General features: G+C 48.2%; 54 protein-coding genes (1 of these 54 running past the window's edge). 34 read left to right on the forward strand and 20 right to left on the reverse strand.

Features of this window, described 5'->3' with window-relative positions:
• Positions 1–8 precede the first annotated feature (8 nt).
• Positions 9–866 (reverse strand): 4-(cytidine 5'-diphospho)-2-C-methyl-D-erythritol kinase, encoded by an 858-nt coding sequence (gene ispE / locus EZV61_RS11890; RefSeq protein ID WP_131415817.1) that lies wholly within the window; start codon positions 864–866, stop codon positions 9–11.
• A complete protein-coding gene (gene lolB, locus EZV61_RS11895; RefSeq protein WP_131415819.1) occupies positions 863–1,510 on the reverse strand; it encodes a lipoprotein insertase outer membrane protein LolB in 648 nt (215 codons plus the stop codon). Before lolB ends, ispE begins: the two co-directional genes overlap by 4 nt.
• Before the next feature lie 185 nt (positions 1,511–1,695).
• Between lolB and hemA the strand changes: the two genes are divergently transcribed.
• The 10 genes from hemA (at position 1,696) to rlmM (ending at position 10,214) form a co-directional block, all read left to right on the forward strand.
• The gene (hemA, locus tag EZV61_RS11900; RefSeq protein WP_131415821.1) at positions 1,696–2,961 is read left to right on the forward strand and encodes a glutamyl-tRNA reductase; all 1,266 of its coding nucleotides are present in this window, start codon (positions 1,696–1,698) and stop codon (positions 2,959–2,961) included.
• 19 nt (positions 2,962–2,980) lie between these two features.
• Positions 2,981–4,069 (forward strand): peptide chain release factor 1, encoded by a 1,089-nt coding sequence (gene prfA, locus EZV61_RS11905; RefSeq protein WP_114338962.1) that lies wholly within the window; start codon positions 2,981–2,983, stop codon positions 4,067–4,069.
• Positions 4,070–4,095: 26 nt separating this feature from the next.
• Positions 4,096–4,965, forward strand: coding sequence for a peptide chain release factor N(5)-glutamine methyltransferase (gene prmC / locus EZV61_RS11910; protein ID WP_131415823.1), 870 nt, complete (start codon positions 4,096–4,098; stop codon positions 4,963–4,965).
• A 39-nt stretch (positions 4,966–5,004) separates the two neighbouring features.
• Positions 5,005–5,397, forward strand: a complete 393-nt coding sequence (locus EZV61_RS11915; RefSeq protein ID WP_240695200.1) for a SirB2 family protein — start codon at positions 5,005–5,007, stop codon at positions 5,395–5,397.
• Positions 5,398–5,401: 4 nt separating this feature from the next.
• Entirely contained in the window at positions 5,402–6,238 is an 837-nt protein-coding gene (locus tag EZV61_RS11920; protein ID WP_165419373.1) for a SirB1 family protein, read from the forward strand.
• An 84-nt stretch (positions 6,239–6,322) separates the two neighbouring features.
• On the forward strand, positions 6,323–7,177 hold the full coding sequence (kdsA, locus tag EZV61_RS11925) for a 3-deoxy-8-phosphooctulonate synthase (RefSeq protein WP_114338966.1): 855 nt from the start codon (positions 6,323–6,325) through the stop codon (positions 7,175–7,177).
• Positions 7,177–8,115, forward strand: coding sequence for a transcriptional regulator GcvA (locus EZV61_RS11930; protein WP_130567296.1), 939 nt, complete (start codon positions 7,177–7,179; stop codon positions 8,113–8,115). The genes kdsA and EZV61_RS11930 overlap by 1 nt, the downstream gene beginning before the upstream one ends.
• Complete coding sequence (locus EZV61_RS11935; protein WP_131415827.1) at positions 8,108–8,764, forward strand: alpha/beta family hydrolase; 657 nt, start codon at positions 8,108–8,110, stop codon at positions 8,762–8,764. Before EZV61_RS11930 ends, EZV61_RS11935 begins: the two co-directional genes overlap by 8 nt.
• An 8-nt stretch (positions 8,765–8,772) precedes the next feature.
• Positions 8,773–9,141, forward strand: coding sequence for a DUF423 domain-containing protein (locus EZV61_RS11940; RefSeq protein WP_114338969.1), 369 nt, complete (start codon positions 8,773–8,775; stop codon positions 9,139–9,141).
• Positions 9,138–10,214 carry a 23S rRNA (cytidine(2498)-2'-O)-methyltransferase RlmM gene (gene rlmM / locus EZV61_RS11945; RefSeq protein ID WP_114338970.1) on the forward strand — a complete coding sequence of 359 codons (1,077 nt, stop codon included), beginning with the start codon at positions 9,138–9,140 and terminating at the stop codon, positions 10,212–10,214. The genes EZV61_RS11940 and rlmM overlap by 4 nt, the downstream gene beginning before the upstream one ends.
• Here rlmM and EZV61_RS11950 read toward each other — a convergent pair.
• The 8 genes from EZV61_RS11950 to queF all read right to left on the reverse strand — a co-directional run bounded on the left by EZV61_RS11950 (position 10,174) and on the right by queF (position 20,488).
• A complete protein-coding gene (locus EZV61_RS11950; protein ID WP_131415829.1) occupies positions 10,174–10,968 on the reverse strand; it encodes a hypothetical protein in 795 nt (264 codons plus the stop codon). The genes rlmM and EZV61_RS11950 overlap by 41 nt on opposite strands.
• Before the next feature lie 76 nt (positions 10,969–11,044).
• Positions 11,045–12,793, reverse strand: a complete 1,749-nt coding sequence (locus tag EZV61_RS11955; RefSeq protein ID WP_131415831.1) for an HD domain-containing phosphohydrolase — start codon at positions 12,791–12,793, stop codon at positions 11,045–11,047.
• Between the two features lie 35 nt (positions 12,794–12,828).
• The gene (locus EZV61_RS11960) at positions 12,829–13,533 is read right to left on the reverse strand and encodes an SDR family oxidoreductase (RefSeq protein ID WP_114338973.1); all 705 of its coding nucleotides are present in this window, start codon (positions 13,531–13,533) and stop codon (positions 12,829–12,831) included.
• Positions 13,526–14,347, reverse strand: a complete 822-nt coding sequence (xni, locus tag EZV61_RS11965; protein ID WP_114338974.1) for a flap endonuclease Xni — start codon at positions 14,345–14,347, stop codon at positions 13,526–13,528. Before xni ends, EZV61_RS11960 begins: the two co-directional genes overlap by 8 nt.
• Positions 14,319–15,674, reverse strand: coding sequence for a nucleotide 5'-monophosphate nucleosidase PpnN (ppnN, locus tag EZV61_RS11970; protein ID WP_131415833.1), 1,356 nt, complete (start codon positions 15,672–15,674; stop codon positions 14,319–14,321). Before ppnN ends, xni begins: the two co-directional genes overlap by 29 nt.
• Positions 15,675–15,738: 64 nt before the next feature.
• Positions 15,739–17,298 carry a GGDEF domain-containing protein gene (locus tag EZV61_RS11975; RefSeq protein ID WP_131415835.1) on the reverse strand — a complete coding sequence of 520 codons (1,560 nt, stop codon included), beginning with the start codon at positions 17,296–17,298 and terminating at the stop codon, positions 15,739–15,741.
• Between the two features lie 95 nt (positions 17,299–17,393).
• Positions 17,394–19,610 carry a tetratricopeptide repeat protein gene (locus tag EZV61_RS11980; protein ID WP_131415837.1) on the reverse strand — a complete coding sequence of 739 codons (2,217 nt, stop codon included), beginning with the start codon at positions 19,608–19,610 and terminating at the stop codon, positions 17,394–17,396.
• A gap of 32 nt (positions 19,611–19,642) precedes the next feature.
• On the reverse strand, positions 19,643–20,488 hold the full coding sequence (gene queF / locus EZV61_RS11985; protein ID WP_131415839.1) for an NADPH-dependent 7-cyano-7-deazaguanine reductase QueF: 846 nt from the start codon (positions 20,486–20,488) through the stop codon (positions 19,643–19,645).
• 58 nt (positions 20,489–20,546) lie between these two features.
• Here queF and syd point away from each other — a divergent pair, with 58 nt between their 5' ends.
• The gene (gene syd / locus EZV61_RS11990; protein ID WP_131415841.1) at positions 20,547–21,092 is read left to right on the forward strand and encodes a SecY-interacting protein; all 546 of its coding nucleotides are present in this window, start codon (positions 20,547–20,549) and stop codon (positions 21,090–21,092) included.
• On the opposite strand, the gene EZV61_RS11995 is transcribed toward syd, so the two are convergent.
• Positions 21,081–21,404, reverse strand: coding sequence for a hypothetical protein (locus tag EZV61_RS11995; protein ID WP_131415843.1), 324 nt, complete (start codon positions 21,402–21,404; stop codon positions 21,081–21,083). The genes syd and EZV61_RS11995 overlap by 12 nt on opposite strands.
• A gap of 88 nt (positions 21,405–21,492) precedes the next feature.
• Positions 21,493–21,735 carry a DUF2789 domain-containing protein gene (locus tag EZV61_RS12000; RefSeq protein WP_131415845.1) on the reverse strand — a complete coding sequence of 81 codons (243 nt, stop codon included), beginning with the start codon at positions 21,733–21,735 and terminating at the stop codon, positions 21,493–21,495.
• Positions 21,736–21,865: 130 nt separating this feature from the next.
• Here EZV61_RS12000 and EZV61_RS12005 point away from each other — a divergent pair, with 130 nt between their 5' ends.
• The gene (locus EZV61_RS12005) at positions 21,866–22,183 is read left to right on the forward strand and encodes an Mpo1-like protein (RefSeq protein ID WP_130567308.1); all 318 of its coding nucleotides are present in this window, start codon (positions 21,866–21,868) and stop codon (positions 22,181–22,183) included.
• A 20-nt stretch (positions 22,184–22,203) separates the two neighbouring features.
• Here the strand turns inward: EZV61_RS12005 and EZV61_RS12010 are convergent, their stop codons facing one another.
• On the reverse strand, positions 22,204–23,220 hold the full coding sequence (locus tag EZV61_RS12010) for a DUF3549 family protein (protein WP_131415847.1): 1,017 nt from the start codon (positions 23,218–23,220) through the stop codon (positions 22,204–22,206).
• Positions 23,221–23,318: 98 nt separating this feature from the next.
• Between EZV61_RS12010 and EZV61_RS12015 the strand changes: the two genes are divergently transcribed.
• The 4 genes from EZV61_RS12015 to EZV61_RS12030 all read left to right on the forward strand — a co-directional run bounded on the left by EZV61_RS12015 (position 23,319) and on the right by EZV61_RS12030 (position 27,396).
• Positions 23,319–23,648, forward strand: a complete 330-nt coding sequence (locus EZV61_RS12015; RefSeq protein ID WP_131415849.1) for a YqcC family protein — start codon at positions 23,319–23,321, stop codon at positions 23,646–23,648.
• Between the two features lie 2 nt (positions 23,649–23,650).
• Positions 23,651–24,379 carry a tRNA pseudouridine(65) synthase TruC gene (gene truC, locus EZV61_RS12020; RefSeq protein WP_205695377.1) on the forward strand — a complete coding sequence of 243 codons (729 nt, stop codon included), beginning with the start codon at positions 23,651–23,653 and terminating at the stop codon, positions 24,377–24,379.
• A gap of 412 nt (positions 24,380–24,791) precedes the next feature.
• Entirely contained in the window at positions 24,792–26,174 is a 1,383-nt protein-coding gene (locus EZV61_RS12025) for a carbohydrate porin (RefSeq protein ID WP_131415851.1), read from the forward strand.
• Positions 26,175–26,328: 154 nt separating this feature from the next.
• Positions 26,329–27,396: a MalM family protein gene (locus tag EZV61_RS12030; protein WP_131415853.1), complete on the forward strand. Its 1,068-nt coding sequence runs from the start codon at positions 26,329–26,331 to the stop codon at positions 27,394–27,396.
• 92 nt (positions 27,397–27,488) lie between these two features.
• On the opposite strand, the gene dapD is transcribed toward EZV61_RS12030, so the two are convergent.
• Genes dapD through map form a run of 3 tightly spaced genes read right to left on the reverse strand, consistent with a single transcriptional unit; the run spans position 27,489 to position 31,784 of the window.
• The gene (gene dapD, locus EZV61_RS12035; protein WP_131415855.1) at positions 27,489–28,313 is read right to left on the reverse strand and encodes a 2,3,4,5-tetrahydropyridine-2,6-dicarboxylate N-succinyltransferase; all 825 of its coding nucleotides are present in this window, start codon (positions 28,311–28,313) and stop codon (positions 27,489–27,491) included.
• A 30-nt stretch (positions 28,314–28,343) separates the two neighbouring features.
• The gene (glnD, locus tag EZV61_RS12040) at positions 28,344–30,971 is read right to left on the reverse strand and encodes a [protein-PII] uridylyltransferase (protein WP_131415857.1); all 2,628 of its coding nucleotides are present in this window, start codon (positions 30,969–30,971) and stop codon (positions 28,344–28,346) included.
• Positions 30,972–30,995: 24 nt separating this feature from the next.
• Positions 30,996–31,784: a type I methionyl aminopeptidase gene (map, locus tag EZV61_RS12045; protein WP_114338989.1), complete on the reverse strand. Its 789-nt coding sequence runs from the start codon at positions 31,782–31,784 to the stop codon at positions 30,996–30,998.
• A 272-nt stretch (positions 31,785–32,056) separates the two neighbouring features.
• Between map and rpsB the strand changes: the two genes are divergently transcribed.
• From rpsB to tilS, 18 genes are all read left to right on the forward strand, one after another.
• Positions 32,057–32,788, forward strand: a complete 732-nt coding sequence (gene rpsB / locus EZV61_RS12050; protein ID WP_147271865.1) for a 30S ribosomal protein S2 — start codon at positions 32,057–32,059, stop codon at positions 32,786–32,788.
• 136 nt (positions 32,789–32,924) lie between these two features.
• The gene (tsf, locus tag EZV61_RS12055) at positions 32,925–33,806 is read left to right on the forward strand and encodes a translation elongation factor Ts (protein ID WP_114338991.1); all 882 of its coding nucleotides are present in this window, start codon (positions 32,925–32,927) and stop codon (positions 33,804–33,806) included.
• 65 nt (positions 33,807–33,871) lie between these two features.
• Positions 33,872–34,618: a UMP kinase gene (gene pyrH / locus EZV61_RS12060; RefSeq protein WP_114338992.1), complete on the forward strand. Its 747-nt coding sequence runs from the start codon at positions 33,872–33,874 to the stop codon at positions 34,616–34,618.
• Between the two features lie 63 nt (positions 34,619–34,681).
• Positions 34,682–35,203: a ribosome recycling factor gene (frr, locus tag EZV61_RS12065; RefSeq protein ID WP_407642952.1), complete on the forward strand. Its 522-nt coding sequence runs from the start codon at positions 34,682–34,684 to the stop codon at positions 35,201–35,203.
• 110 nt (positions 35,204–35,313) lie between these two features.
• Positions 35,314–36,087, forward strand: a complete 774-nt coding sequence (locus tag EZV61_RS12070) for an isoprenyl transferase (protein ID WP_114338994.1) — start codon at positions 35,314–35,316, stop codon at positions 36,085–36,087.
• Positions 36,088–36,097: 10 nt separating this feature from the next.
• Positions 36,098–36,964 carry a phosphatidate cytidylyltransferase gene (locus EZV61_RS12075; RefSeq protein ID WP_131415859.1) on the forward strand — a complete coding sequence of 289 codons (867 nt, stop codon included), beginning with the start codon at positions 36,098–36,100 and terminating at the stop codon, positions 36,962–36,964.
• Positions 36,965–38,158, forward strand: coding sequence for a 1-deoxy-D-xylulose-5-phosphate reductoisomerase (gene ispC, locus EZV61_RS12080; RefSeq protein ID WP_114338996.1), 1,194 nt, complete (start codon positions 36,965–36,967; stop codon positions 38,156–38,158).
• Positions 38,159–38,162: 4 nt separating this feature from the next.
• On the forward strand, positions 38,163–39,512 hold the full coding sequence (gene rseP / locus EZV61_RS12085; RefSeq protein ID WP_131415861.1) for a sigma E protease regulator RseP: 1,350 nt from the start codon (positions 38,163–38,165) through the stop codon (positions 39,510–39,512).
• A 48-nt stretch (positions 39,513–39,560) separates the two neighbouring features.
• On the forward strand, positions 39,561–42,044 hold the full coding sequence (gene bamA, locus EZV61_RS12090) for an outer membrane protein assembly factor BamA (RefSeq protein WP_131415863.1): 2,484 nt from the start codon (positions 39,561–39,563) through the stop codon (positions 42,042–42,044).
• Positions 42,045–42,120: 76 nt separating this feature from the next.
• Positions 42,121–42,624 (forward strand): OmpH/Skp family outer membrane protein, encoded by a 504-nt coding sequence (locus EZV61_RS12095; protein WP_131415865.1) that lies wholly within the window; start codon positions 42,121–42,123, stop codon positions 42,622–42,624.
• Between the two features lie 8 nt (positions 42,625–42,632).
• Positions 42,633–43,664: a UDP-3-O-(3-hydroxymyristoyl)glucosamine N-acyltransferase gene (lpxD, locus tag EZV61_RS12100; RefSeq protein ID WP_131415867.1), complete on the forward strand. Its 1,032-nt coding sequence runs from the start codon at positions 42,633–42,635 to the stop codon at positions 43,662–43,664.
• Between the two features lie 55 nt (positions 43,665–43,719).
• Positions 43,720–44,154, forward strand: a complete 435-nt coding sequence (gene fabZ, locus EZV61_RS12105) for a 3-hydroxyacyl-ACP dehydratase FabZ (RefSeq protein ID WP_114339001.1) — start codon at positions 43,720–43,722, stop codon at positions 44,152–44,154.
• Between the two features lie 2 nt (positions 44,155–44,156).
• Complete coding sequence (gene lpxA / locus EZV61_RS12110) at positions 44,157–44,939, forward strand: acyl-ACP--UDP-N-acetylglucosamine O-acyltransferase (protein ID WP_131415869.1); 783 nt, start codon at positions 44,157–44,159, stop codon at positions 44,937–44,939.
• Positions 44,923–46,089 (forward strand): lipid-A-disaccharide synthase, encoded by a 1,167-nt coding sequence (gene lpxB, locus EZV61_RS12115; protein ID WP_267897004.1) that lies wholly within the window; start codon positions 44,923–44,925, stop codon positions 46,087–46,089. Before lpxA ends, lpxB begins: the two co-directional genes overlap by 17 nt.
• A gap of 2 nt (positions 46,090–46,091) precedes the next feature.
• A complete protein-coding gene (gene rnhB / locus EZV61_RS12120; RefSeq protein WP_131415871.1) occupies positions 46,092–46,661 on the forward strand; it encodes a ribonuclease HII in 570 nt (189 codons plus the stop codon).
• 12 nt (positions 46,662–46,673) lie between these two features.
• Positions 46,674–50,153: a DNA polymerase III subunit alpha gene (dnaE, locus tag EZV61_RS12125; protein WP_131415873.1), complete on the forward strand. Its 3,480-nt coding sequence runs from the start codon at positions 46,674–46,676 to the stop codon at positions 50,151–50,153.
• A 51-nt stretch (positions 50,154–50,204) separates the two neighbouring features.
• Entirely contained in the window at positions 50,205–51,161 is a 957-nt protein-coding gene (accA, locus tag EZV61_RS12130) for an acetyl-CoA carboxylase carboxyl transferase subunit alpha (protein WP_114339006.1), read from the forward strand.
• Between the two features lie 86 nt (positions 51,162–51,247).
• Positions 51,248–52,603 (forward strand): tRNA lysidine(34) synthetase TilS, encoded by a 1,356-nt coding sequence (gene tilS / locus EZV61_RS12135; RefSeq protein WP_131415875.1) that lies wholly within the window; start codon positions 51,248–51,250, stop codon positions 52,601–52,603.
• 62 nt (positions 52,604–52,665) lie between these two features.
• On the opposite strand, the gene EZV61_RS12140 is transcribed toward tilS, so the two are convergent.
• From EZV61_RS12140 to EZV61_RS12155, 4 genes are all read right to left on the reverse strand, one after another.
• Entirely contained in the window at positions 52,666–53,565 is a 900-nt protein-coding gene (locus tag EZV61_RS12140) for a GGDEF domain-containing protein (protein ID WP_131415877.1), read from the reverse strand.
• A 174-nt stretch (positions 53,566–53,739) separates the two neighbouring features.
• Positions 53,740–54,882: a patatin-like phospholipase family protein gene (locus tag EZV61_RS12145; protein WP_114339009.1), complete on the reverse strand. Its 1,143-nt coding sequence runs from the start codon at positions 54,880–54,882 to the stop codon at positions 53,740–53,742.
• Positions 54,883–55,054: 172 nt separating this feature from the next.
• Positions 55,055–56,767 (reverse strand): proline--tRNA ligase, encoded by a 1,713-nt coding sequence (locus EZV61_RS12150; RefSeq protein ID WP_114339010.1) that lies wholly within the window; start codon positions 56,765–56,767, stop codon positions 55,055–55,057.
• Between the two features lie 65 nt (positions 56,768–56,832).
• A protein-coding gene (locus EZV61_RS12155) for a Kelch repeat-containing protein (protein ID WP_240695201.1) crosses the window boundary here: on the reverse strand, positions 56,833–57,671 show its 3' portion. The gene runs 271 nt beyond the window's last position; the window shows 839 of its 1,110 coding nt (coding positions 272–1,110); the start codon falls outside the window, past its right edge; the stop codon is at positions 56,833–56,835.

Raw genomic sequence — 57,671 nt, forward strand, 5'->3', positions numbered from 1 at the left:
GTCTTGGTTTACGTATTCAGATACTTTAGCAGAGGAGATGAGTTGATACCTTGTGCAACAAAGCCTTGGTAGGTATCGGCTGCTGCAGCAAGGCAGGCATTTGCCTGTATTTGACTGTCAAACTGTGCAAAAACACAGCTGCCTGTCCCCGTCATCCTAGCCGGCGCGTATTCTAGCAACCACTGTAAGGCCTTTTCAACCGCAGGGTGCTTGTCACACACCAGTTTTTGACAATCATTGTTGAGCTGCCACAAATCTTCGGGCAGTTTCTCCAGTTTTTTTGTATTTCTTGGTAAGCCCGGATCGCAGAACACCTCTGCGGTGCTGACATGGCAATCAGGCCGTAATACCACGTACCAAGGTTCTGGCAATGTCACTGGGCGTAATTTTTCACCGACACCTTCGGCGTAGGCGGCTTTACCACGGACAAACACCGGTACGTCGGCGCCAAGAGACAGGCCTATATCTGCTAGCTGCGCTTCAGATAACCCTAGTTGCCAAAGCTGATTGAGGCCATGGAGCGTTGTCGCTGCGTTTGAGGAGCCTCCGCCAATACCACCGCCCATTGGTAGCCGTTTTTCCAATTTAATATCAGCACCTAGCGTGCATTCAGTTGCCTGCTGCAGCTTTCTGGCTGCTTTTATAATTAAATTGTCGGCATCAGCCACCCCAGGTAATGATGGGGATAAAGTGAGTTCGCCATCACTGCGCAAGTGAAAGCTTAAGGTGTCGCCGTAATCCACAAACTGAAACACTGTTTGCAATTCATGGTAGCCATCAGTGCGACGGCCATTGATGTGTAAAAACAGATTCAGTTTTGCTGGACTGGGCAGTGTCAGTGCCGTGTTCGTTGTTTGCGCTGTCATTGATCTTGGAGTTCCCACTTGCTGATCACCAATTTAATCGTGATCTCTGGGCCGTGAATGGTCATTTTTCTTGGCAGCCAATGGCCACCTGCTTGTTGATACTCACGATAGTCTATTTGCCAAAGTAAACCGTCGTCGGTTTGCAACGATTGACTGGCAAGCTTGCCGCTACTGTCTAATACATGTTTTGCGTTTGGCTGACTGAGTCGCCCTAAGATCCAATCGGGGAGGGTGCTGACAGGGAGGCGCCAGCCTGTTGTTTGGTAGATCAGACGTTCTGGTGCGCGGGAGTGATAGGTTTCGCCATCCACTTTTAATACCGCTTGGTATTTGTCACCTTCAAGCTCCATTAAAGAGGTACCAATGAAGCTGGTGAGCATTAACTTGTAGTCAGCCCCAGCAAGTTGCCAGTTGAGATTTGCCGTATTGGATTCTTCAGCTGTTTTGATCGCTACTTTGCCACGCACCTGCCAGTGTGACAGCGTTGTCAGTGATTGCTGGTGCTGGGCAAAAGCTTGTGCAGGATCCGCGACCTCGGGGGCTTCCACGACAGGAGTTTGCGGGCAACCGAATAAAAACAGGCTGAAAAATAGCAATAAGCTGGTGCCAGCGTAAGGGCGAAAACAGTGAAATGCAGATCTCATTATGTGCTCTTATTTATAACGGTTTTTGTCGAGCAATGTTGGTTCGCGTGGATGGCTAAGCAACAAGATGTGGTTGGCAAGTATACCTTGGCGGTTTAAGCAGGCAACTGTTCGACTTCCTTGTTGGCGCCGATTTACGTAAAATCATCGGATTGAGTATAAATTAATGATGGTTTGTTTTCTTCATGGCGCTATACGCCTTCGGTATTAATCATAAAACCGCTTCGGTTTCGGTCAGAGAGCAGGTGGCATTTTCGCCCGACACTCTGGTCGATGCGACGCGTGCGTTGCAGGCGAATAATGGTGTCCACGAGGCTGCTATTGTATCGACTTGTAACCGTACCGAGATCTATTGTCATGCTGACGGTGGGTTGGCTGAAAACCTGGCTGCCTGGTGGGCAAATTATCATGGATTACCCCAAGAGCTGCTGAATGACTGTCTCTATCAATATCAGGATAATGACGCAGTGCGTCATTTGATGCGGGTTGCCAGTGGGCTCGATTCCTTGGTACTGGGTGAGCCACAGATCTTGGGGCAGGCAAAGCAGGCGTACGCATCAGCGCGAGCGGCGAATACGCTGGGTACTATTTTAGATCGCCTTTTTCAGCAAGCGTTTAGCGTGGCCAAACGGGTGCGTAGTGAAACTGAAATTGGTGCCAGCGCAGTTTCTGTCGCCTATGCCGCAGTGAATCTGGCGAAGCATATTTTTGGCTCGTTGGATAAAAGCCGGGTGATGTTAGTGGGAGCGGGTGAGACCATCGAACTGGTGGCGCAGCATCTGGCGGAGCAAGGCGTGCGCCAGATAGTTGTAGCTAATCGAACGGTACCGCGGGCGTTGGAGTTGGCTGATCGTTTTCATGGCGAAGCGCTGACGCTTAGTCAGATCCCCGAGCGCATGGCGGGTGCCGATATTGTCATCAGTTCGACTGCAGCGCCGCTGCCAATCATTGGCACCGGCATGGTCAGTGCCGCACTTGCTGAACGTAAACGCGCGCCGATGTTGCTGGTTGATCTGGCCGTTCCTCGAGATATCGAGGCACAGGTGGGAGATCTTGATGATGCTTACCTCTATACTGTCGACGATTTACAAGGGATCGTGGAGCAGAATGTGGCCTCTCGCCAAGAGGCTGCGGCGGAGGGAGAGCAGATCATTGCGGATTACGTGGTCGCCTTTGAAGGATGGCTGCGTGGTCAAAGTGCGGTAGACACCATTCGTTCTTACCGTCAACTTGCTGAAGAGACCCGTGACGAGTTACTGGAGCGGGCATTGAAGAATTTGCAGTCAGGGGTTTCACCTGAACAGGTGTTGAATGAACTGGCTTATAAATTGACCAACCGACTTATCCATTCTCCGACCCGGGCGTTAACTGACGCAGGCCAGGCGGGCGAATTGGAAAAACTCAATCTAATAAGAGATGTACTGGGCTTAGATCTGATTAAGAACGGCTAACATCTTATTCCGAGGAAAGATGAAACCATCTATCTACGCAAAATTAGAAGCGCTGAATGAGCGCTATGAAGAAGTTCAGGCGCTATTGGGTGATCCTGGCACCATTGCTGATCAAGACCGCTTTCGCGCGTTGTCGAAAGAATACTCTCAGCTTGAAGAAGTGATCCAAGGATTTCATCGTTACCAGCAGGCGGAGCAAGATCTGGAAGCGGCTGAAGAGATGCTTAAAGATGATGATCCCGAAATGCGCGAGATGGCGCAGGACGAGTTTAAAGAAGCAAAGTCTGCGGTAGAGCAGCTCTCTGATGAGTTGCAGATCTTGCTGATCCCTCGCGATCCGAAAGATGACAATAACGCCTACCTTGAGATCAGGGCTGGGGCCGGTGGTGATGAAGCCGCGATATTTGCCGGTGATTTGTATCGTATGTATGGTCGCTATGCCGAGCAGCTGGGTTGGAAGATGGAGCTGGTCAGTGCCAATGAGGGCGAACATGGCGGCTATAAAGAGGTCATTGCCCGCGTTGTCGGCAGTGGTGTCTATGGTCGGATGAAATTTGAATCTGGCGGACACCGTGTGCAACGGGTACCTGAAACTGAGTCGCAAGGACGGATCCATACATCAGCTTGTACTGTGGCGGTGATGCCTGAAGTTCCAGAAGCGGAAGCGATTGAGATCAACTCTGGCGATCTGCGCGTCGATACCTTCCGTGCCAGTGGCGCTGGTGGACAGCACGTTAACAAAACTGACTCGGCAATTCGTATTACTCATATCCCGACGGGTGTTGTGGTTGAGTGCCAGGATGAACGTTCACAGCACAAAAACCGAGCTAAGGCGATGAGCGTGTTGCAGGCTCGACTGCAGGCTGCTGAAGATGAAAAACGTCAGGCTGAAGAAGATACGATGCGTCGCAGCTTAGTAGCAAGTGGCGATCGTTCTGAGCGGATCCGTACCTATAACTTCCCCCAAGGCCGGGTTAGCGATCATCGGATTAATCTGACTTTATATCGCTTGGCAGAAGTGATGGAAGGTGAATTAGACGCAGTGTTGCAGCCCATTATCCAAGAGCATCAGGCGGATCTACTCGCTGCGTTGGCGCAAGACAACTAAGACCGTAGGTCGGGATAGCTCGCGATATGCACTCCATAGCCGCCTTACTGCGCTGGGCGAAATCAGCTTTGGCTGACTGTTCTGATTCGGCCGCTTTGGATGCCGATGTGTTGCTCTGTTTTTTGTTGGATAAGCCTCGTAGCTATCTTTTGACTTGGCCGGAAAGGGAGCTGGATGAAGAGACTGAACAGGCTTTTCGTCAGCTCGTGGCGCAGCGGATCGCAGGTCATCCTGTGGCTCATTTAACGGGAGTGAGAGAGTTTTGGAGCCTACCGTTGGCGGTGAGCCCTGATACGCTTATTCCCCGTCCAGATACCGAAGTTTTGGTGGAGGTCGCATTAGATTTACCTCTGCCTGCGTCTGCGCGAGTGGTTGATTTGGGTACTGGTACCGGAGCGATTGCCCTCGCGTTGGCGAGTGAGCGGCCAGCCTGGCAGATTTATGGCGTAGATCGCATGGCGGGTGCTATCACGTTGGCAAAAAGCAATGCTCAGCGCCTTGGATTAGAGCAATGCCAGTGGCAACAAAGTGATTGGCTCGCTTGCTTCAGTCGTTCATCATTGTTCGATTTGATAGTGAGTAATCCTCCCTATATTGATGCTAATGATCCCCATCTGCGTGAGGGGGATGTGCGTTTTGAGCCATTGTCTGCCTTGGTGGCAGAGGAGTCTGGCTTAGCTGATATTCGCACGATTTGTGAACAGGCTAAAATCCACTTAACTTCACCGGGTTGGTTGCTGATAGAGCATGGTTGGCAGCAAGGCGCGCAAGTCGCAGCGTTGTTTGAAAGTGCCGGTTTCGTGGATGTGAAAGTGATAAATGATTATGCCGGGAACCCTAGGTGTACCTTGGGTTGTTGGCAAAGAGATAGCGAACAGATTCACGAAACAGAGTGAATGATGGGATGAAAGCAATACAGCAGATGATGGAGAAAAATGATGTTGGCTGAGAACTATATGATGTTGAAACACCTGCATATGACGTTTGCAGTGCTGAGTATTTTTCTTTTTGTGTTTCGCTTTTTTCTACAGCAATTTGCAGTAGGAATGGCGTCAGCTAAGTGGTTGAAAATTATACCTCATGTCAACGATACATGCTTGTTGCTGACTGCGGCACTGCTGGCAATCGCTTTGCAGCAGTACCCACTAAGTGACGCTTGGCTGACTGAGAAGGTGTTGCTGTTAGTGGTTTATATCGTCTTGGGCCTGTTTGCCTTGAAACTCGGTAAAACTGCCACCATAAAGCGGATATCCTTTGTTCTCGCTGTGGCGATATTTGGTTTTATTCTCTACTTGGCTCGTAGCAAAGCACCGATGTTGCTGGGATAAGCCTGTGGAGCTTAGTAAAAATTTAGATAGAGAAAACTTAAAGTTGACTGTGCAGTTTGATATTAAAGCCGTGACCGCGAGGTCGTTAGAGCTATCTTCGAAATTACAGAAGCGTTTTGTTACCGCGCAAACCCTGCTGCACCTAGATAAGTGGGCATGGGATGCGGCACAACGTACAGCCTATTATGATTCGATGGATGCCAGGCTTGCAGCTTTTCATGAATATCTTTATCAAGAGCTAAAGTTTCGGCCACAAGCGGAAAATTGTTTAAGCCCAGATAATGGCCTAGTTGACAGAGTGATAGAGCAGTCTGCTGGTAGCCCTATCGTGATGTCTATGCTGTATCTTTACCTGTTGCAATACAGTGAGATCCCTTGTGCCATCGTCGAGTACCCCGGCGCAGTCTTGGTACGTATTGATGATCAGCAATTGGGATATCGTTATATCGATGCTACGGACGGTCGTGAGTTGCGTTTTGCTGAAATGGAAGCTCGATTGCGCGGTATTCGCGGTGATCTGGCTCGTTTGTCAGACGATATGCTGCAGCCGATTGATGAGGATCAGGCATTGAGTCGTTTGCTATTGGGTTTAAAGGCGGCGTTGATCCGTGAGGAAAGGTTCGCGGAGGCTTTGATTTGCTGTGAGCAACTGCTGACTTTGAATCAGGATGACCCATTTGAGGTGCGAGACCGAGGGTTTTTATTACAGCAGTTGCAATGCTTTCCGTTGGCTTTAAAGGACTTTGAATTCTTTTTGCAAAAATGTCCCGATGATCCCTCGGCGCCGCTGCTAAAAACCCAAATGCGTCAAATGGCTAGCGAACAGGTTGTGTTCCACTAATCTTAGGTCAGGTGCTGTCGCAACCGACAATGACGGTACTCATTTTTATAACTTATTCAGCAACCCCAATTAAGAGAGATTGTTATGGCACAGCAGGTTGTGAAGATTGGCGATATTCAAGTAGCAAACCAGGCTCCTTTTGTACTGTTTGGCGGTATGAATGTTTTGGAATCGCGAGACATGGCGATGGCGGTTGCTGAGCATTATGTGACCGTAACCGAGAAGCTGGGGATCCCTTATGTTTTTAAAGCCAGTTTTGACAAAGCTAATCGCTCTTCTGTGTTCTCTTATCGTGGACCAGGGATGGATGAAGGGCTAAAAATATTTGAAGAGCTTAAAAGCACTTTCGATATACCAATTATCACGGATATCCATACCTGCGAGCAGGCTGCGCCGGTCGCTGAGGTGGTGGACGTTATCCAATTACCGGCATTTTTGGCACGGCAAACTGATCTGGTTGAAGCGATGGCGAAAACCAATGCGGTTATCAATGTCAAAAAGCCGCAGTTTCTCAGCCCCGGGCAGATGAAGAATATTGTCGATAAATTTGCCGAGTGTGGGAATGAGCAGATCATTCTTTGTGAACGCGGTAGCTGCATGGGCTACGACAACCTCGTCGTTGATATGTTGGGTTTCGGCGTGATGCGAGATGCCTGTGACAATGCACCGATGATTTTTGATGTTACCCATGCCTTGCAGTGTCGAGATCCGCTAGGTGCTGCATCTGGTGGTCGTCGCCATCAGGTGACAGAGTTAGCACGTTCCGGTATGGCCGTTGGCTTGGCAGGGCTGTTTTTGGAATCTCACCCTGATCCTGAAAGCGCTCGTTGCGATGGCCCTAGTGCACTGCCACTAAACAAGCTGGAAGCCTTTTTGTCTCACGTTAAAGCGGTTGATGATGTGGTGAAATCGCTGCCGGATGTTGATACCAATTCCTGATGAGTAACAAGCTCCCGCCGCTTAATGCGGTTAAGACTTTTGAAGCGGCTGCCCGCCATTTAAGCTTCACTCGAGCGGCGGAAGAGTTGTTTGTAACGCAGGCGGCGGTCAGCCACCAGATAAAAGCACTGGAATCCTTTCTCGGTGTGCGCCTCTTTCGGCGCGCCCATCGTACTTTGCTGCTGACGGAAGAGGGACAAAGTTACTTTCAGACAGTCAGCCCTCTGTTGCGCGCTTTGTCAGAAGCGACGGATAGAATGATGGCGATGCGGGCCAGTGGTGCGTTAACTGTCAGTCTTACGCCGAGTTTTGCTATTAGTTGGTTGGTTCCCCGGCTAAGTGAGTTTAGTGCCAAGTACCCTGAAATTGATGTACGGATTAAAGCCGTGGATAAAGAGTCTGGCCCATTGGATGATGACGTGGATGTTGCATTCTTCTACGGACGTGGTCGCTGGCCGGGTTTGGAGTCGTGTAAGCTGCACTCAGAGTATCGGATCCCTGTTTGTGCGCCGCAGTTATTGCAGGGTACTCATCCGCTGAAAACGCCTAATGATCTGCAATACTACTCACTACTTCATGACGGTAGCCGTCAAGACTGGAAGCGTTGGCTGCGACAAGCATCGGCTAAACACGTCAATGCTAATGTCGGCCCGATATTTAGCCATTCAACTATGGCGTTACAAGCCGCTATTTTGGGGCAGGGAGTGGCGCTAGGGCATACCACGCTTGCTAGGCCAGACATCGAGAGTGGCCGCCTGGTTGTGCCGTTTAAAACCGCCATGTTGAGTCGTGATTCCTATTTCCTGGTCTTTCCAGACGAGGATGTTGATAACCCGAAGGTGGTTGCGTTTAAGGCGTGGGTGATGGAACGGGTGATGAAAGAGCAAAATTATTTAGTCGGGATCCAACCTGAGCCGATGGATGGCTCATATGAGTGAGCCGCTTCCGATCCAACTTATTAGTCAAGCTGATAAACCTATTGCCCGTATGATCATGGCCCATGGGGCGGGTGCGGGTATGAATTCGGAATTTATGGCGCAAATGGCTTCGCTTGTTACTGCGCAGGGGATTGAGGTTATACGTTTCAATTTTCCCTATATGGTCAAAATGATAGATGAGCAACGGCGACGTCCCCCTGATCGTATGCCGATTTTGATCGCGGCCTTTAACCAGGTTATGCAGCAATTTGATGATGAACTGCCATTGTTTCTTGCCGGCAAGTCGATGGGGAGCCGTGTGGCCGCTAATGTGGCTGCAGAGACTGAAACAGCACTTGGGGTGGTCGCTTTTGGCTACCCATTTCATCCGCCTGGTCAGCCAGATAAGTTGCGCCTGGCGGAACTGCATAGTTGCCAAGTACCGACGTTGATTTTGCAGGGGCAACGGGATCCATTTGGTAAAGAGGATGAATGGCCAGGTTTTAAGCTGCCCAATGATGTGTCGATTACCGCGGTTATTGATGGCGAGCATAGCTTTATTCCGCGTAAGCGCAGTGGAACGACTCTCGCGGAGAATATGATTTTTGCGGCATCGCAAGTGGCCAAGTTTGTAAATCAGCAAGTCACCGTTGTCGGCGATAAGAGATAAAAATAGTTATGAAAAAAATTGCCACGATAGCGGCGCTGATGATGGCGACGGGAATAGCCTTGGGTGCTTTTGGGGCTCATGGTTTAAAGCATCGTTTGTCGCCAGAGTTAATGGCGGCCTTTAATACAGGGGTGCAATATCAGATCTATCATGGCTTAGGCGTACTGGCACTCGTCGCTTTGTCTCTTTACAGCAAAGTGTCGCTGCGTAGTGAAGCCATTTGGTTAATTCTTGGGGCGACCCTGTTTAGTGGAAGCCTTTACCTGTTGGCAGTTTCAGGTATAGGTGTTATCGGTATGATCACCCCTATAGGGGGCTCTGCCTTAATCTTAGGCTGGTTATTAGCCGCCAAAAAACTTTGGCAGGAGATGTCATGAACGCGCTGTTACTTTATTGTCGGCCCGGGTTTGAAAAAGAGTGCGCCGCAGAGATCACGCAGCGCGCTATGAGTGTATCTGCAGGTTATGCGGAAGCAAAGCCAAACACTGGTTATGTCTTGTATCGATGCTTCACTGAAGGCGATGCGGAATATTTGGTTCGCCGCTTGCAGTTCTGGCGTCTGATTTTTGCCCGCCAGATGATCGCTTGTGTTGCCCATTTGCAGGATATGTCGGTTGAAGATCGTATCTCTGAAGTTGTAGCGGCCGCGTCAGAATTTCCGCTATGCGGAGAATTGATGGTGGAGCCGGTTGATACCAACGAAGGTAAAGAGCTGAGTAAGTTCTGCCGTAAGTTTTCAGTGCCACTGCGCCAGGCGTTACGTAAACATAGAAAGCTGACAGACAAGCCGAAAGCGGACAAACCTGTGTTTCATCTGTGCGTACTTGATGGAGCAGAGATGATGTTGGGTTACTCGATTCCAGGCAATAATAGTCGCTTTGAAATGGGAATACCGAGGCTACGTTTGGCTAAAGATGCTCCGAGTCGATCAGCGCTGAAGTTGGAAGAAGCTTTCATGACATTCGTCCCCCCGGAGGAGATGGAGAAGCGTGTTACATCGGGCATGAATGCTGTTGACCTTGGCGCCAGTCCCGGAGGTTGGACTTATCAACTGGTGCGCAGAGGCATGATGGTATCTGCGGTCGACAACGGCCCGATGGATGAAGGGCTGATGGAAACCGGTCAGGTGAAGCACTTCATGGCGGATGGCTTTGGCTTTGAACCAAAACGTAAAAATATCACCTGGCTGGTATGCGACATGGTAGAAAAGCCTGGCCGCATAGCTCGTTTGATGGGCCAGTGGCTAGCTAATCGTTGGTGTGAAGAAGCGATATTTAACTTAAAACTGCCAATGAAACAACGTTTCAGCGAAGCAGAACGCTGTTTAGAGCTAATGAAGCAGTTCTTACGAGATGAAGGTGTAAGATACCAAGTGACAGCGAAGCACCTCTATCATGATAGAGAAGAGATCACTGTACACTTGCGTCGGGAGCCTCGTCGAGACCGATAGATGCCCAGGCACTCGCGCCGGGTACTATGCAGTCGTATTTATACCACTGAACACAAATTTGAACGGGGTGGCGCTGCCCAGGCTTCATTTGTGCGGCGCCGCATTCAACTTCGCCTTTTCTAATGTTAACCACTTGCCCGTACTTATGTTGGCCATCAAAGACACTGTAGCTCGGGCAAGCATTATCCGGCCATGAATCCAGCTCAGAGAGTGGCTGTTGGGCGACGAACTCTTTTAATTCTTGCTCTGGTTGTTTACCCGCTTCGAAGTAAAAACCGCGACACCAACGTTGAGTATGTCTATCGAGATCGCAGTCACCTGCTTGAAGTTGCATTTCTGCTGCAACTTTCTTTGCTACCGTTGGCGTGGCTTGCAACTTGGGGCGGTAGGTTTTGGGCTTGAGCTGCTCTTCGTAATTGGGAAGTTGATAGGTGTCACCTTCAATCTGGGTATGAGCATTTGCTAGGCGAGGCACTTCTGTAACATCAAAGCTATGTTGGCTATGCATCCAGAATCCCCAAGCGAATAAGCCTAAGCCTACAGGGATAGACAACATGAACGGACGAAATGCATAAGCGGCACCGACGCTCCAGTTTCGAGCGAAACAGGAAGCTCCAGCTACGCCCCATATGATCACCGCTAAATATACTGTGGTCGGTAGCGTTGGATTAGTACGTAATACGCCGTCCACAACAAAAAGGGCGGTTGCCGCCAAAATTAACAGGCTGAAAACCCAACGAATCAATACCAGCAATCTACTTCTCCTAAAACAGTCGGTGCCCGTTTACCGACAGATCGTTGATTCTACCACTGTTCATAAAATCAGCAAGCTAATCGAGTGGTGTGTAGGGGTGATATTGTTGAATAAATGTATTAAAGGTATTTTTAAGCTGGCTATCGTTGATACCGAGTGAAGCAGCTAATTCCTTGGTTTCTTTGTTTTTTAGCGTCATTTCACCCGTTGCCATAAAGTGCTGATAAAGCTGGCTACAAAGTTTTAACAGGTGTGCGTAGCCGATCGCTTTTCTGCTGGCATTCGGGGCAACACGTTCTGCGGCAAGGAGCAGCGCGTTCAGGGCGAAAGGCGGAAGCTGCCAGCGCTTGGCGAAGGCAAGGCTTAGCGATTCCAATCGCAGGTTGTCCTGCTGTTTGAACCAAAATCCGGGACGTTGCCCGTTGTTTTGTATGTTGGCTGGGCGGGTGGCAATGAGTTCGGGAGACAGTAGAAAGCCCGCACATTGAGCGGTGGAAATGATGCGGGTCTTTTCCATATCAGCAAATTTGGTTTGCTCTGCCATGAGAGAACAAAAAGCGCTATAGCACTCAATCAGTGAACTAAGTGTTCGTTGATATGGCCCAGCGTTGGCCTCAAGGGCTTCTAGCATAGCGTTACGCTGCACTAAGGGAGATGCACGCTCGAGTCCTAGCATCATTAAAATCTGTTTCGGGTCGCTGACGTTAAGCTGACGCCGGCTTAAACGTTGGGCTTGCTGTGCTAAACGTGACAATAGGGAGGGGTATTCGGTTAATAATCTAGCTAATGCAGGTATGTCAGGCTCTTCTAATTCAAATAGGTAAGCCACTTCTGTAATTTTTTCTGGGCTGAGTGTTTCTTGCCGGGCTATTTGTAGGCCGTCAAGTAAAGTGATGGATTGTGCTTGCATCTGCTGCCAGCCACGGATCAGTCGAGCGAGAAAGTGGCGTCCCTTGTCGATCTGGGTGGGGTAGCGCTTTATTATGCCGCTGATATTGCACTGCTGAATATCCAGATCTTTAGTGACCACAGAGGTGATAATAGCTTCGCGCCTGTTTTGCCGGCCAATCACTATGGCATGTTGTTCATCTTCGGTCTTAATGACAGCCCCTGGCTGAATAGGTGCGAAGATCTGTGCGGTTTTATTAATTAGCTGTCGATCAAAGGCGTGCCGTCTGCGGCCTAAGGCGTAGCGGATGATTTGTCTGGGACGTAAGCCTGTGCGGTTGGCTCGGGGACAAATCTGTTCAGAAAAAAAACTGCACCAACTCAGTAGCCTGACCGCAGGTGTCAGCTGATAGCCAGCGAGAGTTGGGTAGCCAGAGCCGTCCATTTTGGCTGCATGCCCAGCGACAGCTTCCAGCCAAAGTTCGGAGGTGACTCCTGCGGCACTCAACCACTGCTTGGCACGATCACCACGGTTATGCCATTGCAGTGTTTCTTGCTCGTTAAAACGGGTGCCATCAAAGCGATTATTGTTTAACTGCAAGTCAGCAATATCTTTGCTGATGGCCGCAGCGATCAATGGTACGACGTGGTGGCTGCTCCAATGGCTTTGATAACCAAGTGCACAGGTCAAGATGGCACAATTGAGCGCTTCGTTAACTGCCAGACTGAATTTGTCATTGTGCAGCGATAGGTGGGCAATGACCACTGGTGCATCAAGAGGATAAGACTGATAGATGATTTTTGCTAATTTGTGTACGCCAACGACAAATTGACTCGATGGCCCGTCGGTGCTCAAGTGAAATAGCTTATCCACCGCCAGATAAAGAGTATCAGGGTGTTTAATATGTAATGACTTGTCTACTGCTTTAGTTTTCATGACGTAACAGCTGTCGCTAAAAGGTTATAGGTGATTCACCATGGGATCACTGTACCATCGTAGTTCAACATGCGTCCTATTTGATTTTCATCGATATTTTCGATCACTCTTACCATGCTGTCGACTGACTTTGTGGTTGATATTAAGGCATTCGCACCACCCATCTCGGTTTGTACCCAGCCAGGATGAAGCGCGACAATTTTTATCTCATGGTTGTATAGATCCAGAGCAAGGCTTTTGACTACGGCATTCAGGGCTGCTTTGGAACTGCGATAGATATAACTTCCACCAGAGCTATTGTCTGCCATGCTCCCCATTTTGCTACTAATACAGACCATGATCTTTTGCTGGCTTTGCGCTACCTGTTGTTGAAACGCCTGACAAACCAAGAGTGGTGCGATGGCATTGGTGGTAAATACTTTTTGCCAGTCGTTTTGACTAATCTCGCCGAGAACAGAGCCTTTTGGTCCGTAAACACCTGCGTTATTGATCAGGATGTCGATGCGGGCAGTGCTCAGTTTATTTGCTAACTGTTCAATGCTTTCCGGAGCGTCAACATCTAGGGTATGCATTTGCAGCTGGTCTTTATGAATGCGCTTCAACGAATGCAACTGATGTGCTTCGCCAGGATGACGGCAGCAGGCGATGACTTGATCTCCTTGTTGCAGATACTTTTCGACAAAGGCTAGGCCGATACCTCGGTTTGCCCCTGTGATCATGATGGTTGATGAGTTAGTCATGACTTGCTCTCTGATAGCGAATATCGCTCATGGAAAACCCCAGTGGGATCTCCGTCCTGTACGTCAGTATTTTAAAGTTAGTGTGTAGCTTTTCCTGTTGCTCATGCAGCTTTAATGAAATTTTTTCCGGTATATCGTCAGCCCGTAGCAATGCGTCGATGGTGGTATAACGATTGAGTAAAGAGCTGGCCGTCTTCGCACCAACACCTTTGATACCTTTGATGTCATGACTATTGCTTCCGACCAGCGCATTGAACAAAGGTAGCTGATGGGGATGAAGCTGGTAGCGTTGTTGATAGAAATTGATGTCCAGAAATTGTCGGGCGAAACAATCCCATTGGTGTACCTGTGGCGACAGAAGTTGTCCGAATCCGTGGTCAGTGGAGATGATGATAACATCGGCGTGGTGACACGACTTGCTGCTTAGTGTCGCGATTAGGTCATCCGCTTCATCTGACTCTGACAGTAGCGAGTCGACTCCCATCTGCCAAAACGCTTCTTGTATCTGTTCTAAGCCTAGCTTCAGTGCGCTGGGCATTCCCTTGCGACTAATTTTATAATTCGCCAATAAGTCTCGGCGCCAATTGGGTTGATCACCATCGAACACACACAGGGCGTGGGTCGGTCTGTGTTGTTTAACGACACGATTCAGGGTCTGTGTGCAGCGTGATAGCGTTTGTTCTAGGGCATTGTGTTCAGAATGACGAGAGCAGGCAGCATAGATACGGCGCACCATATTCATGCCATCAAGCAATATAATGCGTCCTCGTTGGCCGGCTTTTTTATTAAGCGCGGACGGTGTAACAGGGGACATAGTCGCTTCCGGGCAATTTCATGCGTTGCTGTTCGACAAACGCTCTGAGTAGTTTATCTAACATCTTCATTAGCGTCGGATCACCATTGATCTCAAATGGTCCGTGTTTTTCAATCGCTTTCATTCCCTCTGCTTTTACATTGCCGGCAACAATAGCAGAGAAGGCACGTCTTAGATCGGCGGCAAGTGCAGCTTTATTTTGATCTTTGTGCAGGTTGAGCGCAGCGATATTGTCATGGGTAGGCTCGAACGGTAGTTGAAATTCGGGTTCGATTTTTAACGACCAGTTAAAATGATAGGCATCACCAATAGTCTTTCGATACGCGCGTACATCAGGCATTGATTCTTTTAACACGCGAGCGGCTAGCGATGGATCGCCTATCACTATGCGATATTTATTTTGCGCTTCAGGACCTAATGTGGCGCCAACAAATTGATCTATTTGATGGAAGTACTCTGCAGACTCTACAGGCCCTGTGAGAACGATAGGGAAAGGTTGCTTGGCATTTTCTTCATTGAGTAATATCCCGAGCAAATACAAAAGCTCTTCGGCCGTACCTACGCCGCCGGGGAAGATGATAATACCGTGAGCAACGCGAACGAAGGCTTCTAAACGTTTTTCTATATCTGGCAATATCACCAGTTCATTAACGATAGAGTTGGGTGGTTCGGCGGCAATAATGCTGGGCTCTGTTAGTCCAAGATAGCGACCATTTCTGACTCGTTGCTTGGCGTGGCTAATGGCGGCGCCGCGCATCGGGCCTTCCATTGCTCCTGGACCACAACCTGTGCAGACATTGAGTTGTCGGAGTCCGAGGGCATGACCTACTTCGAGGGTATATTGATGTTCGATATCGGAGATAGAGTGGCCACCCCAACACACCACCATATTGGGATCTGATTGCGAATGCAGTGCTCCAGCATTACGCAGAATATCAAAGACAACATGAGTTAGGTGTTGAGAGTTGGTCAGATTGATATAGGCATTGTTTTGGTACCTGTCACTGACATAAACGATGTCTCTGAGAACAGAAAATAGATGCTCTTGTATGCCCCGAATAATCTCGCCATCAACAATCGCTTCTTCCGGGGGGTTGATTAATTCGATTTTAACCCCGCGCTCTCGGCGTAATACATTGATATCGAAACTTTTATAACGCTCAAGGGTTTCTTTGCTGCTATCGGTTTTGCTGCCAGAGTTCAAAACCGCCAATGAGCAGTTCCGATACAGGCGATAGAGTTGACTGGTGGAACTGGCTTTTAATCGTTCGACTTCTAATGGGGACAACAACTCCATGCTGCCGGAGGGACTTATTTGGGTGATCATAGGGCACCTCTCATAGGAGAAAGCCCCCAGCTATTGGGGGCATGATGATTTGGGAGACGGATAGCTATTTGATAACGAGTTGATTCCGGCCACTTTCTTTCGCTGCGTACAGCGCTTGATCGGCGCGTTCGAATACGGTTTCGGTGTTTTCACCTTTATTAAAGGTTGCCAGGCCGATAGACACGGTTACCGTGACATTTTGTCCCTTAAATTTAAAGGGCAGTTTTGATACCGCAATACGTAGTTTATTCATCGGTTGTGTGGCTGATTCAGCAGTTTGCTCCGGTAGGATCAACACAAACTCTTCACCGCCGAAGCGACAGATAAAGTCGGTTTTTCTAACTGTTTTACCGAGTAGCTTAGCGATTACCTGAAGGGTCTTATCACCGGCGATATGGCCGTAGGTATCGTTAATGTTTTTGAAGTGGTCGAGATCTAACACGGCAATAGAGAGATCTCCGCCGTAGCGCTTCCAGCGTTGATATTCGATCTCTAATCGTTCATTGAAGGCTGCTCGGTTAGGCAGTTGAGTGAGACTGTCCAGGTAAAGCTGTTGCCGCTGTTCGTTCAACCTACTGCGATACGATTTAGCGTCCTCTTCTAGGGTATCAATACGATTTTGCATCGCCATCAGCAACTCGTTGAGACTTTGCTCCTGCTCGGCTAAACGTTCTCTTTTCTCTAATGCACTGGCGATCTCTTGCAGATGCAATCGGACTTTCTCTTTCAATAAATCGAGATCATTGGCCGCATCTACTTCTGCCCCCAGCTTCTCTATCTGGGTCTTTAATGCACTGTTAACCTCACGGCTTTGTTCGGTCAGCAGTTGAGAATTTTGCAGGGTTTGGGTGACGGCACCATAAACAGTGCTAAGTGCTTCATTGAGGTGGTTTAAAAACGCTTCTGATGACTTTCTTTCTTGTTGGACACTTTCCACCAAGAGTTTTATTAGTTCAATACAGTAACTAAGTAACTCATCAATATCGTTGGCCAGGCCGACTTTTTGTTTCAGTTGTTTGAGCCGAGTATTGGCTTCGTTATCAAACTCTACTTCGGTCATCAGTGCTAGCAATTCGTCACTGAATTCCCGCTTTAACTCTTTAACTTGTTGCGGTGCAGCTGTGTCGCCACTGCCTGCGGCATCGTATGCGTGATTATAGAGTTCAACGAGCTTTTGCAGATGGGGTAAAAAATCGTAAACAGACTGTTCGACTTTACCGCTTGAATCTATTAATGAGCGCAGATCTCGGCGCAATTGAGGTGGTAACCCTCGCCACTGCTGAAGATTTTTGCCTGATGTTTGGAACTGGTCTCTGGTGTAGCTGAGCTGCTTTTCAACATGGCTGGTGTGACTATTGAGCAACTGATCGATGCTCAACAACAATTTGTTGGCTTTCTCAATACTAAGGTTTTCTGTTAAATGACCTCGGAGTAATGCCAACTTGTTGTCGAGCTCAATGTTTTGCCCTTTACATGCGAGGGATAACTTATTTATCAGCTTATAAAGTGCCGCCGCTTCCTGTTTGTAGCGGACCTCGAGTTGCTGGTAAGCCTGCTGAGATTGCTGCAACTTTTGGCTGACCAATGCAATATTTGCACTTGCTGGTGCGGATTCCGTCATCATTATCTTCCTGAACTTACCACTGGCATCCACCTACTCTTGGAATTCAACTATAAACATAGCGTCTTTTACAACTATTTGATGATTGAATTCAGATATCAGTCATTAGGCCATTCAATCAATTGTTTATCGTGTGACGCTTGTACCTTTACTAAGCCTTTTCTTAAGCCTAACAAGCATCCTGTTCTTGCGTCATTATTGAACAGGGTGCCGGGCGTTGCATCGATCGCATGGAGTGTTACCCAGGCTGACTCGCCATTGATCACTCGCAGTTGATTAGCGCCATTTAAAGCCAAAACCAGTAGCTCGGGAAGGTTATTGCTGTCTATGGCTCGGCTTGCTTTTGATAAAAATGGCATACTAATAACACCAATAGAGTACAGTCGGGCGCGCTCAGACAGTGCCAATGCCTCAAATATGTCGTCGAGAATGGCTTGCACCTTCTTTACGGCTTGCGCTGATGTCAGGTAATTCGTTCCCGTTAAGCAAGCGCATAGGACATACTCTCTTGGGTGAAAAAATTTCAGCTCAGAGGTTATATTGGCTTGAATTAATTCGCCAAACTTTGCATCAAACAGCCGCCCTGCTTTAAACCCTTTTTGAACATAAACCTGCTTTAGTACAGGTAGCTCAATCAACAAGTAAAAGCTTTTGTGGTCTTTGCCTTGAGCATCACTTTCACTATAGAAAATTTCATGTTGCTTTTGTGCATCAGTGATTTTCTGTTTGAGGAAGTCATGCAAATGTTGTGTCCCCAGAAGTCCTGTCGTGGGGTGGAGGAATTGCTGTTTTTTTAATTCAACCGTCTGTCGTTTATTGCTTAGATAAAGGCGCAGAATGAGTATCAACAGCAGTACGCATATGGCTGTTATGGCCAATGAAATTATCAACCAGCTACTCTGTTGCTCATGTTCTATAGATGTATCTTCAAGCTGATTTCTTAAGCTTTGGAGAGTACGTTGTAATTGCTGCTGTTGATAGCGCTCGTCTGATACTTGAGCGGGGGGTAACAGCGCCTTATCAGGCCGCTGGTAATCACTCGCCTTACGTTGATGGTGGTAGGCGTCTGCAAACAATTCTTTGTCAGCGTAAAGCGTGGCCAATAGCAAGTGCGCTTCTGCCGGGGTAAACAGGTACTCACTTTCCGAAGAGAGTTTAAGTGATTGATGAGCGTGTTGCAGAGCCTCACTTACACTGTTTTGCTTATGTTTGAGTTTTGCCATCAACAGGTGAGATGCGCCAAGGTAATGATCTCTGCTGGCGGTTGTTAACTCCTGGAGCGAGCGTTCAAGGTAGCGCTGCGCATTGACGTAATCGTCTTGATGGAGATAGATCTGGCCAATATTATGATATAGCAGCCCGAGTTTCGTGGCTGTTGGGTGGTTTCTTGTTAGTTCTAATGCATTTAGGTAATGCAGCAGTGCGGTGTCGTACTGTCCTTGCTGTTCGTAGATAGTGCCTAAAAAGTTTAAACTATGGGCTAAATTCGAATCATCATTAAGAGATTGATAAATCTCTGCTGATCGCTCTACATAGTCTTGTGCTCTGGAGTAGTTTGACAGCTGTTTATAAACCAACCCTAGGCGACCAAAAATATACGCGGACAAGCTATCGTCTTTTGCTTTTTCAGCGATTGAAAGCGCCGATAAAAGGTACTTTATTGCCTGCTGCGATTGTAACAGCCCCTTGTAGGATTGGGCTAAATACACCCTTGTCCATGCCTTTAACAGTGGGTCATCAGTTTTTTGCGTTAGCGCCAGCGCGGCTAACATATGCTGACTGCCGAGGCTAAATTGTGCTTGATCGTTATAGGCGCGGCCAATGGCTTCATGCAGGGCATGCTTAAGTAGGCGAGGGGATGCGCCCGAATTATTGGCGAGTAATTGCAGGGCGCGGTCGAAGCGCTTGATCGCTGTGGGTACATCGTTATCAAAATAAGCCGCGATTCGTCCTTCAATTAATAGCGCTTCGGCTTCTAGGGTGCTATTGGGGGAGCTGGCGATTTGCCGTTGAGCAAAGTGCAGATGGTGTTTTGCTTTTTCCGCTTCGCTTTTTTCTTCGACATAAGTTGCCGCAACGAGGAGATGAGCACGGGCTAACAGTTGACCATCGGCTAGTGTTTCTGCGCCGGTTAACTCGGTGAGGATCAGTTCTCTGGCTTTTTGCGGGTTCTCAATTAACAGCGAGCGAGCTTCCGTGAGCAGATCCAAAGCTGCGTCGGTACCCCACGCAGGTGTATGGAAGAGCAAGATGCAGAAAACAAAGGATAGTTTTTTCAACAAGCCACTGACGTAATTAATAAAATGTTCCTGCATAGTAAAAGTTCTGACAGCAAATCGCGACCCTATTATTGCCGTGCCATTCTAATATTCGTTGGCAGTGGTTCAAAATTACTTCTGAATGGATTGATATCTAACCCCCCTCGTCTTGTATATCTTGCATAAACAGTGAGTTTATCTAACGCGAAGCGAGATTGTAGGTCAGTAAAGATCCGTTCAACGCACTGCTCATGAAATTCATTGTGATTGCGAAATGACACTATGTATCGCAGCAGCGAGGCGTGGTTAATCTGTTGGCCTGTGTAACTGATCATGACGCTTCCCCAATCGGGTTGATTGGTGATCAGGCAATTTGATTTGAGTAGATGGCTTTGCAGTTTTTCACTAACCATTTTTTTATCGCTACCTGCTTTGAGAAGCGCTGGTTGGTAGTCATAATCAGTGATGTCGATATCTTGGTTATCAATGAGCTCGGCGTCAAAGCCGGTAATTTGTTGCTTTTCAAAGCTATCCAGCGTTGCCAACGACACATCAACTTCCGCCTCTGCGCACTTGGAAAGGTCCTGCTTTAATATCATTTGCACCGTTGCCCAATCGGAGAACGTGTGCTGGTTGAAGCTATTCAGGTACAGTTTAAACGACTTCGATTCAACCAAATTTGTGGAAGTGCAGGGTATGGCGAAGGTAGCAATGGCTACCTGAGGTAAGCCCTTTTCGTTTAACCATGATAATTCATAGCCAGTCCAGATATCACTGCCGTGGAACGGGAGGTCGTTTGTCACTCCTATCTGTTCACGATTTAGGCGTCGTGGCACGGGTTGTAACAGCTCGGGAGCGTAGTGCTGGCGATATTCGGTCTTTTCGCCCAGAGCGAGGTTAGATAGATCAGGGTGATTGTCGTAAGCGCTAGTCATAATAGAACTTGGTTGGTTAAACTGATGCCATTGTAACGCTTATTTGGAACCTCAAGAAATGATGTCTGCCACAACTGATGCTCTGGCGTCGCTTTTTCAACGTTTTCTTCAAGCAACGCAAGAAGCAACGGGTGAATTGCCAACGCTCTGTTCTGATCCTGATTTACCCTCTCCCTGTTTTGTAGATGAGGTTGAGGATAAAGAGGGCGACAAGCATTGGCAGCCTTTTAAGCGAGACGATCTGGGCGATTTTAGTAATGTGGAAGAGGCGATTGAGTGTGTGCTTGATGAGAGTGTTAAGGCATTTTATCAAAGCTATTTTTGTGATTCATTGGCGCTGAATTTCGCTGGCCATTCGTTTGATCTTATTCAGGTTTGGAATGAGCAGGACTTCAAAGGATTGCAGCAAAATATGATTGGTCACATCGTGATGAAAAAGCGGCTTGGGCAAAAGATCACGCTGTTCATTGGTTGTATCGATGATGACACCATTATTAGTGTCAACAATGAAACTGGGCAGGTGGTTGTCGAAAAAGTAGGCTGTGAGCCTCACAAAGTGCTGGCGGAGACTCTGCCTGATTTTCTTAACGCATTAACTGTCTGAAGCAGATTCATTCTGCTTTTCTATGTGAGCGCGGATCCAGGCGAGCTCGTTGCGGATTGCTTTGAGTTCCGCGAGCACCTCTGCTGAATTTGATGTTTCTGCATTACTGTTTTGAGCTGCCGTACTCGCGGCTGGTGCGGGGGCAGTATCAGCCGCTAGTATCTTTTCCGGTGCTGTTTTCGCCTGTTGTACGGCTGAGATCAGTTCATGCATGCTGGCCTGCTTACCGACTCGCCCTTTTAGTAACGCAACGGAAGGAACCTTACCCTCTTGTAAAAGCTGTTGTAACGCCCTCATTAATTGATTATCCATGTACTTCCTTTAACGCCATCAGAGAAAGCCGCTATGTTAACTTGTGATGGGAGAAATGCCGAGATGGAACGGTGATAACTCGGCTCAATTACGCTTTTACGTCGGCTCTAAGCATGCTGTCTAACTGATCGACAATCTCCGTCCAATCACTATCTTCGCTCAGTGCTTCACTGAGGAAGGTCGCTTGAGATGCGTTCCAAAATGGCGCGTCAGCTAACTTTTGTTCAGGGTTAAGTGAATGAGCGATGATGAAATCTTTGAGACTTGTAGGATCTGATGCTAATCCTAATTGAGCAAATAGATTACTCAGGTTATGCGTTGAAGTGTCCACTATGGTGGCCTCACTGTGGTGTATATCGAAAATGCTTCGATGATTTAACGTGGCAGAATAGTGCAATTATAGACTGTAGCTCAGGCGACATGGCTTAGGTTTTCGATTGGCGTTTTCGCAGGAAAATACAATGACAGAACAGAAATTTGAAAGCTTTCAGCAGTTCTATCCATACTACCTGCAAGAACACCGAGACCCGCGATGTCGTGCATTACACTATGTGGGAAGCACCTTAGTGTTGTTGACGACCATCTGGATCGTTTGGCAGGCGCAGTGGCACTATATTTGGCTGCTACCTGTCATCGGTTACGGCTTTGCCTGGTTAGGACATTTTGCTTTTGAACACAATCGGCCTGCGACATTTAAGTATCCCTTGTATAGCCTGATGGGGGATTGGGTTATGTACTTTGAGTTTCTTTGTGGCCGAATTGGGCATCGCTTTAATTAGGTTTTAGCCTTCGCTAACCATTAACGTAGTGACGCTAAAAAATTACCGATGGCTCCAGCTAATGCTGGAGAGCGATCGCTACTACGGAAGGCATTTTGTAGCTTGCCTCTCATTCCAGGGATAGCAAATAGATCAAGAAGCAATGTGTTAAACAGCGCTTGGTCTTGTCGTTTTGCTGTTTTTTCTAAGAACAGCGACAGGTTGGTATCAATTAATAGCTCCCATCCGCGACCAGCGACGAGAATGAGGAACTCAGCATTATCACCTAACTCTGAACTCAACAATTTAGGTAGCATAGGGCTTAAGATGGCCTGATGTTTTGGGTGCAACAACATACGGGTTGCGCATAGTTGTTCGGCAATATCGCTGCTCTTTTCAAGGTGTAGGTTAACAGCTTTGGCCAGTGCATCAGAGATGCCAACTTGTTCTGCCATGGCCGCTAATCCAGCTTTAACTTCTATTGGCAGCGCCTGATAGTCTGCGATGGTTGATGCTGAATCGCATTGCTGCTCCATTCTTATTATAAAGTCTGCTACGCCCTGTAATGGCAGTGACTGCCATTGCGAGTAGGGCAGTTGGCCACTGAAGTAGTCGGCGGCTTGTTCATAGTATTTAGATGCTGCTTGCTGTTTCTGTACACGTATGTGGGCGGTGATCAGAGCCAACTGTTGTTGGCTTGGTGCATAGGCGAATGGGTTGCTTTTTAACATTGACTCCCGCTGTTCGACGGCAACTGCATGGTTAAATGCCTGCTGTATCAATGCACATAGTTGGTTTAAGGCGGAAAAGTCAAGCATACCCTGTTCGTCTAAGGGCAGTTTAAGGCACCAAAACGAAGGCTCAAACGGTGCTAATGCCGTTTCTATCACCATCGCAAAAATGGCATGGCGCTGCAGTGGGAAGGGGTAAGGAACTTCCTGTAACTGGAGCTGGGTAAACAGCGTTTGATCCAACAATTCGACTCGCCGGCCCAGATTATAGACGGTCAGGTTAAGTCCCAATTGCTTACAGCATAGATCTAGTTCAGCGTTCATCATCACCCCTCTTGGCTTGGCTGCGCCATTATAGTGGTCCGTTCTATCCCCTCAACCCCCAATTTGCTGTGATAATATGCAGCCGAGATAGAGGAGTTGTTATGAAATATATGGCAATAGAGAAATACCTTGGCGATATATCCAAGTTGTTACGACAAGCGGGTCTATGGAGCGAACAGGCACCAGAAGCCGCAGCGCTTAGTTCATCGGCTCCGTTTTGTTGCGATACTTTGTCGTTTCAGCAATGGTTACAGTTTGTTTTTTTGCCGCGAATGCAAGATATCGTTAATCAGCGAGCGCCTTTACCGACAAGCTGCGATATAGCAACGATGGCTGAGCAGGTACTCGACCTATCCGTGCCAGAGGTTAGACAATTGATTGTTACATTGAAAGCGCTAGACCAGTCGTTAACCATGACAGCGGGGCATTAAGGGTGTCGAGTGAACTGAGGATTTTGCACCAAGACCCTTATATAGTTGTGATTGATAAGCCGGGCGGCATGTTAGTACATCGCTCTTTCATCGATCGTCATGAAACACGCTTCGTTATGCAGACCTTGCGAGATCAACTTGGGCAGCATGTCTACCCCGTGCATCGGTTAGATAAGCCAACGTCAGGATGTTTGATCTTTGCACTGGATCCGTCCACGGCAAGTGCTCTCTCTTTATTGTTTCAAAATGGCGAGATAGAGAAGCAATATCACGCAGTGGTTCGTGGATATGTTAACAGCGCTGATACGATTGACTATCCGCTCAAAGAGAAGCGCGATAAGCATGAAGATAGGCGTACTAGCGAAGATAAACCGCCTCAGCCTGCCGTTACTCACTATCAACCTCTGGAGCAATTGCTACTGCCTATTCCGATAGGGAATTACCCAGAGGCACGCTATTCATTGCTTAAGTTGCGACCAGAAACGGGCCGACGACATCAATTGCGACGCCACATGGCTCATATTTCACACCCTATTGTGGGCGATACCACCCATGGCGATGGTAAACATAACAAACTGTTTCGTCAGGAATTAGGCCTAAAAGGGTTGTTACTACGTGCGACCCGGATCAGTTTTGTTCATCCCGTGAACGAACAGCTGGTCGAATGTGAGGCGGGTTGGGATGGGCTTTGGCAAGGGGTAATACAGTTGCCTAATTGGACAGCTGTTTGAAAACTAATCTGTAAATTAATTACAAACAAAAGGCTGCAGATCGCAGCCTTTTGTTTTTTTTCTACACCGCGCACATATTTGTCATACATCTGAAAATACCAATTAACAAGCGGTCTGCAATCAGTTATTAACGGTAACTTTAGAGCGAATGTTCAGTAACATTTTTCACTAAAGGTTCTATGCTTGTAACTATCTTGTGAAGAGAGTCACAGAAAAGTTGCAGGCTCGGGTTTAGCATCTCCCCTGACTTTTAACGCCGGGGGGTGATTAAAGTCAGGTAAGCAGCGAAAGGCACTTAGCTGAATACCGGAACGTTAACTAAATGAACACGAAGAGGTTCGTTAGCTAACGCTCCCAAGGGAATGTTGGTTTCTCAAATAACGAAGTAATAATCAAAAAAGGGATTAGTCAAATGGCTAAAATCAAAGCACTTCCAATCGCATTAGCGATCGCATCAGCACTGACTGCTGCTAGCGCTTCTGCAGTAGAATTCCACGGTTACATGCGTGCTGGTGTTGGCCAGAACGCTGATGGCGGTGGTCAGGTTTGTTACGGTAACGGTGGCCCTAGCGCGCACATGGTTGGTCGTTTAGGCGACGAATGTGATATGTACGCTGAATTGACTCTGGCTCAAGAAGTTTACAACCGTGACGGTAAAGTTTTTAAAGTACAGAGCACTGTAGCTTACGGTACTGACGAAACTGGTGACGTTCCTCAGATGGGCTCTCAGGGTAACAGCTGGCAGGCACAAGGCGGTGACGCTTCTTCTCCTTGGGAAGGCGGTCGTCTGTCTGTTCGTGAAATGTTCGCTTCTGCACAGGGCATCCTGGGCGATTCAACTGTTTGGATCGGTAAGCGTTTCGGTCAACGTAAAGACGTTCACCACCTTGATTTCTTCTACCTGATGAACTCAGGTACAGGTGCTGGTTTTGACGGTCTGACAGTTGGTCCTGGTAAGTTGTCTTTCAACTGGAGCCAAACTAACACTGCCGACGGTATGGCACCTGCATTCCCTGATTTCGATTGGGGTCTGGACGACAATAATGACGGCGTTCCTAACGACGACCAGAACGTTGTAAATGGCGATACCAAAAACTGGCATCGTACCAACAAGTTTGACGTTCGTTACTCTCTGCCTGTATTCGGTAGCCACAACTTAGAAGGTGTTCTGATCGTAGGTGACCCTACGCTGACTGACGCTCAAGAAGAAGCTGATGCTTATGACGAGACTGGTGTGTTGGCAATGATCGAACACACTATGCCTCTGATGGGTGGTTTCAACAAACTGTCATTCACCTACGGTACTAACGGTTTCGCTAACCTGCGTGACGGTTTCTGGGGCTTGAACTACGCAACTTGGTTGACTGGCGGTAACGATGACGCTGATCCAACTGGTTGGGCTATCTTGAACCACGGTGTTGTTAAGTTTGGTAAGAAAGTCGAAATGGCTTACTCAGTTATGCATACTGATGTTGATACTGACAACGGTAACGACTGGTTTGATGCCACTGCGACAGGTGTTGTAGTTCGTCCTATGTACAAGTGGAACGACACTATGAGCACTCAGCTGGAAATCGGTTATGACACTATTGATTACGATAACGAAGGCCACCAAGCGCGCATCCGTGGCGAAGACCTGACCAAAGTTACTTTGGCTCAAACTTGGTCTCCACTGCAAAACGGCGGTATCTGGGCTCGTCCACAGCTGCGTCTGTTCGTTAGTAACTACTCTGGCGACCGTGCTGTAGATGATGCTGAAACAATGGTTGGTGCTCAAGTTGAAGCATGGTGGTAAGCCACTTTAAGTTAGCTTAACAAAAGTTAACTTAAGCAATCATTGATCCCCCCTGCTGGCTGTTGCCAACAGGGGGGATTTTATTATATGGTCAGACAACTTTTTAGGCGGGCTTCCGTCAGAATAATTCTTAATACCTTCCTTGGATTTTTGCATGAAACGACGCGTTATCTATTTGTTTGCACTCGCACTGATCTCTTCTCCTGCGACCACATCTGCGGGTTTGTTCGGTGACTTTTTCACTGGTGGAGGTAATCCGTGGGAAGATATCGGCACGCCAGATGATGCCCTGTTTCAATTGCGCAACGGCGATGGTTGCTGCACACCGGTTAATCACCTCGAGTTAATTGCTTTGACGCCTGGCTATAATCAACGGCTAACGGTTAATACCCAGCGGCCTGTTGTTCAATTTAAAACAGGTAAAAGCTATGCGTTAGCATTTGCACTGCCTGTGACTATTGGCCCGTTCACCGTCGCAATTGATAGTTTTGCTCGAGAGTTTGTCTTTGCGCCTGCTGTTGTGACATTAGACCAAAATTACCGCCCTGTGCGGTTTGTGCGCCCCAACCAATTCAAATATCGCGAAGCGGGTATGATGACCGAGGATGCGTTGACTTATACCGTTAACTTTAATGGCAACGATCAAGAGCGTTTTCTTATTATTTTCACGACCAACGAAGCATTAAACGGCGCGACCCAATTGAAGCACCCGGAAAAAGCTCGTGCAGAGGCATTGAACTTAGCGGTTCCGCCACTGGAAGACCCGCTATCGTTGCACGCTGCGATAGGTGTATTGGACGTTAAAGTGAACTCAGGAGGCAGCGCTTCAGGTTTTTCCATTGGTCATGAGGGTGACAGTGTCGATGCATTTTTTAATGATATGTTCGCTCCCACCACGCCAGATGAGCTAAATCCGGCAATGGCTCCGGAGCAGGCTGCGGTGATGGCGGCTAAGGTACCTGATAAGTCACCCACGCCAGGTTTAGATCCTACTGTGACCACTCCAAGCGCTGCGCCAGGTGGCACTGTGAATGCCGTTGTCGCACCGCGCGGAGGGATCAGCATGATGCCTGAGACTGAAGCGCTATATAACGAATTAATAGCAAATGCGGTCAGCAGTAACGAGATCGATAAAGCGATGCGTCTGGTCGAAGAAGCGGAACGAGCGGGCTCTGCTACTGCGCGCTCCACGTTTATCTCTGCGGTAAAACAGTTGCAGTGATGATTGTTGTTGCACAAAAAAGCCGGCGATAATGCCGGCTTTTTTGTTCTAATTAATCTGCCGTAGATGGCAAGTAAGAAGTAATACCAGTTTTACTCAGCACTACGAAGCAGGGCATTGATCCCTACTTTAGAACGCGTTTTTGCATCAACCTTCTTCACGATGATCGCCGCATAAAGGCTGTAGTTACCGCATTTAGAAGGCAGGCTACCACTAACAACAACCGAGCCAGCAGGGACTCGACCATAATGGACTTCACCTGTTTCACGGTCGAAAATACGTGTGCTTTGGCCGATAAATACGCCCATTGAAATCACTGAGCCCTCTTCGACAATCACGCCTTCAACTACCTCTGAGCGAGCGCCGATAAAGCAGTTGTCCTCGATGATGGTAGGATTAGCCTGTAGTGGCTCTAATACGCCACCGATGCCAACGCCGCCTGACAGGTGTACATTCTTACCAATTTGCGCACAGGAGCCGACAGTGGCCCAAGTATCAACCATGGTGCCTTCGCCAACATAAGCGCCGATGTTGACATAGGAGGGCATTAATACGGCGTCATTCGCGATAAACGCACCCTTACGTACGGCTGCAGGTGGGACGACGCGGGCGCCATCACGCTTAAAATCCTCTTCCGAGTAGTTTTCGTACTTCATTGGGACTTTGTCGAAGTACTTACTTTCAGCCCCTTCAACTACGGCGTTGTCATTGATGCGGAAATAGAGCAGTACCGCTTTTTTTAGCCACTGGTGGACAACCCATTCGTTAGCGATCTTTTCTGCGACGCGAGCTTTGCCGCTATCAATCAGCTCGATGGCAGCGATGATTGCTTCTTTGACTTTAGGCTCTACGGTTGATGGCGTGATAGTTTCACGCTGCTCAAATGCCGCTTCAATAATGCCTTGTAGTTCAGTCATTCATTTTCTCCGGTAAAAACAAAGTTAACGTTAATCTATTGTTTGGTTGATTTGAGCTTCCAGTGCATGTTGAAGCTCAATTCGTGCTGTTTCTTCTAAACCGCCACCGACTGAGTTGGTGAGGATGAAAAAGTCCTCTGCTCGCTCACCAATGGTGGTAATTTTTGCTGCTTGCAAATAGACATCATGGGTCTCAAATATATCCCCAATGGTGGCGAGTAACCCTGGGTAGTCTAGGGCGACCAGTTCCAACATCGTCCGGCTATGGTCTTCGACATTAAGAAATTTCACCTTGGTAGCCACTGAAAAGTGACGCATCTGCGTCGGTGGTCGACGGGTCGCTTCTCGATCAGTCGCTGGAGATGTCAAGGAGCTGAGCAGTTCGCGCTTTATCTCCTCTACGCGGTGAGGTGCCGTCAGTGGTTCACCGTCCTGCTCTAATACCACGAAGCTATCTAAAGTATGATCGTCTCGGGTACTTTGGATCTGCGCATCATGGACGTTGAGGCCTTTTCGATCTAGCACGCCAACTGTTTTGGCAAATAGCCCAGGACAGTCTTTGGTATAGATAAATATCTCAGTGCCACCACGGGTCATCTGTTTGCTGATAAGTATCAAGGGTTCGTCTGATTGATGGTTAATTATTTCTCGGCCATGCCAGGCAATTTGCTCCGGCGTATGGCGTAGGAAATAGTCATCGAAGAAACGAGATAACAGTAGTTCCACTTGCTCCAAAGGGAATCGCTTTAATAATGCTTTTTCTGCATCAGCTCTGATATTCGCTACCTGTTCAGATGGATCGTAGTCCAACTCCATACCGTTTCTAAACAGTGATTGGGTAGCAAAGTAGAGTTCACGCAGCAATGCGGCTTTCCAAGTGTTCCAAAGATTGTCGTTGGTGGCGCAGATATCAGCCACGGTGAGGCAGTATAAGAAGTCTAGACGCTTTTCGTCACCCACCTTTTCTGCAAACTCTTTGACTACATCAGGATCGTAGATATCTCGCTTCTGTGCGGTGACAGACATCAGCAAGTGGCTTTTAACCAGCCAAGCGACGATTTCTGAATCTTGTTGATTAAAGCCATGCTGCTTACAGAATGCTAAGGCATCCACCGCACCTAATACTGAGTGATCGCCGCCGCGGCCTTTGCCTATATCGTGAAATAGTCCGGCAAGAAACAGCAGTTCAGGTTTACGCATTTTGCGTAATAGCTCACCACAAAGTGGGAAGTTTTGTTCTGCTCTTGGCCTTAGGAAATGATAAGTATTCTGTAATAGGCGATAAGTATGTTCGTCAACAGTGTAGGCGTGGAACAGGTCAAATTGCATCTGACCGACAATCTGCTGCCATAACGGAAAGTAGAGCGCGAGCATTGAGTGCTTATGCATACGGCTCACCGGCCGTCCCATACCACGAGGGTGCTTTAATAACTGCACGAAAAGTCGACGGTATTGTGGGTGATCCACCATGTAGCCCTGGAAGTTACGGCGTGATATTCGCAACTGACGTATGGTTTCTGCATTGATCCCTTTGATGGCAGGATCATCCGCTATATGAAGAAATAGCTCCAGCATTGCTTCCGGCCGGCGCTCAAAGACTTTTTCATCGATGATCTCCAGCATTTCGCCACGACGCTGAAAATCATCATCGATGGGATAGAGCTTGGCTTTGTTATTTGACCCCAATATCTCTTGGTCAAACAGCTGCATGAGCATGTCGTTCAGTTCACGCACACGACGAATGGTTTGATAGAACCGCTTCATCATCTTTTCAACTGCGGCGCTACCGTCGTCGCAATAACCAAGCGCGGCAGCTATCTGGGGCTGATGTTCAAACAGTAGACGGTTTTCGGAACGTTCAGTTTCTACATGGAGGATAAAGCGAACTTGCCAGAGAAACGTCTGGCATTCGATTAACTCTTGATGCTCTTCCTCGGTGAGAAAGTTGTGGGAGATCAGCTCTTGCAGGCTATTGGCATTAAAGTGGCTTTTGGCTACCCAACCGATGGTTTGAATATCACGCAACCCACCAGGGTTACTTTTGATATTCGGCTCAAGGTTGTAGCCAGTGTCATGAAACTGCTCATGACGGGTTTGTTGCTCGGCCAATTTTGCCTGGTAAAGCTCACTTGACGGCCAAAAGCGTTTGGACTGCACCGCATCTTGCAGTTTATCGAACGGCGTTGCAGCGCCACAGATCAATCGTGATTCCAGCAGATTAGTGCCAATGGTAATGTCGTTTTTACCCAGCTGAAGACACTCTTTAACTGAACGTACCGCTTGACCTACCTCTAAACGTATATCCCACAACCAGGTGATAAATTCGCTAATCTGACTCTTGGCGCTGTCAGGTACTTGGCGTTTGGCTAAAACCAATATATCAACATCAGATTGCGGGTGTAGTTCACCTCGGCCATAGCCTCCGACAGCGACCAGACTAAGATCTTTTATTTCGTTTAAGCCACAGCGTTGCCATAAACTGCTCAGTAAGGCATCAACAAAAGTTGCACGATGATGTACTAACGTTGTGACTGGTAAGCCGGATTGATATTGGGCTCGTAACCAGTTAAGAAAATCACTATTAGCGGTGCGGTAATCCGTGACTTTGCCGTCAATCGTTAACTCTTCGATTGCGTTGAGGATCTGCTGCAACTCCATTAATACTCCGTAGCTCAACGTTGGTTAGTCGTGCGAGATGACTCGGTCAATCGTATCGCAATCACGTAGGGTCATAATTTCACAGCCATTTTCTGTCACCAGCAAGGTGTGTTCCCACTGCGCGGAGAGGCTACGATCTTTGGTGATGGCGGTCCAACCATCTTTCATCAATTTCGAGTGGGGTTTACCAGCATTGATCATAGGCTCAATGGTGAAACACATACCCGCTTTAAGTTGCTCACCGGTTCCTTTTCGGCCGTAATGAAGCACCTGTGGCTCTTCGTGGAACTCTCTGCCAATACCGTGACCGCAGTACTCTTTGACCACTGAGTAGCCATGTTTTTCCGCGTGTTGCTGGATGACAAAACCGATGTCGCCCAAATACGCGCCAGGTTTGACCAACTCGATACCTTTATACAAGCATTCCTGGGTTACACGGATTAATCTTTCCGCGAGGATTGAAGGCTTACCGACAACAAACATTTTACTTGTGTCGCCATGGTAGCCGTCTTTTATCACTGTGATGTCGATATTAACTATATCACCATCCTTGAGTTGCTTGTCTGAAGGGATGCCATGACAAATAACGTGATTTACAGAGGTGCAAATGGATTTTGGAAAACCGTGATAATTGAGTGGGGCAGGGATGGCGTTCTGCACATCAACGATATAATCGTGGCAGATCTGGTTTAGTTCATCAGTAGTAACGCCCTTTTTTACATAGGGGCCTATCATCTCCAGTACATCCGCAGCAAGGCGACCGGCGATCCGCATTTTTTCAATGTCGGCCGGTGTTTTAATCACAATACTCATCGTCTGCCCATTTACACTTCATTATTTAAGGAGCGGCAGTATAACAAACTGTAATCAGAGCGTCTTGCTATGCAAACTGATGAATTACGACATTTTCAGTGCTGGAGAATTGCTCGTGGGGGGGTGAATGTGGTATAAAGCGCGCCGAAATCCGTATCACAATTGTTTGTGATACAAACTACCACACACACATTCCGTCACATGCTTCGGGGTGCCTGAAAAGGTCGATTGCATGGGGGATGTGGAGGCTTAACCCCATAGAGGAAATTAAAATGCCTAACGTATCTATGCGTGACATGCTCCAAGCTGGTGTCCACTTCGGTCACCAAACCCGTTACTGGAACCCAAAAATGAAGCCTTTCATTTTCGGTGCTCGTAACAAGGTTCACATCATTAACCTGGAACACACTGTACCTATGTTCAATGAAGCGCTGGCTTTCATCAGCAATGCTGCTTCTAAGAAAGGTAAAGTATTGTTCGTCGGTACTAAGCGCGCAGCCAGCGTTGCAGTGAAAGAAGCTGCTCAGCGTTGTGGCCAGTTCTATGTTGATCACCGCTGGTTAGGCGGTATGTTGACTAACTGGAAAACTGTTCGTCAGTCAATCAAACGCCTTAAAGATCTGGAAACCCAGAGCCAAGACGGCACTTTTGACAAGTTGACCAAGAAAGAGGCGCTGATGCGTACTCGCGAAATGGAAAAGCTTGAAAAGAGCCTTGGTGGTATTAAAGATATGGCTGGATTGCCAGACGTGCTGTTCGTTATTGATGCAGAGCACGAACACATTGCAATTAAGGAAGCCAACAACTTAGGTATTCCTGTAGTTGCTGTTGTTGATACCAACTCTAGCCCTGACGGTGTTGATTACATCGTTCCTGGTAACGACGATGCGATCCGCGCAGTGGGTCTGTATCTTAATGCTGCGGCTGATGCCGTTGTAGAAGGTCGTTCACAAGGCGCTACTGGTGTCGAAGGCGACGGCTTCGTAGAAGAAGCTGTAGAGTAAATAGGGTTTTATTAATCACCCCTTTTACTTACCGCTAAGGTAATGAAACGCTGAAAAGGGGCCAGGTTAAGGCCCCTTTCTTCTAAACTTTACTGGATAATTTTGGCCGGAATACCGGCATGGCGAGGATTGACAGATGGCAGCAGTTACAGCAGCTCTGGTAAAAGAACTTCGCGAGCGCACAGGCGCTGGCATGATGGATTGTAAAAAGGCGTTGGTAGCAGCCGACGGCGATATCGAAAAAGCGATCGAAGAGATGCGCAAATCTGGTCAGGCGAAAGCAGCTAAGAAAGCTGGTCGTGTGGCTGCAGAAGGTATCATCTTGGCGAAAAGCGCCGGTGATAAAGCCGTAATGATCGAGTTGAACAGCGAAACAGATTTCGTTGCCCGCGACGAAAACTTCTTGGCATTTGGCGAGAAGCTGATCAGCTTGGCTCTGGACAACAAGACCGCTTCACTTGAAGCGCTGCTGGCTTGTGAGATGGATGGTGTGGCATTGGATACTGCCCGCACGAACCTGATCACTAAGATTGGCGAGAACATCAACATCCGTCGTGTTGCCTTGCTTGAAGGTGCCGATGTTGTTGCTAGCTACATTCACGGCGCACGTATTGGTGTTCTGGTTGCGGCAAATGGCGCTGATGAAGCATTGGCGAAAGATATCGCTATGCATGTTGCGGCAAGCAACCCTCAGTTCCTTAAGCCTGAAGATGTATCTGCTGACGTTGTTGAAAAAGAGAAGCAGATCCAGATTGAGATCGCTATGAACAGCGGTAAGCCAGCCGAAATCGCTGAGAAAATGGTGATGGGCCGGATGAAGAAATTCACCGGTGAAATCAGCCTGACAGGTCAGCCTTTCGTTAAAGATCCTTCAACTTCAGTCGGTGGCTTACTGAAGTCTGCTAACGCTGACGTGACTAACTTTGTTCGTTTTGAAGTTGGTGAAGGTATCGAGAAAGCGGAAGATGATTTCGCGGCTGAAGTGCAAGCACAAGTTGCCGCTGCACAAAAAGCTTAACTCGTTGTAAGATAAGGCAGCCAACTGGCTGCCTTTTTTCCGTCCTTAATTAGTCCGAGAGTACTATGAGTATCAATCCGAAGCCTGCTTATCGTCGAATTTTGTTAAAGCTTAGTGGTGAAGCCCTGATGGGGGATGAGGAGTTTGGCATCGATCCGAAGGTGTTGGGACGTATGGCTCACGAGATTAAAGAGCTGGTTGAGCTTGGTGTGCAAGTGGGGCTGGTGATTGGTGGCGGAAACCTGTTTCGTGGACAGAAGCTATCCGAAGCAGGAATGAACCGAGTAGTGGGCGACCACATGGGTATGTTAGCGACGGTGATGAACGGACTCGCTATGCGTGATGCCCTGCATCGTGCCTATGTGAACGCGCGCTTAATGTCTGCAATCCCTCTCAATGGGGTTTGTGACAGTTACAACTGGACTGAAGCGATCAGCTTGTTGAAGTCTGGTCGTGTGGTTATCTTCTCTGCAGGAACGGGTAATCCGTTTTTTACCACTGACTCTGCTGCTTGCTTGCGTGGTATCGAAATTGAAGCTGATGTCGTGCTGAAGGCTACTAAAGTTGAAGGTGTCTATTCTGCAGATCCTGTCAAAGATCCTTCTGCCACGCTGTATTCACATTTAAGCTACGATGAAGTGTTGGATCGTGAACTGAAAGTGATGGATCTGTCGGCGTTCACTTTGGCTCGTGACCATAATATTCCTATCCGCGTTTTCAATATGAATAAGCCTGGAGCATTACGCTCTGTGATCATGGGTGAGAGCGAAGGCACTCTGATCAGCAAAACGCCTAGCCAAGAAGATAAATAGAATCGAATTACAACGGAGAAAAATCCAGTGATCAACGATATTAAAAAAGATGCTAAGACCCGTATGGAAAAAAGCATTGAATCGCTGAAAGGACAAATGGCCAAGATCCGTACCGGACGTGCCCACCCAAGCCTGCTTGATACTATTATGGTGCCTTATTACGGCGCACCGACACCACTTAAGCAGCTTGCCAATGTGATCGTTGAAGATTCCCGTACTCTTGCATTGACCGTCTTTGATAAGTCATTAGCTGGTGCGGTTGAAAAGGCGATTATGAGTTCTGATTTGGGGTTGAATCCAAATTCAGCAGGCACTGTGATCCGTATTCCAATGCCGCCTTTGACCGAAGAGCGTCGTAAAGATTTAATCAAAGTGGTACGTGCTGAAGCTGAAGCAGCACGTGTTGCGGTGCGAAATATTCGTCGTGATGCAAACAGTGATCTTAAAGAGCTTCTTAAAGAGAAAGAGATCTCTGAAGATGAAGATCGTAAAGGCCATGACGAAGTTCAGAAAATCACCGATACTTTTGTTAAGCAAGTTGATGAGCTGCTTAAAGCAAAAGAGCAGGAATTGATGGCGTTTTAATACGTCACCTTGTCGGTGGTTCTTTGTTCTAGGAAAACGCTGTGTCATCCAACGGCACGGCGTTTTCTATATGTTTCAACAGTTATCTGTTAGGAAGAGTGCAGGTCTGGATGTCAGAGGAAAACCCTTTCGCCAACTGTGTTGAACGATTACCAAAGCATATTGCCATCATCATGGATGGTAATGGTCGTTGGGCACAGCAGAGGAAAAAGCCAAGGATTCTCGGACATCGTGCGGGCGTTGCAGCCGTGCGCGAGACTGTTCGTTTGGCGACAAAGTGGCAAATAAAGGCCGTGACGCTTTATGCGTTCAGCAGTGAGAACTGGCGTCGGCCGGATACTGAAGTCAGTTTGCTAATGGAGTTGTTCCTCAGTGTCTTGCAGCGAGAAGCAAAGCGCTTGCATAAGAACAATGTTCGTTTACGTATCATTGGTGATGTCAGTCGGTTCAGTGATCGTTTGCAGGAGCGCATTGCCGCAGCCGAAAGCTTAACCCAGGATAATGACGGCCTGACACTAAATATAGCGGCGAATTATGGTGGACGTTGGGACGTTATCCAGTCAGTGCAGAAGCTTGCACAGTCTTTACAGGTGGGTAGCCTTAAGCCTGAAGATATCACTGAAGAGATGCTCTCTGAGAATCTTACAACGGCGCAGCAGGGTGATCCTGACTTGATGATTCGTACCGGTGGTGATTGTCGTATTAGTAATTTCCTTGTTTGGCAAATGGCATACGCGGAAATGTATTTCACCGAAGAACTTTGGCCCGATTTTGGTCAAGCGCTGTTTGAAGATGCGATCAATACTTTCCTTGGGCGAGAGCGCCGCTTTGGCTGTACCGGCGAACAGGTGAAGTCTGTTGTCGGCGATACAGAAGATAAATAAGAGGTGATGCTTGCTTAAGCAACGAATAGTGACAGCGTTAGGACTTTTACTTGTAGCCTTGGGTGCGCTGTTTTTTCTGTCTGCCAATGGTCTAGCACTCGCCATGGCGCTAGTTGTTTGGATTGCAGGTTGGGAGTGGTCGCGGTTATGTGGACTGGTAACTAAGCCATCCCGTTTTGTTCTGGCCACTGCGCTATTTAGCTGTTTTGGGGGCTTACTTTGGCTGATCCCGCCTACTAGTCTAGAAACCCTTACAGCTTTAACAAGCCTATTGATATGGGTGCTAGGTCTCGGTTGTGCGTGGTGGGTGTTGGCTGTCATATTGGTGTTCACATTTCCCGCTAGTGCCGCTGTTTGGCAAAACAGTTCCATTTTGAAAGTATTCGCAGGGCTATTGACCTTGTTGCCTTTTGCCGTTGGTGTTCTTTTACTGCGCAGCGCTCATGCATCCTCTTTAGGTATCTATTACGGGGCAGAACTGTTACTTACGGTATTAGCCATGGTGTGGGCTGCTGACTCTGGGGCTTATTTCGCCGGTAAACGATTCGGCAAGCGGAAACTGATGCCGAAAGTGAGTCCTGGTAAAACCATCGAGGGTCTGTTGGGAGGCCTTTGTGCTGCTTCGATTGTCGCATTGGTTGGCGCTTGGTTACTTAATATCGAACCTGCCGACTGGGGCTTTTTTGTCTTAGCCAGCGTGTTAAGTGTATTAGCTTCAGTGTTCGGTGATCTGACGGAAAGCATGTTTAAGCGTCAGGCGGGGGTAAAAGACTCCGGGCGTATCTTACCTGGGCATGGCGGTATTCTTGACCGTATTGATAGTTTAACCGCTGCACTGCCGGTATTTGCTCTCTGCTATTGGTTGTGGATCGTTTAAATGCAAACTGTCTCTATATTGGGAGCGACTGGCTCCATTGGTGACAGTACGCTGGACGTTATCCGTCGTAATCCTGAACGTTTTACTGTTTATGCATTAACGGCGGGAAAAAACGTCACTCGTTTGGTCCAGCTGTGCCTTGAGTTCCGTCCCCGTTTTGCCGTGGTTGCCAGTCAGGCGTCATATAGCGAGTTAAAACTTGCACTAAAAAATGCGGGGTTAGAAACTACTCCGTTAGCAGGAAGTGATGCCTTAATTGATGTCGCATCTGCAGATGATGTTGATACCGTAATGGCTGCCATTGTAGGTGCTGCTGGCCTTATGCCAACATTGGCTGCGGTTAAAGCAGGCAAGAAGGTGTTACTTGCCAATAAAGAAGCGCTGGTCATGTCTGGTGAGCTGTTTATTGATGCAGTAAAGAACCATAAAGCCACGCTACTGCCTATCGATAGTGAACATAACGCAATTTTTCAGTGCCTTCCTGCATCGGTTCAACAGCAAAGCTCACAAACTTCGTTGTGTAATAACGGCATAGCCAAGATCCTTTTAACTGGTAGCGGTGGTCCATTTTTAAATACACCATTGTCAGAATTGCCTGCAATGACGCCGGAGCAGGCGTGCAAACATCCGAACTGGGATATGGGGCGCAAGATCTCCGTTGACTCAGCCACCATGATGAACAAGGGCTTAGAGTTTATAGAAGCCAAATGGTTGTTTAACGCCAAGCCTGCAGATATCAATGTAGTGATCCATCCGCAAAGTGTTATCCATTCTATGGTGCAGTATGTAGATGGCTCTGTAATCGCGCAGCTAGGCAATCCAGACATGAGAACGCCGATCGCTCATGCGATGGCTTTTCCTGAACGGATCGAAAGCGGAGTGGCGCCATTGGATTTTGCGTCGATGGTCGATTTCTCATTTGTCCCGCCTGACTATGCCAGATTCCCTTGCCTCAAGTTAGCTATCGATGCCTGTAATGCAGGGCAATGGGCCTGCACAGCGCTCAATGCAGCCAATGAAGTGGCAGTTGATGCATTTCTTGAGAGGTCGATCAGGTTTACTGATATATCCGCGGTGAACCATCGTGTACTTGATGGGGTCTTACCACAGCAATTAAATAGTTTGGAACAGGTTGTCGAGCTAGATAAAATGGCACGAATGCTGGCCAAGCAATACCTGACAGAGAGCCAATAGTTCTATGTTCGACATATTATGGAATATATGTGCCTTCATTTTCGCGTTAGGCATTCTCATCACTTTTCACGAGTATGGTCACTTCTGGGTTGCTCGTCGTTGTGGGGTGAAAGTACTGAAGTTCTCGATAGGCTTTGGTAAACCCTTGTGGAGCAAAGTCAGCAAGAGTGGCACTGAGTATGTTTTGGCTGCTATCCCACTAGGCGGCTATGTGCGTATGTTAGATGGTCGTGTTGATGATGTGCCTAGTGAGCAAAAGCATCTAGCGTTTGATAGCAAACCTGTCAGCCAGCGGATCGCGATTGTATCTGCTGGCCCGTTAGCCAATTTCGTGTTCGCTATCTTAGCCTATTGGCTGATGTTTGGTATTGGTGTACCCAGTGTTAAGCCCGTTATCGGCGAGGTGATGCCAGAATCGATCGCTGCAGAAGCGGGTTTTGAACCGGGAATGCAAATAACCGAAATTGCGGGTCGACAAACGTTAGATTGGGAAGAGGTTAGCCTCGCGTTAGTCGCTCATATCGGCAATGAAACTATTCCTATTAAACTAAACTCTGCTTCGTCCGGCATTAGCCACAAATCATTGGATATCAGAACGTGGCAATTCGATCCTGATCAGCAACCTTTATTGAGCTCTTTAGGTATCAAGCCGTTTTTCCCCACTGTGACGTTGGAGCTAGCGCATGTTGAAGAGACTGGCGCTGGTGCACAAGGAGGTCTAGAGGTTGGCGATCTTGTGATTGCTGCTGATAGTGAGCTAATTGAAAGCTGGCCTCAACTTGCTTCGATTATTGCCGTGCATGGTGGTGAAGAGCTCATCGTGGATGTGATGCGTGACGGTGCGCCGGTGACCTTGGTATTAGTGCCCTCAGAGAAGGCGTCTGGAGATGGCAGTATTGGCTACTTAGGCATTGCTCCTCGGGTAGATGAATGGCCGGACGAGTACCGCTTTGAAATGCAATACAGTTTTGTTGATGCCTTTGTGAAAGGCGTCGAGAAAACAGGACAACTTATTGTGCTCAGCATTGATATGATCGGCAAACTCCTTACCGGTGACGTGTCAGTTAAGAATTTGAGCGGCCCCATATCTATTGCGCAAGGTGCAGGTAGCAGCGCGGGTTATGGCTTGGTGTATTTTCTCGGGTTCTTGGCACTGATTAGTGTTAATTTAGGGGTGATTAATTTACTGCCCTTACCAGTGCTCGACGGTGGACATTTAGTTTATTACATTGTCGAGCTTGTACGTGGTAAACCAGTATCAGAACGCATTCAGGAAGTCGGGTTTCGTGTTGGCTCAGTATTGTTATTGGTCATCATGGGGATTGCCATTTTTAATGATGTGGCCCGTCTGTAGAAAATTTAGAATTATAAGAAGTATTCGAGCAAAAATAGAATGATATCAATGGGCTTTCGTAAAGCACTGGCGGCTATTTGTCTGTTGAGTGTGTCTTGGTTTAGTGTCGCGTCAACGGCTTTCGTTGTTGAAGATATCCAGATAGAAGGATTACAACGGGTAGCGTTAGGTGCGGCACTGCTGCATGTACCTCTCCGGGTCGGCGATGAAGTGACCCCGTTAGGCGTGGCTCAGCTTATTAAAGCACTTAATAAGTCCGGTCATTTTGAATCTATCGAAGTGCTGCGTGACGGTAATATTCTGCTTGTCCGTGTGTCAGAGCGTCCGACTATCAGTAACATCGTATTTAGTGGTAATGAAGACATTCCTGATGAACAACTGCAGGAAAGCTTGGCAGGCAATGGGATTAAAGTAGGGGAACCGCTCGATCGCAGTATCATTGCGAATGTCGAGAAAGGGTTAGAAGATTTCTATTTTGGGGTGGGTAAGTATACCGCCAAAGTTGATGTTTTTGTCACGCCGTTGCCTCGCAACCGTGTCGACTTGAAAATTGTTTTTAATGAGGGTGATGCAGCAAAAATTCAGCAGATTAATATCGTGGGTAATAGGGTTTTCCCAGAGCCTGAATTACGCGATCTTTTTGAGCTGACTGATCATGTACCTTGGTGGGACTTCTTTGGCTCTCAGCGTTATGAGAAACAGCGCTTAAGTGGTGACTTAGAAAACCTGACGAGCTATTACCGTGATCGTGGTTACATCCGATTTAATGTGGATTCTACTCAAGTATCTCTAACACCAGATAAAAAAGCCGTATATGTGACAATTAATGTCAACGAAGGCGAGATTTACACCATTTCCGATGTAAAAGTTGCTGGTAATTTGGTGGGCAAAGATGAGCTGATTCGAGCGCTGATCCCAGTTAAGTCGGGCAGTCAATATAGCGCTGCAGAAATTACCTACGCAGAAGAGAGTATCAGCCGGTACCTTGGCCGATTTGGCTACGCCTACCCGAAAGTCAGTACTTACCCTGAAGTAGATGATGTTGATAAAAGCGTGAAGATTACCGTGCATGTTGAACCCGGTGCGCGTATTTACGTTCGGCGGATAAATTTCTCCGGGAACCACGTCACTAAAGATGAAGTGTTACGCCGGGAGATGCGTCAAATGGAAGGCGCTTGGCTATCAGAGTCATCACTTGAGCAGTCAAAAGCGCGTTTAAACCGCCTGGGATTTTTTGCCGACCCTAGTTATGACGTCGTGCGGATCCCCGGCTCAGAAGATCAAGTTGATGTTGATTGGAAAGTGTCTGAGCAACAGACCGGTTCTTTCAACGCCGGTGTGGGGTATGGTACTGGCAGCGGTATTAGTCTTCAGGGGGGGATCTCACAGAACAACTTTATGGGAACGGGTAACAGTCTGTCTCTTAATTTAAGTAAAAATACATATTCTAATAGAGTGGATCTTTCATACAATGATCCTTACTTTACGGTAGATGGCGTGTCGTTAGGCGGACGGATCTTTTATAGTACTTTTGATGCGGGCGACGCTAACCTTGTTAACTATAATAATGATTCTTATGGCTTAAGTACTAGCCTCGGCTTTCCGCTAAATGAGTATGATCGCTTTAGTATTGGTGCTGGTTATCGTCATAATGAGCTGTCGAATCTGGACCCCTATGATCAGATCCAGCAATTCTTCCGGATCTATTCCGATATCGATGATCCAGATGCAAAACTGGAGTTTGATACATTTGATCTCAATGCTTCTTGGTCACGAAATAAACTTAACCGTGGACTGTTTCCCTCCTCTGGTTACAAGCATACAGTTAACGGTAAGGTCACAACGCCCCACAGTAGCGATTTGCAGTATTTTAAGCTGAATTATGAAAGTCGTTGGTACTTTCCGTTGACCCAACAGCAAGACTTCAGCTTCATGGTGAAAACCAATCTCGGTTACGGTAACGGTTATGGTGATAAAGATGGCAATGACCAGATATTGCCGTTTTGGGAAAATTTCCGTGGCGGTGGCTCCGGCACCTTACGCGGCTTTCGCTCCAACAGTATCGGTCCCCGTGGTGTGATCCGTTTCCCTGATCCTGAGAATATTCCTGGTTCACCAAACCCTGGTGGGGGCAGCGATTCTATTTTGCCTGGACCTGAAGATGACCTTATTACTGTTAGTGGTAATTCACTCGGTGGTAATGCATTGGCTGTTGCTACCTTGGAGCTATTTGTTCCTACCCCATTTTTAGATGAGTCCTATGACAACTCTGTTCGTTCGAGTTTCTTCGTCGATGCGGGTAATGTCTGGGATACTGAGTTTGATTATGGCAGCTACAGCGACCTGTCTCCTTCTGAGTACGATAAATTGTCTGACTATTCTGATTATAATCGCTTTAGGGTGTCAGCAGGCATCTCAGTGCAATGGGTTTCCCCGATGGGGCCAATGGTATTCAGCCTAGCTAAAGCAATTAAAGAATATGATGGCGATGAAACAGAAGTTTTCTCGTTTAATGTGGGTCAAACATTTTAGTCTCTGGTGTCCATACACTCTGAGTGCTAGATTTACAGGCTGATGGAAGCCTATTAATACTATAAAGGAGCATCCTTTGAAAAAGTTGGTTTTTGCTGCATTGGCGGCGTTCGCTTTGATTTCTAACATGGCCGTAGCAGCTGATACTGTGGCCTATGTCAATATGCCTCGTGTATTACAAGAGATGCCGCAGAAAGATGAGATTGGCAATATCCTTAAACGTGAATTTGCTGACCGCGTTGAGGAGTTAAAGCGTTTAGAAGGTGAGATGCAGGGTATTGTTCAAAAGGCACAAAAAGATGGTGCTTTGATGGGCGAAAATGAGCAGATTGCTTTAGAACGCCAACTGGAAGGTTTGAAGTCTCAGTATGAATTGAAGAAAAAGGCGCTGGAGGAAGATAATCGCCGCCGCCAAGCTGATGAACGGAATAAGCTTTTGCTACAAGTTCAGGATGCCATAAATAAGGTCGCTAAAGCAGAAGGCCTGGCAATGGTGTTTAACACCAATGCCTTAGTTTATGCTGCAGACAACACTGATATCACAGATAAAGTGATTGCTGAGCTGGCAAAAACTAAATAGGGATCGCTATGCCGACGTTTACTTTATCTGAGCTTGCTGAGCATCTAGGTGCGAAACTTATTGGCGATGGTACGGTTGAAGTTGAATCGGTCGCATCTTTAGACAGTGCAGGCGACCGTCAGGTCGCTTTTTTAACTAATCCCAAATATAAAGAGCAGTTGCAGGCTTGCTCCGCTAGTGCGGTGATAGTTGCACCCGCGGTAGCTGAACTATGCCCGACCAACGCAATTGTGATGGCTAACCCTTATTTGGGTTATGCGAAGGCCGCACAGCTTCTAGATACCTCACCAGAGCCTTCTCAAGGAATTCATCCTACAGCCGTGTTGGATGACGTGACGTTGGGGCAGGGGGTCTCTGTTGGCGCATATACCGTCATCGAGCCGGGTAGCATCATTGCTGATGGTGCAAGAATCGGCGCCAATTGCTATATAGGCCACTGCAGCCAGATCGGTGCTGAAACCCGTATATTCAGCAATGTCGTTATGTATCATCGCACCCATACTGGTGTTGCTTGTCGTATTCACAGTGGCGCAGTGATCGGGGCTGATGGTTTTGGCTATGCTAATGATGCGGGCAACTGGGTGCGTATTCCCCAGACCGGTCAGGTGATACTTGGTGATAATGTTGAGATTGGTGCCTGTACTACCGTGGATCGCGGAGCATTGGAGAATACCGTGATCCATTCTGGCGTTATTATTGATGATCACTGCCATGTTGCTCATAACGTTGTTATGGGCGAAAGAACGGCGGTTGCGGGGGCGACAACTTTTGCTGGCAGCGTCACTGTAGGCAAACAGTGCGTCATAGGCGGTGCATCGGTGATCAATGGTCATATCGAAATTGCTGACAATGTGCACTATTCTGGAATGAGTATGGTGATGCGTGGAGCCAAAGAACCTGGCGTCTATAGCTCCGGTGTGATCACGCTACCTAATAAAGAGTGGCGTAAAAACGCTGCGCGTTTTCCTAAGCTAGATGAAATGTATCGCCGTATTAAAGTATTAGAAGACGAGCTCAACGCACTGAAGCGTGAAGATTAATCTGTTCTATCATTTTTAAACATTTGAGGAGTTCCCCTTGTCTGAATCAAAGGCAATGGATATTCAGGATATCCTGGATCATCTACCCCATCGGTATCCTTTTCTACTGATTGATCGTGTGTTGGATTATGAAGCCGGCAAGTGGTTACATGCGATTAAGAATGTCACTTATAACGAGAACTTCTTTCCGGGGCACTTTCCTAAGAAGCCTGTTTTTCCTGGCGTATTGATTTTGGAAGCGATGGCTCAGGCGACTGGTATCTTGGGTTACAAGTCTGCTGCCGACAAGCCAAATGAGAATACCATTTACTATTTTGCCTCCTGCGATAATGCTCGATTTAAACGCCCTGTCGTACCTGGTGACACTGTTCACTTGGAAGTGGAATTACTGAAAGCTCGTCGTGGCATGGCGAAATTTGATTGTGTGGCGAAAGTTGATGGTCACATTGTCTGTTCTGCTGAAATTATGTGTGCGATACGCGAGGCATAATTGTGATTGATGCATCTGCCAATATTCATCCTACTGCATTGGTCGAGTCTGGTGCAGTCATTGGTGCCAATGTAGAGGTTGGCCCTTTTACTTATATTGCTGCCAATGTGACGGTTGGAGAAGGCAGTTGGATTGGATCCCATGTGGTCATCAAGGGACCCACGAGGATTGGCGCACGGAATAAAATTTTTCAGTTCGCCTCAGTCGGTGAGGATTGCCAAGATAAGAAGTACGCTGGCGAGCCGACCGAACTGGTGATGGGGGATGATAACGTTGTTCGTGAATGTGTCACTATCCATCGAGGAACGGTGCAGGATAAAGGGGTTACCCGGATAGCCAATCGTTGTCTGTTTATGGCGTATGTGCATATTGGTCATGACTGTGTTGTGGGTGATGATGTCATTTTGGCAAACAACGTAACTTTGGCTGGCCACGTTCAAATCGGTAATCATGCTATCGTTGGCGGTCTATCTGCATTTCATCAGTTTGTTAAGGTCGGTGACCACGCGTTTATTGCTGGTGCCTCAGCTGTGCATAAAGATGTGCCAACCTATGTTATGGCAAGAGGCGATAATGCCCATGGTATTAATGTTGAAGGGCTTAAGCGGCGCGGCTTTTCCAAAGAGGCTATTACCCTTATTCGTAGGGCATATAAAGTTATATACCGTCAAAATCTGACTTTGGAAGAAGCAAAGCCAAAACTTTTTGAGATGGCCGATGAATGCGCTGAAATAAGTCCTTTAGCAGAGTTTGTCATGGGCAGTGAACGTGGCATCGTCCGATAGCACTGCTGTACTCTCTTCACCTGTTATCGCCATTGTCGCCGGAGAGATGTCCGGCGACATTCTTGGTGCAGGGCTAATCACTGAATTAAGAAAGCGTTGTCCTAACGCTAAGTTTGTTGGCATTGGCGGCCCCAAAATGCTCGCTGCGGGTTTTGAAACCTGGTTTCCGATGGAGACCTTGTCTGTCATGGGCCTGTTTGAAGTGATTAAACATTTGCCCGAACTGCTTAGGGTTCGCCGCCAGCTGTTAACTCGCCTATATGACCTTTCTCCCGATATATTTATTGGCATTGATGCGCCTGACTTTAACCTTGGAGTTGAAAAGCGCTTAAAGGCTAAAGGAATAAAGACAGTTCATTATGTCAGTCCATCTGTGTGGGCTTGGCGTCCCAAACGTATTTTCAAAATAGATAAGGCGACGGATCTTGTACTGTCGCTTTTGCCATTTGAAAAGGCGTTTTATGATAGACACCATGTGGCGTGTGAGTTTGTTGGTCATCCGCTAGCAGATGAGATCCCGTTGAACAGTGATAAATCCCAGGCTAGGCAAGTGCTTTCATTACCTGCTGAGGGGCTATACCTAGCGGTGTTACCTGGCAGTCGTGGTGGAGAGATGGAAAAACTGCTGCCTACGTTTATCGAAACTGCACTACGGCTAAAGAAGAGCCTACCCGATTTAACCTGTTTAATGCCCCTCGCCAATGAAGCCCGCAAAGCTCAATATCATGAGATCGTTGCACAGTATCCTGGTGCCGAGGGCCTGTTTGCCTGCTTTGATGGGCAGTCCCGTGAAGTGATGGCGGCAGCTGACACCATTTTGTTGGCGTCAGGTACAGCGGCATTGGAAGCGATGCTGGTTAATCGTCCTATGGTTGTCGCGTATAAAGTCAGTGAAATGACCTATTGGTTAGCGAGAAAACTGGTCAAAGTGAATTATGTTTCTTTACCCAATTTACTGGCTGACGCGCCCTTAGTGCCAGAGTTGTTACAGCACGATGCTACGCCAGAAAAACTTTATCAGACTTTGCATCAATTGCTCAGTAGCGACAGCTCTGATATGACCCAACAATTTGAGTCACTGCACCTCGCTCTGCGGCAGGGGGCGAGCGCTAGTGCTGCCGCCGCTGTTATTAACGTAATGGGATCATAAGAATGCTGATAGCTGGTGTCGATGAAGTAGGCCGAGGCCCCTTGATTGGTGATGTGGTAACCGCGGCAGTGATCCTCGATCCGCAGCAGCCTATTGCAGGGCTTAATGATTCAAAGAAGTTGTCGGAAAAAAAGCGCGAACTCTTGTTTGACGAGATCATCAATAAAGCCATTTGCTATGCCGTTGGCAGAGCGTCAGTGGCTGAGATTGACGAGCTCAACATTTTGCACGCCACCATGCTTGCCATGCAACGAGCTGTTTCAGGGTTAACTATTCAGCCTGAGATGGCGTTAATTGACGGGAACCGTTGCCCAGAGTTAAGCGTTCCTGCTCGCGCTGTGGTCGGTGGTGATGGCTTGGAGGCTTGTATCAGTGCTGCCTCCATAGTCGCTAAAGTGACTCGGGATCGAGAGATGCTGTTGCTGGATAAAAAGTATCCTGACTATGCTATTGCCCAACATAAAGGTTACCCCACCAAACTGCACCTTGAGCGCATCGAGTTGCATGGCGTCACTCCCGAGCATCGACGTAGCTTTAAGCCTGTGAAACGCATTCTGGCGTTATCCGAATAATAGAGACGCTATATGTCTACTGATCCGAAATTTGTTCATCTTCGCGTCCACAGTGATTTCTCCATGTGTGATGGTTTGAAGAAAATTGGCCCCATTATCAGCCGGGTTAAAGAACTCGGCATGCCAGCCGTTGCGATCACAGATCAGATGAATCTCTGCGGTTTGGTGCGATTTTATGGCAACAGCCAAGGTAACGCGATTAAGCCAATTATTGGGGCCGACTTTTGGGTTCAAGTGCCGGGATTTGAGGATGAGCTTTGCCGGTTAACCGTGCTATGTGCCGATAATGACGGCTATAAAAATCTGACACTTCTGATCTCTAAGGCCTATCAGCGGGGTCATATTCAAGATCGTGCCGTGATAGATCGTGATTGGTTGGTGGAACATGCGGCAGGTTTAATCATTTTGTCGGGTGCGCGGGAAGGGGACGTAGGGAAGGCATTGCTTAAGGGCAACGAACCGCAGGCCCTAGCGTGTCTCGAGTTCTATCAAAAATATTTTCCGAATAGTTACTTCTTAGAGTTGGTGCGCACCGGGCGTCCCCATGAAGAAAGCTATCTACATATGGCTGTGGCTTTGGCGCAACAGGCCGATGTCCCCGTCGTGGCAACGAATGATGTGGTGTTTTTAGAGCCTGAGCAATTCGAAGCGCACGAAGTGCGGGTGGCTATTTATGATGGTTTTGCCTTAGAGGACCCGCGTCGTCCAAAACGCTATAGCGAGCAGCAATACCTGCGCAGCGAAGCGGAGATGTGTGACCTGTTCAGCGATGTTCCTGAGGCGTTGACGAACAGTGTTGAGATCGCCAAGCGTTGCAATGTAACCGTCCGGTTAGGGGAATATTTTCTACCCAATTTTCCAACTGGCGATCTCACCACCGAAGATTACCTGGTCAAAGTATCGGAAGAGGGATTAGAGGAGCGCCTTGAGTTTCTTTTTCCTGATGAGAAAGAGCGTGCGGAAAAGCGTCCCGAATATGATGAACGTCTAGATATCGAGCTTGGCGTGATTAATCAGATGGGCTTTCCTGGTTACTTCCTTATCGTTGCCGAGTTTATTCAGTGGAGTAAAGACAATAATATCCCAGTAGGCCCCGGGCGAGGCTCTGGTGCCGGCTCACTTGTCGCTTACGCCCTTAAAATTACCGACCTCGATCCACTAGAATTTGATCTGCTATTCGAACGCTTTCTTAACCCTGAACGGGTATCGATGCCTGACTTTGACGTCGATTTTTGTATGGATCGCCGTGATGAAGTGATCGATCACGTTGCCGAGCTGTATGGTCGCCAAGCGGTATCACAGATTATTACCTTCGGTACCATGGCTGCGAAAGCCTCTATCCGTGATGTGGGGCGGGTACTGGGGCATCCTTACGGCTTTGTCGATCGGATCTCGAAATTGGTTCCTGGTGATCCGGGGATGACTTTGGCCAAGGCATTTGAAGTTGAGCCCAAGTTACCTGAGATCTACGCCGCAGATGACGATGTTCGTGAACTGATTGATATGGCACGGATCCTCGAAGGGGTGACGCGTAACGCTGGTAAACATGCTGGGGGCGTGGTGATCGCGCCCACCACCATTACTGACTTTTCTCCACTGTACTGTGATGATGAAGGTAAAAACCCTGTCACCCAGTTCGATAAAAATGATGTTGAAACCGCAGGCTTGGTTAAGTTCGACTTCCTGGGGTTACGGACGCTGACCATTATCCAGTGGGCACTGGATATGGTGAATGATACTCGCGCCAAGCAAGATCTGCCGCCAGTACGTATTGAATCGATCCCGTTAGATGATCCTGCCAGCTTTAAGACGCTGTTGAGGCATGAAACCACCGCGGTATTCCAGTTGGAATCCCGCGGCATGAAGGATCTCATTAAACGTCTAAAACCTGACTGTTTTGAAGATATGATCGCCTTGGTGGCATTGTTTCGACCCGGGCCGTTGCAGTCAGGCATGGTAGATAACTTTATTGATCGTAAGCTGGGTAATGAGGAGTTGTCCTACCCGGATGCTAAGTACCAACACGAATCGCTAATACCGATCCTACAGCCCACATACGGCATTATTCTGTATCAGGAACAGGTGATGCAGATCGCCCAGGTGTTGGCCGGTTATAGCCTCGGTGGCGCGGATCTATTGCGTCGAGCCATGGGTAAGAAAAAGCCGGAAGAGATGGCGAAGCAGCGTTCGACCTTTGAAAGTGGCGCTGCGGACAATGGCATCGATCCTGATCTGGCGATGAAGATCTTCGATTTGGTGGAAAAGTTCGCCGGATACGGATTTAATAAATCGCACTCAGCCGCCTACGCTTTAGTGTCTTATCAAACCTTGTGGATGAAAACCCACTACCCGTCGGAGTTTATGGCCGCGGTGATGTCGGCGGATATGGATAACACCGACAAAATTGTTACCTTGGTTGATGAGGTCAGTCGCATGAAGCTGACCATGCGTCCGCCCGATGTGAATGCGGGGCAATACCGTTTTAGTGTCGATGAAGCGGGCGCTATCATCTACGGTATCGGCGCTGTGAAAGGCGTGGGTGAGGGACCGATTGAGGCGATTATTGAAGCTCGGGAAGAGGGCGGTCCATTCAAAGACCTGTTCGATTTCTGTGCTCGTATTGATCTGAAGAGGATCAACCGTCGGATCCTGGAAAAGTTGATTAAATCGGGAGCGATGGACAATCTCGGACCGCACCGGGCGGCATTGATGGCTACTTTACCTGATGCTATGAAAGCTGCGGATCAGCATCATAAGGCCCAATCTCAAGGGCAAGACGACTTGTTTGGGTTATTGGCCAGTGCCGATGAACATGTGACTCAACATTTTGTCAGTGCACCGAAATGGCCAGAAGAAGTATGGCTTGAAGGTGAGCGCGAGACTCTGGGACTTTATCTTACTGGTCACCCAATCAACCGTTACTTGAAAGAGCTTAAGAGGTTCACTTCTGGCCGCTTGGCCGACTTGCGCCCTACTGGGCGCGGTAAAACGGTAACGACTGCCGGTTTGGTGCTTGGCGTACGGGTGATGATGACTAAAAAAGGCACTCGTATGGGGTTACTCACCTTAGACGATCGCAGTGCCAGACTGGAAGTGATGCTGTTTTCTGAAGCCTTCGAACGCTATCAGGAGCAATTGGAAAAAGACCGGATCCTAGTCGTCGAGGGAGAGGTCAGCTTTGATGACTTCTCCGGCGGCCTTAGAATGACCGTCCGCGATTTGATGGATATCTCTGAAGCCAGAGAAAAATACGCCAAAAACTTGTTATTAAAAGTGAAACAAGCACAATTGGAAGGATCCGGAAAAAATCGTTTGCAGCAGATTTTACAACAACATTGGCAAGGTGTTTGTCCTGTCAGTGTTCAATATGTCCGTGATGAAGCTGAGGCTACACTCACATTGGGCACGCAATGGCGGGTTACCCCCTGCGATAAATTGCTATATGAATTAAGAGAAATGCTCGGCGAAGAACAGGTTGAGCTGGAATTTTAATCGTCGCATCCTATATTTCGAGGGTGTGGCCGACTTGCGGTAGCGAATGCAATGAGCTTGAATTTTTTAGATTTTGAACAGCCGATCGTTGAACTTGAAGCGCAGATTGATGAATTACAACTTGTGGCTAAAGGCACCGAGGTTGATATCAGTCTCGAGGAAGAGATCAATCGCCTGCGCCAAAAACGCGATGATTTGACGAAAAAGATCTTTTCTGGCTTAGGCCCATGGCAGGTTTCACAATTAGCCCGTCATCCTATGCGCCCTTACACTTTGGATTATATTCCACTGTTATTTACTGAGTTCGACGAGCAGGCTGGGGATCGTGCATTTGCTGATGATCCGGCTATTGTTTGTGGCACAGCACGCCTCGATGGCCAACCCGTGGTAGTGATTGGTCATCAGAAAGGGCGTGAGACCAAAGAGAAGGTGCGCCGCAACTTTGGTATGCCTAAGCCTGAGGGCTATCGTAAGGCGCTGCGCCTGATGGAGCAGGCTGAGCGTTTCAATATGCCGATTATTACCTTTATCGACACCCCTGGGGCATACCCCGGTGTCGGCGCAGAGGAGCGTGGTCAAAGTGAAGCGATTGCCCGTAATCTGAAGGTGATGGCAGGACTTAAGGTGCCGATTATCTGTACCGTGATTGGTGAAGGTGGCTCAGGTGGCGCGCTGGCTATTGGTGTGGGCGACCGGGTTAATATGTTGCAAAACAGTACTTACTCAGTGATTTCGCCAGAAGGTTGTGCTTCGATTCTGTGGAAGAGTGCAGATAAGGCACCTAATGCCGCTGAAGCCATGGGGATCACAGCTTCCCGTCTGCATGAGTTGAAACTTGTAGACGCGGTGCTAGAAGAGCCGATGGGCGGCGCTCATCGCCATACGGATAAGATGGCCGAAACGATGAAAGCGAAATTACTCTCTGATCTGGCAGCGCTCAAGGGGCTAACGACAGAGCAACTGCTTGAGCAGCGTTATCAGCGTTTGATGGGCTACGGTTACTGTTAACCCCACGAAATTGATGAGCAATGGGCGCATAGGCGCCCATTTTTGATCCCAATGGTTTATACCGTGATTTCAAATATCGATAATTTATGGCTAGTGCACTGAAATCGATTTTCAAGCAACAAGTTGAGGCGCTCATTACTCAGGTCGAGGCGACGTCTGTTTGGGTATCGCTTAGTGGTGGCTTGGACTCTGTGGTCTTGATGCACCTGCTGGCCAACTGGCACGCCGACAACACTTGTTTACTGCCGATGTCTGCGATTCACGTAGATCACGGACTCAGTAAAAATGCTCAGGCTTGGGCGCAGTTTTGTGAAGCACAGTGCCAGCAATTGTCGCTGCCAGTAAAGATTTGTCAGGTTAGACCAAAGCAAGGCCCGAGGCTAAGTTTGGAAGCTGAAGCGCGCGAGGCACGCTATAACGCCATTCAACAACAGTTGCCTAAGCGCGCTTTGTTGTTGACTGCCCATCACCTCAATGATCAAAGCGAAACCTTTCTGCAGCGATTGCAACGTGGCTCAGGGCCATCTGGGCTGTCCGCTATGGCTACTGTGAGCGAACTTAAACCAGGGTTAATGGTAGGGCGGCCCTTACTCTCAGTCTCCCGCGACGAGCTTGCTGAATATGCTGAGCAGCAAGGATTACACTGGGTTGAGGATGAGAGTAATCAAGATCTGCTGTTTGACCGCAATTTTTTACGTCATCAGGTGCTTCCCTTGCTACGTCAACGTTGGCCGAGTATCGACCGAACCATGGCACGTAGCGCTCGCCTCTGTGCTGAGCAAGAACTGCTTCTGCAGGAGTTTGTCGCTGCAGATCTCGCGGCTGCTGTTTCCTGTGAAAATGCTCTGAATATTACCTATCTGAGGGAGCTGACGCCGCTACGTCAAGCGTATCTGTTACGCAGTTGGCTTAAACAGCAGGGCGCCCAGATGCCCAGCGAAGCACAGTTAAGTAATATGCTAAGCAGCTTATTGGTTGAGCGGCAGGACGCGTCACCGGAGGTGTGTTGGTCAGGGAGCTGTGTTCGTCGTTATCGCCATCAGCTGTATTTGGTTGAACAGCAATCAGCTAGGGATTTAACGTCGCTGATATTGCCATGGGACTGTCGCTCATCGCTGGTTTTACCCTATGGCTTAGGAACGCTCGAAGTGACTCGTCAAGTGCAGGGTACAGCTGACATGCAAACGCTTAAGCTGCCACAAAATGAATGTGTTAGCGTCAGGTTTCGTTCAGGAAACCCGACTTGCCGCCCCCACGGTCGAAAGGGGAGTCGTCCTTTGAAAAAGCTATTTCATGAGTATCGGGTGCCGCCCTGGCAACGAGAATCCGTGCCATTGATTTACTATGATGATGAGTTGGTGGCGGCGGTCGGACTCTGGATCTGTGAAGAGTTTGCGCAGATTGAAGGCGAAGGGGTCAGGCTCAGATTATCTCGCCCTTAGTGCCGGCGAGCGAAGTTAGCAGTGTAAGCTAAGGGAGCTGACGCTCCCCTATTATCCTTCGATTAGGCCTGTTTTAAGCAGTTACGTCCATTGGCTTTTGCCTGGTAAAGCGCTCGGTCAGCTCTTTCAAAGAGCGTTCTGACGCTGTCAGCGGGGCGAAAGCGGGCGCAACCGATACTGGTTGAGACCTTTAGGCGGCGCAGGGTTTTTTCACTGAGCAGGCCATCCTGAATGCGTCGGCTGATGGTTTGCGGCACCTCATCATCACCGTCGAACAATAAAACAACAAACTCATCACCGCCCAATCTAAATGCACTGTCTGCTTCACGAACCGAGCGCTTAATGATCTTGGCAAAGCTAGCGAGTACCTCATCACCCACTAGATGGCCCTCTTGGTCATTGATCAGCTTAAACCGGTCGAGATCCAACACCATCAGGTGCAATGCAATACCGCTACGTTGCGCTTGTGCTAGCAGGCGTGGAAGGTTGTCCTCAAATTCACTGCGATTGCCTAAGCCCGTAAGGCTGTCTTTTAGTGCCGATTGCTTCAATTCGAGGAAGGTGATGCTGTTTTTCAAAGGAAATATCAGCTGCCGATGAAGACGAGCTAACTGTTCCAGTTGCAGTGGCGATAGTGGCGACAGGCTGTTGTAACAAATATGCCCAAGCTGACGTCCAGCGATCGCTAAAGCAAAATGATGAGCAAACTTTGAGTGTTCGGAATAGGCAACCACATGCTTAAAATCAGTACGATGAAAAGTCATACTGGCAAAATTGACTTGGGTGGCTGCATATTCGGCGAAAATCTCTAATAGTTCTTCTATTTCTAGCGTTGTTTGCAGTCGATCAGAGAGATTCTGGCTATCCAACAGCTCTTCGGCGGCGAAAGGCGGAATATAGGCCGCGCGACGAAAATCAGCTTCGCTGACACTATGACTTTCGATTAGATATAGATTTTCCACAACACACTCCTACTTCATTCGCTAAAACTAAAGCAAGAAAAGTGCCGAATATACTTTTTTCAATTAAAACAGCTTTGTATGGAAATTATTTGGTGGATTTCATCTCGAGTGTCGAACCGTTGACGTTTGACTTGCCGCTGAACTAAATCACGTTGGCAAAGATTTGCCGCCTAATTATTGACCTAAGAAGTCACGGATATTTTTTCGCTGGGCAATGCCGTCTTGATAGCCAATTTCTATCAGTTGTTGGCAATAGCTTTGTTCGAACATGAGGTAACTGACCAGACTCGATTCGGAATGGCGGTTAACGCCGATCAGTTTGAGCATACTGCGGATGGTGAGGGGCAACTGTGAGTAGCATTCGGCAGCGACCTGGCGAAAATCATGGGTAGGGTTGATCACTAAGGTCTCAATCTCTCTTAGCTGCAAATCGTCACGTTGCTCTGGGCTGATCTTACTCAAGGTGTTATTGATCCTGTGCAAGCGCTCTAAATCGGAGTTCAGTGTGTCAGCGAAGACGGTATCCAGAAGGTGACCGGCGACAGTGGCGATGCTGGGATGATGGGCTGGTTTTGGCCGGTACTGCGTGGCCATTGGTTTCTCAACGCCGATCACAAATAGTTTATCTGCACCTAAATGCACGGCGGGGCTGAGGGGGGCTAACTGATGGACTGAGCCGTCACCAAAATAGGCTTGATTGATCCTAACCGACGGAAAAATGCCTGGAATAGCCGAGGAGGCCATTAAGTGTTGCGGGTTAATGATGGTCGGCACGCCGGATCGTCGGGCACGTTGCCAGCCGGCGCGATTTTGCCCCTCTTGAAAGAAGCAGATTGAGTCGCCACTGGTGTAGCAAGATGCCGTCACCGTCAGCGCTTTTAGCGCGCCGTTGATTATATTGCGATCGATGCGTTTGAAGTCGAGAACGAACTCAAGTAGCTCTCTTAACGGTGCATTGTCTAATAATGATACGGGGCGTTTGTATGCATAATCGGCCTGGAAATTGGACATGATGTTCTGTAACAGGTGACCAAATACCCCCCACAAGTCGGTGCGATAGACCTGATTAATGCGAAAGTTTTTCCATACCCACTCTAGTTTGCGGATCCCTAAATGAAAACAGGAGGCATAACAGGCCAACGCCGTACCGTTAATCGCACCGGCAGAGGTGCCACATATGATAGGAAAGGGGATGGCATGATTTCTTGGGTACAGAGAAGCGATAGCCTTCAGAACGCCAACTTGATACGCGGCGCGGGCGCCGCCACCAGTTAGCAGTAGGGCACAGGTGGGGGACTGTGAGCTCGTTGCAACCAAACAGTTTGTCCTCTAGTGATTGTTTATCCGAGTATAGTCTGCGTCTGTCGTCAGGTTGTGAGCTAGCTTTTAGGCTTAACAATTAGGCCTTAGTTATTGAACTAAAAATGCTATCTGAGGCAAAAAAATGGCGACCGAAAGGCCGCCATTGATGGGAGGTAGAGGTGAAAGTTTATGCTTGCTGAGTGATGAAGTTCACCACCTCATCAATCGCAATTTTCTGTTTTTCACCGCTGTGACGATTCTTGTACTCCACTACACCTTCATCAAGGTTGCGTTCACCGATCACTAAGCAATGAGGAATGCCAATCAGTTCCATATCTGCGAACATGACACCTGGACGCTCTTTACGATCATCAAATAGCGTGTCGATGCCAGCGTCTTTAAGATCCGCATACAGTTTGTCTGCAACCTCTTTTACCCGTGCAGATTTATGCATATTCATCGGCAGTACAACGACGTTGAATGGTGCAAGACCATCAGACCAGATAATGCCATTGTCATCATGATTCTGCTCGATTGCGGCGGCGACAATGCGCGATACGCCGACGCCATAACAGCCCATGGTCATTACCTGATGTGAGCCTTGTTCATTGAGTACACCCGCTTTCATTGCTTCGCTGTACTTGCTGCCCAGTTGGAATATGTGGCCGACTTCGACACCGCGCTTGATCGATAGGGTGCCATGGCCATCAGGGCTGATATCGCCTTCTACCACGTTCCGCAGATCAGCGATTTCAGGCAGAGCGAGATCACGTTCCCAGTTGATGCCAAAGTAGTGTTTATCATCAATATTGGCGCCAGCGCTAAAATCTGACATCTGGGCGACAGAGCGGTCAATCACACAAGGTACCTTGAGGTTAACTGGGCCTAATGATCCTGGACCGGCGCCGATAAGCTTACGGATCTCATCTTCAGTGGCAAACTCTAGCGGGCTAGCAATTTGTGCTAGTTTCTCAGCTTTAAGTTCATTTAGATCGTGATCACCGCGAACGATCAGTGCGATCAATTCTGCCTCAGCTTCTTCTGCGGCTTTTACCAACAGTGTTTTAACCGTTTTCTCGATCGGCAGATCGAACTGTGTCACTAGCTCGTCAATGGTTTTCGCTTTCGGCGTATCCACCAGAGTCATTTCTTGGCTTGGCGCAGCACGTTCGCCGGCAGGGGCTACAGCTTCTGCCATCTCGATATTCGCGGCGTAATCACTGTCACTGGCAAAAGCGATCGCATCTTCGCCAGATTCAGCCAGGACGTGGAATTCGTGGGACACGCTACCACCGATTGAGCCTGTATCCGCTAGTACGGGGCGGAATTCCAACCCTAACCGTTTAAATATATTGCAGTACGCCTGGAACATCACATCATAAGTTTGCTGCAGTGACTCTTCGCTTAGATGGAAAGAGTATGCATCTTTCATCAAGAACTCTCGGGCGCGCATCACACCAAAACGGGGGCGAACCTCATCGCGGAACTTGGTTTGGATCTGAAACAGGTTTAGCGGCAGTTGCTTGTAGCTGCTAACCTCTTTCCGCACTAACTCGGTGATCACCTCTTCGTGGGTAGGCCCCAGGGCAAATGGGCGGTTATGGCGATCTGTAATACGCAATAGTTCTGGGCCAAACTGTTCCCAGCGGCCAGACTCTTCCCATAAATCGGCAGGTTGAACGACGGGCATGGAAACTTCGATAGCGCCAGCACGCTCCATCTCTTCACGAACCACCTTTTCGACTTTACGCAATACGCGTAATCCGGTTGGTAGCCAGGTGTAGAGGCCCGAGGCCAATTTACGGATCATTCCTGCGCGAAGCATCAATTGATGACTGGTGATTTCGGCGTCAGATGGTGTTTCTTTCAGAGTTGACAGCAAGTACTGAGTCGTACGCATGGGTTTTCCGGATCAGGATTAAAAAATTGGCGATAGTGTAACAACGCTGGCGCTTGCAAAAAAGCTTAGTTAGCGACTTCATAACGAATGATTTTGTCGATCACCTGTTGCTTGTCGTTCATCCCGCCAATTGTCAGTAGCTGCCCCTGCCATTCAAGCAATCCTCTATGATCCATGGTGGCGACACTGCGCGCTGGCAGTTGTTGCCAGTCGCCGCTAGCTAAGTCAAAGAAATCGACCCGGGATGACGCTGGCGCTGCTACGCCATCGTAGCCGGTGCCGTTATAGTTATATGGGTTTTCGGAGCCGGCGACAAAGTAAAAGCCAGTTTTACCCTGTGGCTGTTGGCTGCCTATCGCGGCCATGCGATAGCGCGCTTTGCCAGCGAAGTGTGGTGCAGTTTGCCAGCTGATTTTTGCTGGATCTTCGTTATCGATCTGGCCAAGGTAACAGGCGCGTTCGGCCTCATATTGACGTCGCCCATCAACAATGGCAGCGACCTTGACGCCATCGCAGATCAGCAGTTGGTTGTTCACAATGGCGCCGGCGTGGCCAAATACCGGCTCGCCCGGAAAGGGGGTGGCGTTAAACCAGCGATTATTCAAGCGATCATAGACCTGGACCAGATCGACATTGCCATGGTTATGCCAGCCACTAACCAGGTAGATATAGCGCTGCTGATAACTCAGGGCCACGCTGTCATCCACAGGTACCGGCATATCGGCGAGTTGTTCAAACTGCTTAATGTCCGGACGATAGCTGTATACATCCGGGGTTGATATTTCGCTGTGATCTGCGGCGACAGTATATCCACCAAATAGGAGCAGTTCGCCCGGTAGCGTTGCTGCAACTGACGCTAGGCGGCCTTTCAAACTTAATGAACTGGGAACATCCGGAGTTCGCT

The sequence above is a fragment of the Corallincola luteus genome (assembly GCF_004336975.1).
Lineage (GTDB): Bacteria > Pseudomonadota > Gammaproteobacteria > Enterobacterales > Neiellaceae > Corallincola > Corallincola holothuriorum.

Excerpts from the sequence above, each read along its gene's own strand:
- ispE (WP_131415817.1), bottom strand. The coding sequence starts at position 866 with ATGACAGCGCAAACAACGAACACGGCACTGACACTGCCCAGTCCAGCA.
- lolB (WP_131415819.1), bottom strand. The coding sequence starts at position 1,510 with ATGAGATCTGCATTTCACTGTTTTCGCCCTTACGCTGGCACCAGCTTA.
- hemA (WP_131415821.1), top strand. The coding sequence starts at position 1,696 with ATGGCGCTATACGCCTTCGGTATTAATCATAAAACCGCTTCGGTTTCG.
- prfA (WP_114338962.1), top strand. The coding sequence starts at position 2,981 with ATGAAACCATCTATCTACGCAAAATTAGAAGCGCTGAATGAGCGCTAT.
- prmC (WP_131415823.1), top strand. The coding sequence starts at position 4,096 with ATGCACTCCATAGCCGCCTTACTGCGCTGGGCGAAATCAGCTTTGGCT.
- EZV61_RS11915 (WP_240695200.1), top strand. The coding sequence starts at position 5,005 with ATGATGTTGGCTGAGAACTATATGATGTTGAAACACCTGCATATGACG.
- kdsA (WP_114338966.1), top strand. The coding sequence starts at position 6,323 with ATGGCACAGCAGGTTGTGAAGATTGGCGATATTCAAGTAGCAAACCAG.
- EZV61_RS11930 (WP_130567296.1), top strand. The coding sequence starts at position 7,177 with ATGAGTAACAAGCTCCCGCCGCTTAATGCGGTTAAGACTTTTGAAGCG.
- EZV61_RS11935 (WP_131415827.1), top strand. The coding sequence starts at position 8,108 with ATGAGTGAGCCGCTTCCGATCCAACTTATTAGTCAAGCTGATAAACCT.
- EZV61_RS11940 (WP_114338969.1), top strand. The coding sequence starts at position 8,773 with ATGAAAAAAATTGCCACGATAGCGGCGCTGATGATGGCGACGGGAATA.
- rlmM (WP_114338970.1), top strand. The coding sequence starts at position 9,138 with ATGAACGCGCTGTTACTTTATTGTCGGCCCGGGTTTGAAAAAGAGTGC.
- EZV61_RS11955 (WP_131415831.1), bottom strand. The coding sequence starts at position 12,793 with ATGAAAACTAAAGCAGTAGACAAGTCATTACATATTAAACACCCTGAT.
- EZV61_RS11960 (WP_114338973.1), bottom strand. The coding sequence starts at position 13,533 with ATGACTAACTCATCAACCATCATGATCACAGGGGCAAACCGAGGTATC.
- xni (WP_114338974.1), bottom strand. The coding sequence starts at position 14,347 with ATGTCCCCTGTTACACCGTCCGCGCTTAATAAAAAAGCCGGCCAACGA.
- ppnN (WP_131415833.1), bottom strand. The coding sequence starts at position 15,674 with ATGATCACCCAAATAAGTCCCTCCGGCAGCATGGAGTTGTTGTCCCCA.
- EZV61_RS11975 (WP_131415835.1), bottom strand. The coding sequence starts at position 17,298 with ATGATGACGGAATCCGCACCAGCAAGTGCAAATATTGCATTGGTCAGC.
- EZV61_RS11980 (WP_131415837.1), bottom strand. The coding sequence starts at position 19,610 with ATGCAGGAACATTTTATTAATTACGTCAGTGGCTTGTTGAAAAAACTA.
- queF (WP_131415839.1), bottom strand. The coding sequence starts at position 20,488 with ATGACTAGCGCTTACGACAATCACCCTGATCTATCTAACCTCGCTCTG.
- syd (WP_131415841.1), top strand. The coding sequence starts at position 20,547 with ATGATGTCTGCCACAACTGATGCTCTGGCGTCGCTTTTTCAACGTTTT.
- EZV61_RS11995 (WP_131415843.1), bottom strand. The coding sequence starts at position 21,404 with ATGGATAATCAATTAATGAGGGCGTTACAACAGCTTTTACAAGAGGGT.
- EZV61_RS12005 (WP_130567308.1), top strand. The coding sequence starts at position 21,866 with ATGACAGAACAGAAATTTGAAAGCTTTCAGCAGTTCTATCCATACTAC.
- EZV61_RS12010 (WP_131415847.1), bottom strand. The coding sequence starts at position 23,220 with ATGATGAACGCTGAACTAGATCTATGCTGTAAGCAATTGGGACTTAAC.
- EZV61_RS12015 (WP_131415849.1), top strand. The coding sequence starts at position 23,319 with ATGAAATATATGGCAATAGAGAAATACCTTGGCGATATATCCAAGTTG.
- EZV61_RS12025 (WP_131415851.1), top strand. The coding sequence starts at position 24,792 with ATGGCTAAAATCAAAGCACTTCCAATCGCATTAGCGATCGCATCAGCA.
- EZV61_RS12030 (WP_131415853.1), top strand. The coding sequence starts at position 26,329 with ATGAAACGACGCGTTATCTATTTGTTTGCACTCGCACTGATCTCTTCT.
- dapD (WP_131415855.1), bottom strand. The coding sequence starts at position 28,313 with ATGACTGAACTACAAGGCATTATTGAAGCGGCATTTGAGCAGCGTGAA.
- glnD (WP_131415857.1), bottom strand. The coding sequence starts at position 30,971 with ATGGAGTTGCAGCAGATCCTCAACGCAATCGAAGAGTTAACGATTGAC.
- map (WP_114338989.1), bottom strand. The coding sequence starts at position 31,784 with ATGAGTATTGTGATTAAAACACCGGCCGACATTGAAAAAATGCGGATC.
- rpsB (WP_147271865.1), top strand. The coding sequence starts at position 32,057 with ATGCCTAACGTATCTATGCGTGACATGCTCCAAGCTGGTGTCCACTTC.
- tsf (WP_114338991.1), top strand. The coding sequence starts at position 32,925 with ATGGCAGCAGTTACAGCAGCTCTGGTAAAAGAACTTCGCGAGCGCACA.
- pyrH (WP_114338992.1), top strand. The coding sequence starts at position 33,872 with ATGAGTATCAATCCGAAGCCTGCTTATCGTCGAATTTTGTTAAAGCTT.
- frr (WP_407642952.1), top strand. The coding sequence starts at position 34,682 with ATGGAAAAAAGCATTGAATCGCTGAAAGGACAAATGGCCAAGATCCGT.
- EZV61_RS12070 (WP_114338994.1), top strand. The coding sequence starts at position 35,314 with ATGTCAGAGGAAAACCCTTTCGCCAACTGTGTTGAACGATTACCAAAG.
- ispC (WP_114338996.1), top strand. The coding sequence starts at position 36,965 with ATGCAAACTGTCTCTATATTGGGAGCGACTGGCTCCATTGGTGACAGT.
- rseP (WP_131415861.1), top strand. The coding sequence starts at position 38,163 with ATGTTCGACATATTATGGAATATATGTGCCTTCATTTTCGCGTTAGGC.
- bamA (WP_131415863.1), top strand. The coding sequence starts at position 39,561 with ATGGGCTTTCGTAAAGCACTGGCGGCTATTTGTCTGTTGAGTGTGTCT.
- lpxD (WP_131415867.1), top strand. The coding sequence starts at position 42,633 with ATGCCGACGTTTACTTTATCTGAGCTTGCTGAGCATCTAGGTGCGAAA.
- fabZ (WP_114339001.1), top strand. The coding sequence starts at position 43,720 with ATGGATATTCAGGATATCCTGGATCATCTACCCCATCGGTATCCTTTT.
- rnhB (WP_131415871.1), top strand. The coding sequence starts at position 46,092 with ATGCTGATAGCTGGTGTCGATGAAGTAGGCCGAGGCCCCTTGATTGGT.
- dnaE (WP_131415873.1), top strand. The coding sequence starts at position 46,674 with ATGTCTACTGATCCGAAATTTGTTCATCTTCGCGTCCACAGTGATTTC.
- accA (WP_114339006.1), top strand. The coding sequence starts at position 50,205 with ATGAGCTTGAATTTTTTAGATTTTGAACAGCCGATCGTTGAACTTGAA.
- tilS (WP_131415875.1), top strand. The coding sequence starts at position 51,248 with ATGGCTAGTGCACTGAAATCGATTTTCAAGCAACAAGTTGAGGCGCTC.
- EZV61_RS12150 (WP_114339010.1), bottom strand. The coding sequence starts at position 56,767 with ATGCGTACGACTCAGTACTTGCTGTCAACTCTGAAAGAAACACCATCT.